The 48,429-nt window shown below is 39.0% G+C and carries 45 protein-coding genes, 1 riboswitch and 1 other annotated feature (1 of these 47 cut by a window edge); of the genes, 6 read left to right on the top strand and 39 right to left on the bottom strand.

All coding sequences use genetic code 11. The annotated features are described in order from the left end of the window. The 15 genes from pepV to O3793_RS04245 all read right to left on the bottom strand — a co-directional run. Positions 1 to 255 carry the start of a dipeptidase PepV gene (gene pepV, locus O3793_RS04175; protein ID WP_371445866.1) on the bottom strand. 1,155 nt of this gene lie to the left of the window's left edge, so 255 of the gene's 1,410 nt are visible here — the first part of the coding sequence; its start codon is at positions 253 to 255; its stop codon lies off the left edge, out of view. 124 nt (positions 256 to 379) lie between these two features. Then, positions 380 to 1,096, bottom strand: coding sequence for a pseudouridine synthase (locus tag O3793_RS04180; RefSeq protein WP_371445867.1), 717 nt, complete (start codon positions 1,094 to 1,096; stop codon positions 380 to 382). Next, the gene (locus tag O3793_RS04185; protein WP_371445869.1) at positions 1,096 to 2,766 is read right to left on the bottom strand and encodes a polysaccharide biosynthesis C-terminal domain-containing protein; all 1,671 of its coding nucleotides are present in this window, start codon (positions 2,764 to 2,766) and stop codon (positions 1,096 to 1,098) included. The genes O3793_RS04180 and O3793_RS04185 overlap by 1 nt, the downstream gene beginning before the upstream one ends. Before the next feature lie 149 nt (positions 2,767 to 2,915). After that, a complete protein-coding gene (gene recA, locus O3793_RS04190; protein WP_371445871.1) occupies positions 2,916 to 3,962 on the bottom strand; it encodes a recombinase RecA in 1,047 nt (348 codons plus the stop codon). Between the two features lie 85 nt (positions 3,963 to 4,047). Further along, a complete protein-coding gene (locus tag O3793_RS04195) occupies positions 4,048 to 5,301 on the bottom strand; it encodes a competence/damage-inducible protein A (protein ID WP_371445873.1) in 1,254 nt (417 codons plus the stop codon). Between the two features lie 68 nt (positions 5,302 to 5,369). After that, on the bottom strand, positions 5,370 to 5,963 hold the full coding sequence (gene pgsA / locus O3793_RS04200) for a CDP-diacylglycerol--glycerol-3-phosphate 3-phosphatidyltransferase (protein ID WP_371445875.1): 594 nt from the start codon (positions 5,961 to 5,963) through the stop codon (positions 5,370 to 5,372). Between the two features lie 10 nt (positions 5,964 to 5,973). Continuing rightward, a complete protein-coding gene (locus O3793_RS04205) occupies positions 5,974 to 6,813 on the bottom strand; it encodes a helix-turn-helix domain-containing protein (RefSeq protein ID WP_371445877.1) in 840 nt (279 codons plus the stop codon). A gap of 90 nt (positions 6,814 to 6,903) precedes the next feature. Continuing rightward, positions 6,904 to 7,254, bottom strand: a complete 351-nt coding sequence (locus tag O3793_RS04210) for a hypothetical protein (RefSeq protein WP_371445879.1) — start codon at positions 7,252 to 7,254, stop codon at positions 6,904 to 6,906. Further along, positions 7,241 to 7,753 carry a hypothetical protein gene (locus tag O3793_RS04215; protein ID WP_371445881.1) on the bottom strand — a complete coding sequence of 171 codons (513 nt, stop codon included), beginning with the start codon at positions 7,751 to 7,753 and terminating at the stop codon, positions 7,241 to 7,243. Before O3793_RS04215 ends, O3793_RS04210 begins: the two co-directional genes overlap by 14 nt. After that, positions 7,713 to 8,078, bottom strand: coding sequence for a Tfp pilus assembly protein FimT/FimU (locus O3793_RS04220; protein WP_371445883.1), 366 nt, complete (start codon positions 8,076 to 8,078; stop codon positions 7,713 to 7,715). The genes O3793_RS04215 and O3793_RS04220 overlap by 41 nt, the downstream gene beginning before the upstream one ends. Continuing rightward, the gene (gene comGD, locus O3793_RS04225) at positions 8,056 to 8,484 is read right to left on the bottom strand and encodes a competence type IV pilus minor pilin ComGD (RefSeq protein ID WP_371445884.1); all 429 of its coding nucleotides are present in this window, start codon (positions 8,482 to 8,484) and stop codon (positions 8,056 to 8,058) included. The genes O3793_RS04220 and comGD overlap by 23 nt, the downstream gene beginning before the upstream one ends. Positions 8,485 to 8,486: 2 nt before the next feature. Next, a complete protein-coding gene (gene comGC, locus O3793_RS04230; RefSeq protein WP_371445886.1) occupies positions 8,487 to 8,783 on the bottom strand; it encodes a competence type IV pilus major pilin ComGC in 297 nt (98 codons plus the stop codon). Position 8,784: 1 nt separating this feature from the next. After that, positions 8,785 to 9,855 (bottom strand): competence type IV pilus assembly protein ComGB, encoded by a 1,071-nt coding sequence (comGB, locus tag O3793_RS04235; RefSeq protein ID WP_371445888.1) that lies wholly within the window; start codon positions 9,853 to 9,855, stop codon positions 8,785 to 8,787. Next, on the bottom strand, positions 9,803 to 10,873 hold the full coding sequence (comGA, locus tag O3793_RS04240; protein ID WP_371445890.1) for a competence type IV pilus ATPase ComGA: 1,071 nt from the start codon (positions 10,871 to 10,873) through the stop codon (positions 9,803 to 9,805). Before comGA ends, comGB begins: the two co-directional genes overlap by 53 nt. A gap of 112 nt (positions 10,874 to 10,985) precedes the next feature. After that, positions 10,986 to 11,468 carry a VanZ family protein gene (locus O3793_RS04245; protein ID WP_048712647.1) on the bottom strand — a complete coding sequence of 161 codons (483 nt, stop codon included), beginning with the start codon at positions 11,466 to 11,468 and terminating at the stop codon, positions 10,986 to 10,988. Positions 11,469 to 11,639: 171 nt separating this feature from the next. Between O3793_RS04245 and O3793_RS04250 the strand changes: the two genes are divergently transcribed. Then, the gene (locus tag O3793_RS04250) at positions 11,640 to 13,100 is read left to right on the top strand and encodes a hypothetical protein (protein ID WP_371445892.1); all 1,461 of its coding nucleotides are present in this window, start codon (positions 11,640 to 11,642) and stop codon (positions 13,098 to 13,100) included. A gap of 109 nt (positions 13,101 to 13,209) precedes the next feature. Here O3793_RS04250 and O3793_RS04255 read toward each other — a convergent pair whose 3' ends face one another. The 3 genes from O3793_RS04255 to mgtA all read right to left on the bottom strand — a co-directional run bounded on the left by O3793_RS04255 (position 13,210) and on the right by mgtA (position 16,986). After that, on the bottom strand, positions 13,210 to 13,770 hold the full coding sequence (locus O3793_RS04255; protein ID WP_371445894.1) for an N-acetyltransferase family protein: 561 nt from the start codon (positions 13,768 to 13,770) through the stop codon (positions 13,210 to 13,212). Further along, on the bottom strand, positions 13,763 to 14,191 hold the full coding sequence (locus O3793_RS04260; RefSeq protein WP_371445895.1) for an OsmC family protein: 429 nt from the start codon (positions 14,189 to 14,191) through the stop codon (positions 13,763 to 13,765). Before O3793_RS04260 ends, O3793_RS04255 begins: the two co-directional genes overlap by 8 nt. Before the next feature lie 92 nt (positions 14,192 to 14,283). Next, entirely contained in the window at positions 14,284 to 16,986 is a 2,703-nt protein-coding gene (mgtA, locus tag O3793_RS04265) for a magnesium-translocating P-type ATPase (protein WP_371445943.1), read from the bottom strand. Between the two features lie 143 nt (positions 16,987 to 17,129). After that, positions 17,130 to 17,285, bottom strand: a riboswitch (M-box (ykoK) riboswitch). A gap of 112 nt (positions 17,286 to 17,397) precedes the next feature. On the opposite strand from mgtA, the gene O3793_RS04270 reads away from it, so the two are divergent. Continuing rightward, positions 17,398 to 18,036, top strand: a complete 639-nt coding sequence (locus O3793_RS04270; protein WP_371445897.1) for a DUF6287 domain-containing protein — start codon at positions 17,398 to 17,400, stop codon at positions 18,034 to 18,036. 84 nt (positions 18,037 to 18,120) lie between these two features. On the opposite strand, the gene O3793_RS04275 is transcribed toward O3793_RS04270, so the two are convergent. The 5 genes from O3793_RS04275 to O3793_RS04295 form a co-directional block, all read right to left on the bottom strand. Next, on the bottom strand, positions 18,121 to 20,334 hold the full coding sequence (locus O3793_RS04275; RefSeq protein WP_371445899.1) for a TIM-barrel domain-containing protein: 2,214 nt from the start codon (positions 20,332 to 20,334) through the stop codon (positions 18,121 to 18,123). Further along, complete coding sequence (locus tag O3793_RS04280; RefSeq protein ID WP_371445901.1) at positions 20,321 to 20,974, bottom strand: DUF624 domain-containing protein; 654 nt, start codon at positions 20,972 to 20,974, stop codon at positions 20,321 to 20,323. The genes O3793_RS04275 and O3793_RS04280 overlap by 14 nt, the downstream gene beginning before the upstream one ends. Positions 20,975 to 21,087: 113 nt before the next feature. Continuing rightward, a complete protein-coding gene (locus O3793_RS04285) occupies positions 21,088 to 22,650 on the bottom strand; it encodes a sugar ABC transporter substrate-binding protein (RefSeq protein WP_371445903.1) in 1,563 nt (520 codons plus the stop codon). Positions 22,651 to 22,660: 10 nt separating this feature from the next. Beyond that, entirely contained in the window at positions 22,661 to 23,557 is an 897-nt protein-coding gene (locus O3793_RS04290) for a carbohydrate ABC transporter permease (RefSeq protein WP_285251994.1), read from the bottom strand. Positions 23,558 to 23,575: 18 nt separating this feature from the next. Next, a complete protein-coding gene (locus O3793_RS04295; RefSeq protein ID WP_285251993.1) occupies positions 23,576 to 24,493 on the bottom strand; it encodes a sugar ABC transporter permease in 918 nt (305 codons plus the stop codon). Between the two features lie 197 nt (positions 24,494 to 24,690). Between O3793_RS04295 and O3793_RS04300 the strand changes: the two genes are divergently transcribed. Then, the gene (locus O3793_RS04300; RefSeq protein ID WP_371445905.1) at positions 24,691 to 26,361 is read left to right on the top strand and encodes a sensor histidine kinase; all 1,671 of its coding nucleotides are present in this window, start codon (positions 24,691 to 24,693) and stop codon (positions 26,359 to 26,361) included. Beyond that, positions 26,342 to 27,880, top strand: coding sequence for a helix-turn-helix domain-containing protein (locus O3793_RS04305; protein WP_371445907.1), 1,539 nt, complete (start codon positions 26,342 to 26,344; stop codon positions 27,878 to 27,880). Before O3793_RS04300 ends, O3793_RS04305 begins: the two co-directional genes overlap by 20 nt. A 39-nt stretch (positions 27,881 to 27,919) precedes the next feature. On the opposite strand, the gene O3793_RS04310 is transcribed toward O3793_RS04305, so the two are convergent. The 8 genes from O3793_RS04310 to O3793_RS04345 all read right to left on the bottom strand — a co-directional run bounded on the left by O3793_RS04310 (position 27,920) and on the right by O3793_RS04345 (position 34,914). Then, on the bottom strand, positions 27,920 to 28,300 hold the full coding sequence (locus tag O3793_RS04310) for a rhodanese-like domain-containing protein (RefSeq protein WP_371445909.1): 381 nt from the start codon (positions 28,298 to 28,300) through the stop codon (positions 27,920 to 27,922). A gap of 60 nt (positions 28,301 to 28,360) precedes the next feature. Next, positions 28,361 to 29,329, bottom strand: a complete 969-nt coding sequence (locus tag O3793_RS04315) for an ROK family glucokinase (protein ID WP_371445911.1) — start codon at positions 29,327 to 29,329, stop codon at positions 28,361 to 28,363. 45 nt (positions 29,330 to 29,374) lie between these two features. Further along, on the bottom strand, positions 29,375 to 30,073 hold the full coding sequence (locus tag O3793_RS04320; RefSeq protein ID WP_371445913.1) for a rhomboid family intramembrane serine protease: 699 nt from the start codon (positions 30,071 to 30,073) through the stop codon (positions 29,375 to 29,377). Continuing rightward, positions 30,066 to 31,193, bottom strand: coding sequence for a 5-formyltetrahydrofolate cyclo-ligase (locus tag O3793_RS04325; RefSeq protein WP_371445915.1), 1,128 nt, complete (start codon positions 31,191 to 31,193; stop codon positions 30,066 to 30,068). Before O3793_RS04325 ends, O3793_RS04320 begins: the two co-directional genes overlap by 8 nt. A gap of 372 nt (positions 31,194 to 31,565) precedes the next feature. Further along, a complete protein-coding gene (locus O3793_RS04330; protein ID WP_048710214.1) occupies positions 31,566 to 31,883 on the bottom strand; it encodes a PTS lactose/cellobiose transporter subunit IIA in 318 nt (105 codons plus the stop codon). Position 31,884: 1 nt separating this feature from the next. After that, positions 31,885 to 32,187, bottom strand: coding sequence for a PTS sugar transporter subunit IIB (locus tag O3793_RS04335; protein ID WP_048710215.1), 303 nt, complete (start codon positions 32,185 to 32,187; stop codon positions 31,885 to 31,887). Between the two features lie 4 nt (positions 32,188 to 32,191). Beyond that, positions 32,192 to 33,487 (bottom strand): PTS sugar transporter subunit IIC, encoded by a 1,296-nt coding sequence (locus O3793_RS04340; protein WP_371445917.1) that lies wholly within the window; start codon positions 33,485 to 33,487, stop codon positions 32,192 to 32,194. A gap of 17 nt (positions 33,488 to 33,504) precedes the next feature. Further along, positions 33,505 to 34,914 carry a glycoside hydrolase family 1 protein gene (locus O3793_RS04345; RefSeq protein ID WP_371445918.1) on the bottom strand — a complete coding sequence of 470 codons (1,410 nt, stop codon included), beginning with the start codon at positions 34,912 to 34,914 and terminating at the stop codon, positions 33,505 to 33,507. 156 nt (positions 34,915 to 35,070) lie between these two features. On the opposite strand from O3793_RS04345, the gene O3793_RS04350 reads away from it, so the two are divergent. Both O3793_RS04350 and O3793_RS04355 read left to right on the top strand, forming a co-directional pair. Further along, positions 35,071 to 35,799, top strand: coding sequence for a GntR family transcriptional regulator (locus tag O3793_RS04350; protein ID WP_371445920.1), 729 nt, complete (start codon positions 35,071 to 35,073; stop codon positions 35,797 to 35,799). Between the two features lie 10 nt (positions 35,800 to 35,809). Next, positions 35,810 to 36,763: a type I phosphomannose isomerase catalytic subunit gene (locus tag O3793_RS04355; protein ID WP_371445922.1), complete on the top strand. Its 954-nt coding sequence runs from the start codon at positions 35,810 to 35,812 to the stop codon at positions 36,761 to 36,763. A 43-nt stretch (positions 36,764 to 36,806) separates the two neighbouring features. Here the strand turns inward: O3793_RS04355 and pepF are convergent, their stop codons facing one another. The 8 genes from pepF to O3793_RS04395 all read right to left on the bottom strand — a co-directional run. Next, positions 36,807 to 38,600, bottom strand: coding sequence for an oligoendopeptidase F (gene pepF / locus O3793_RS04360; RefSeq protein WP_371445923.1), 1,794 nt, complete (start codon positions 38,598 to 38,600; stop codon positions 36,807 to 36,809). Between the two features lie 128 nt (positions 38,601 to 38,728). Then, positions 38,729 to 39,220, bottom strand: coding sequence for a hypothetical protein (locus tag O3793_RS04365; RefSeq protein ID WP_371445925.1), 492 nt, complete (start codon positions 39,218 to 39,220; stop codon positions 38,729 to 38,731). Between the two features lie 11 nt (positions 39,221 to 39,231). Then, positions 39,232 to 39,699, bottom strand: coding sequence for a helix-turn-helix domain-containing protein (locus tag O3793_RS04370; protein ID WP_371445926.1), 468 nt, complete (start codon positions 39,697 to 39,699; stop codon positions 39,232 to 39,234). Positions 39,700 to 39,892: 193 nt separating this feature from the next. Beyond that, positions 39,893 to 41,095, bottom strand: coding sequence for a toxic anion resistance protein (locus O3793_RS04375; RefSeq protein ID WP_371445928.1), 1,203 nt, complete (start codon positions 41,093 to 41,095; stop codon positions 39,893 to 39,895). Positions 41,096 to 41,101: 6 nt separating this feature from the next. Continuing rightward, complete coding sequence (locus O3793_RS04380) at positions 41,102 to 41,761, bottom strand: 5-bromo-4-chloroindolyl phosphate hydrolysis family protein (RefSeq protein WP_371445930.1); 660 nt, start codon at positions 41,759 to 41,761, stop codon at positions 41,102 to 41,104. A 158-nt stretch (positions 41,762 to 41,919) separates the two neighbouring features. Then, complete coding sequence (locus O3793_RS04385; protein ID WP_371445933.1) at positions 41,920 to 44,118, bottom strand: family 16 glycosylhydrolase; 2,199 nt, start codon at positions 44,116 to 44,118, stop codon at positions 41,920 to 41,922. Between the two features lie 359 nt (positions 44,119 to 44,477). Continuing rightward, on the bottom strand, positions 44,478 to 47,267 hold the full coding sequence (ileS, locus tag O3793_RS04390) for an isoleucine--tRNA ligase (protein WP_371445935.1): 2,790 nt from the start codon (positions 47,265 to 47,267) through the stop codon (positions 44,478 to 44,480). Positions 47,268 to 47,339: 72 nt separating this feature from the next. Then, positions 47,340 to 47,564: a binding site (T-box leader), on the bottom strand. Positions 47,565 to 47,718: 154 nt separating this feature from the next. After that, the coding region (locus O3793_RS04395; RefSeq protein WP_371445937.1) for an LPXTG cell wall anchor domain-containing protein at positions 47,719 to 48,429 on the bottom strand (711 nt) is incomplete at its 5' end.

The following is a 48,429-nucleotide window of genomic DNA, read 5'->3' on the forward strand; positions in this document are numbered from 1 at the left end:
AAGAGTTTCTTTGTAGTCTGGATTTGGTGCAAACTCGATGTGACCTGCTAAGTTTCCAACTTGTTTTGTTGTGAAACCATCGCGTTCACCGATTGCTAAGAACGCTTCTAGCGCTTCTTTAGGTCCAGGTCCTACTGGTGCATCCTCTGTTGCTTTAGAATCATCACGCACACTGTCGATACGTAATAATGTGAATAAATCTTTTAATAGATCTTCTTTACGAAGTTCTACTTCTTTTTTCCAATCAATTGTCATCCAATCGCTCCAATCTCTATCAAGTAGATTCAATAGTCATATCTTACCATTTTTACAAAAGGATGAAAAGCGGTTAAACCCTTTCTATAACAAATAAAAGCCTAGGATTTCTCCTAAGCTTTCGTTATTCATGAATCATTAATGATTCTAATTCTTCTTCGGTTAACGGTCTGCTCTCTCCTAACGCGAGGCTCTCATCCAACTTGAGTGGTCCCATCGTGAGTCGCTGCAGGTCGACCACGGTTTTTCCGCAGGCTTTGACCATTCGTTTCACCTGGTGGAATTTCCCTTCTTTCAAATGAATCTGAACAATCGACTCATCCTGCGTCGTTGACAGAATATCCAGACGCGCCGGCATACACTCCGTTCCATCCGACAACACAATGCCCTTCTCAAAAGCAACGGCATCTCCCTCTGTCATCACGCCTTCGATTCTTGCTTGATAGATTTTTGTGACGTGTTTCTTCGGTGAAAGAAGATGGTGCGCCAACTCTCCATCATTTGTCAAGAGCAATAATCCATGCGTATCGATATCCAAACGTCCTACTGGGAAGACTCCCTTTTTAAAATAAAGCGGATCGATTAAATCGAGTACCGTTTTATGAAGATTATCTTCTGTAGCACTAACGACTCCCTTAGGCTTATTCATCATGATATAGACGAACTCTTCGTACTGAATCGTCTCGCCATCAAACAGAATCTCATCCGTTTCAGGATTCACTTGTACTTTACCATTGGTGACGACTTTACCATTGACGGTAATTCTTTTGGCCTTTAATAAAGATTTGACCTCGGAACGAGTTCCAAGGCCACAATCTGCTAAACATTTATCTAATCTCATTATTTCATCCTCAATTTACGACGAATGCCACCGACGCGAGCGCCAAGCATTTCATCAGCTAATCGATTCTTCAAGGTAATTAGTCCATAAGTCACAACTCCGACAAAACCTACAGCAGCAACTGCAATTAACGCACGAACTTTACCACCGATTGGCATTACATGTTTAATCGCGTATAAAGTGAGTGCTGAAGTTATCGCCATCGCAAGAGAAGCAAGAAGTACTTGTCCGAATTTCTTCAATACGTAATTTAAATCGAATCGTGTAATACGAAGAACATGACGGCACATATAAAGTGTCGCTACAAAGTACGCTACTGAGCTGGCAATTAACGGACCTGCTCCACCAAGGAAGTAAATCATCATTGGTTGCCATAATAATTTAATAAGCACTGTAAATCCTAATGCTTTAATCGCAATGATATGTTGTTCCATCGACTGCAAGATATACGTGAACGTTACGAATAATCCCAAGAATACACACATGATACATGAAACCATTAATAGATATGTTCCTGTTGGGTCTGGTGAATAGAACACGTTATAAATCGGTTCTGATACAATCGCCATCCCTACAGAAGCTGGAATCATGATGTATGCAAATAATCCAAGGTTGTTTGCAATGACACGTTTCACTTCTTCACGGTCATTCACTGAATAATGAGCTGCTAGCAGTGGCAATGCCGCTGTTGAGATACTCATCGCTAGCGAAATGACAATCATAATCACTTTATTCGCATTAAATCCAAATAAAGTAATCAGTTCTTTCCCTTCTTCAAACGAGAAGTTCGTAAAGATTGGAACGAGACGTTGGAATGTTTCTTGGTCAATCAAGCTGATGATTTGAATACTTGAAGTTACTAACACGAAAGGTAAAGCTTCACGCATCACTTCAAAAATAATTTTCCAGAAACTTAATGGACGTTCAGGGCGCCCTTCTTCCATTAATTCCATCATCCCTTTATGGTCACGGAACATCTTATATGCTAAGTATAAGAACGCGATGACCGCACCGACAAAGGCCGCAAATGTAGAATGCGCTACAGCAACGACGAATCCGCCGTGGATGACACGCATGACAAAATACGTTAATCCTAACATGTACAAGATACGGACGACTTGCTCCCATAATTGAGATTTCGCAGAAGCAGCCATTTCATTGTATCCTTGATAGTATCCACGCATTAAGCTAAGCGGCGGAATAATGAGTACCGCAGGCGTTAGCGAACGGATGACCATAATACTATCCGCAACTTCTTCAGGAGTAGCTCCTTTTGCAAAAAGTGGCGCTGCAAAATACATTCCCGCCGCAAAGACGAATCCTAAGAATGTCATAAAGAGCATCGTTCCTTTAAACAATCTCCAACTTGTCTTATAGTCTCTTCTTGCATGATTGTCCGCTACGATTTTAGAAATTGCAACCGGAATTCCTGCCGTTGATATTTGTAATACTAAAGCATAAATATTATAGGCGATAAAATATAAGTAGTTCGCATTATCCCTGTCAGCACCCATCCACATTCCCCAAGGAATGATATAGAGAGCTCCAAGTAATCTTGAGACGATATTCCCGATCGTTAACCAAGATGAACTTTCCAAGAGAATTTGTTGCGAATTTTTCTGATTTCGAATTTTATCACTCAGGCCTACATAAGGCTTTCTTTTAAACATAAATTGAAAAATCCTCTTTCTTAAATTATACCAACAATAAGAGTACATTATTTTAATGTAAAATGCTAGCATTCTTATGAAACCTTAAGCAGTTGCTAAACTTTACATGAAAAAAGAACCGAGCCATTTAGCTCGATTCTTCCTAATGATTAGTCTAATAAACTTGTTTGGCCCTCTTCTTCCACTTCGACTGGAGTAGAAACCCCAATGCCATAGTGAGCACGAACTTTTTGGTTCAAGTCACTAACGACTTCTGGATGGTCTGCCAAGAATGCTTTTGCATTTTCACGACCTTGACCAATCTTCTCGTCGTTATAAGCGTACCATGCACCACTCTTCTTCACGAAGTCGAGGTCTGCTGCCATGTCGAGTAATTCCCCAAGTTGAGAAATCCCTTCTCCATACATGATATCCACAACAGCTGTTTTAAATGGTGGAGCCACTTTATTTTTAACAACTTTGATTTTAGTTTGGTTCCCTAAAATTTCAGTACCTTGTTTGATTTGGTCTGCACGACGTACTTCTAAACGAACAGTCGCATAGAATTTCAACGCACGTCCACCAGGTGTTGTTTCAGGGTTTCCGAACATAACGCCCACTTTTTCACGAATTTGGTTGATAAAGATTGCGATTGTTTTTGTTTTATTAATAGAACCTGATAATTTACGTAATGCTTGAGACATTAAACGAGCTTGAAGCCCTACGTGTGATTGCCCCATGTCGCCATCGATTTCGGCACGTGGAACTAACGCAGCTACTGAGTCGACGATCACGATGTCAACGGCTCCTGATGATACTAAAGCATCTGCAATTCCTAATCCTTGTTCTCCTGTATCTGGTTGAGATAATAATAATTCATCAATGTTTACGCCTAAAGCTTTTGCGTATTCTGGATCTAGAGCGTGCTCAGCATCGATGAACGCTGCCACTCCACCACGTTTTTGAACTTCCGCAACCGCATGAAGTGCAACAGTTGTTTTACCTGAAGATTCTGGTCCGTATACTTCGATGATACGTCCACGTGGGAATCCACCTACACCTAATGCGATATCTAACGCAAGAGAACCTGAAGATACTGTTTGAATTTGTGTATCTACTTTTTCTCCTAATTTCATTACGGCACCTTTACCGTAGCTCTTTTCAATTTTCTTTAGCGCATCTTCCAATGCTCTTTGACGATTTTCATTTTCTGCCATGTTTTAATTCCTCCACGAATTTTAAGTCAAACATATTGTACACTATGTTCTATTCCATGCGCAAGCAATATGCGAACATTTGTTCTTATTTTGTTCGAACTTGTTTTAATAAATATTTTCTAAGTAAATTCCAACCATATTGGACCGCGAATTCACGGTTGTCGTTACGAGTACGTGCAAGATGCAACTCAAGAACTTCGACGTCTGTTTGAGACGCTAATGCCACGAAAATCGTTCCGACTTCTTTTCCTTCCATTTCACTTGGTCCAGCGACTCCTGTAAATGAAATTCCCAAATCGCTTTGATAATGGAGTCTTGCTTGTTCGGCCATCGCTTTAGCACATTCTGCACTGACCATTCCAAATTGATCGAGCAAAGTGCTGTCGATTCCTAGTTGCGTTTCTTTAGCCTCTCTTTGATAAGCGACTGTTCCTCCTTGGAAATAGGCGGAGCTTCCTTCGAACGCCACGACACTTGCTGCAAACAGTCCTCCTGTTAAACTTTCAGCAGAGGCAATTGTGAGTCCTGATTCTTTTAATAACTCAACAGTCACTTCTTGTAATGTATTGTGGTCTCCATATCCATAGAAGAATTCTCCTACTTGCGATTGAATTAGAAGTTCCATTCCGTCAAGAAGTTCTGTGCACTCTTCTTCTGTTTTCCCGTTAGCGGTTAAGCGAAGCATTACTTCGAATTTACCGGCATATGGTGCAATCGTTGGATTTGTTTGTCCCTCGATTAAATCTTCTAGGATGGTCACTAATCGTGATTCCCCAATTCCAAAGAAACGTAAGTAACGAGATTCGAATAAATCCACTTTGCCCACTTTCTTACGTAAGAAAGGCAACACTTCTTTTTGCATCATCATTTTTAATTCATTTGGTGGTCCAGGTAGAACAATGAATTGACGGCCATCTTTTTCAAAACCACAACCAACTGCAAGTCCATTATGATTTTTAAAAACAGTCCCGCCCTCAAAAGCTAGTGCCTGTCTACGATTATTTTCACTCATGTCGCGATGAGAACGCACATGAAAATCAATCACTTTCTGAAGAGCTGCCTCATCTTCAACAAGTGGCACATTTAAAAATCGCGCCAATACTTGTTTAGTGATATCATCTGTTGTTGGTCCAAGACCTCCAGATAAAATAATCAATTCACTTCTTGAAGCGGCTAATTCAATCGCTTCATACATTCTTTCTTCATTATCACCAACCACTTGTTGATAGTAAGTTGGAATCGAGTTTTTAGCTAATTCTTGAGCTAGGTATGCACTATTCGTGTTCACAATTTGCCCCATTAGTAACTCTGTACCAACTGCAATGATTTCTGCATTCATAATTTCGCCTTCCTTAACACTCTATTGTAAAAATAAAAGCCCAAAACAACTGTTTCAGGCTTCGTTTGTTATTCTGTTTTAGTAAATGAATCCGCAAATACATGTCGATTCTTTACAAAATAATCCAAACCTGAATAGATTGTAAATACTAAACAACTATAAAGTAAGATTTGTCCGATTGGAATTCCAATGGCCTTAAAGAACAAATCATCTGTTAATAGGAAAATAATTGCCAACATTTGAGTAGCGGTTTTTACTTTCCCGGGCCAAGCAGCTGCCATGACTTCGCCATCTGTCACCAGTAATAGTCTAAGTCCTGTTACTGCTAATTCACGACAAACAATGATACTCACAACCCAAGCAGGAGCTAAGTTAAATGACACGAGCATAATGAATGCGGTCATCACTAGCATTTTATCTGCTAAAGGATCAGCGAACTTCCCAAAGTTTGTCACTAATTTGTATTTGCGTGCTAAATATCCATCAAGATAATCTGTAAAACTAGCTACTGCGAAAATAATCATCGCCAAAAAGTGAACTACACTGATTTGAGAGCCTACAAGACTCATCACACCGAGCGCTTCACTTGGCAAACACATGAGGATGATAAACACCGGAATCATGAAAATTCGCAATACGGTTAATTTATTTGGTAAATTCATCGCAATTCTCCTATTGAATCGTGATATAAATACGTGTTGCTGTTGAACCTTCAGGAATTGTTAGTTCAACACCACCAACTGTAATCGTACCTAATGGAGTATATCCAAAGTCCATACGAATCGTTGTTGTTCCTTCTGGAATTGAACCAGTCACTGTTTGATTTGTAGCGGGAACTCCGTCTGCCACCACTTTACCATCCGCTGAAATTTGTGCCCATAAAGCATTTCTTGCTTCATTAAGTACTTTCACATCTAATGGGAATTTACTTACATTCGCAATATAGTACAATGCATTTCCGTTCGCATATGAATAAGTAACGCTTGTCACTTCTGGAGCTGCAGTTGTCGTTGTAGCAACAGTCGTTTCTGCTGCAACAGCTGTTTGTGTTGTAGCTTGAGTCGTTACAGGATTATTGCGTTGTGCACGGTTGCTAAACACGGCTTGTCCGATTGCAAAAATAATCGCTACGATGAACATTCCCAATAAGATTGTTGGGAAGTAATTTTTTAAAGTTGCTGATACTGAAGACCATTTACTCTTATTCTTATTTAAACGTGTACGATTACTTGAAGAAGTCGTATAAGTTGCCTGCGGAGTTGTCTTCACAACAGCTTGTGGAATTTCAGACGCATGCTCTTCTAATAAAGCCACTCCATCTAATCCAACTGTGTCAGCAATTTGTTTGATGAACGCGCGTGTATAAAACGCACCTGGCATCAAGTCGAAGTCATTATCTTCAATTGCGATTAAATAACGTTTTTGAATTTTTGTAATTTGTTGCAAGTCATCAAGAGTGTAGCCTTTTAATTGCCTTGCACTTTTTAAAATTTCTCCGATTGTTTGTGTCATTATTTCACCATCTTTTCATTTTCTCATTGAAAAGTATACCATATCTTGAAAATGAAAAAAACAAAAAGAAGTCGCTATGTAGTGTTTAGCCTATTTTACAAACTGAATATATAGTGTATCTTCCTTCGAATGACCATTTGGAAGGTGCGCCTTTAGGGTAAATTGATGTGCTTTCTCATTCCACTCTACGCTCACCGTGCCACTAGAAAATTGAATAATATCCGGAAAAATCATCTCGTCCCCATTAAAAGACAGCTTTTGCCGCACTGTCTGACTCGCCATCTCTAGCAATATATCCATTCGATACCCATCTTCCAGAAGGCGATATTCAAGAGTGTTGTGGGCATGAATTTTGAGTAGTGCGATAATAAGGAAACTGGCAATGGCAAGTAACGCCAGAAACTGAAATAGTAGCGTGCCTTTTCTTTTAGGGTTTGTCATTTTTCTTTTCCTTTACTTCTTTCACCTTGACATAAATGGCTCGATTCTTTGGCGCAAAATTTAAGCGAAAAGCACTTCCTTGGTTGAGCGTTGTCGAAATCAGTAACCTGCTTCCGTTTCTTTTTATGGAAAGACTCCGAATGCCATACAGAAACGGTTGGTGTCCTCCACTTCCTCCTGCTCCTTTAAAAATCTTTCCGCCATCTTTCCAACTAGAAACGAGCGTAATCACCTCTGTTTTCTCCGATACGGTATTTGTAAAATGAGCTGTATAAGGATCGTAGCCGTTAAACGATGTCAGTTTAAATCCTGCGTAATTAAAATTCATTTGTTGAACGGCCACATGCCATTTAATATCGTCAGGAACATTGAGATGGTCCTTTATTTTTAGAAACGCTGTAGAAAGTCCCATAAACGCTACTAAACTGATGGAAATGATAACGAGCGCCATTAGATGTTCAACGAGGATAAATCCGGACTTTTTTCTCGGTAATCGCATTGATTTGAAACACCTCCTCATGCTCTCCGCAAGAGACCATTACGACTGTTGGAGAGGACGTTGTATTTACTTTTTCAAATGTCACCTTTTTCATCTTTTTGAAGTCTTCATTTGGAAATTTTTCAACGCTAGCAGGATAAGTCGCACTGGCTTGTAGATCCATTAACTGCGTAGCTGCAGCATCCAAAAAGCAGCCTTTGAGTTGCTGTCGGTGATACAGTTGTCCCATCATAAAGCTGATTAAGGATACAATAACGGTCAAAACCATCAGTCCGATTAATGCTTCAAGCAATACATAGCCTCTACTTTTCGGTAATTTCAACATGATACTTTGCCTCCCCTAATTGAAAAACATAAGTGTACCTACGATTTTGCCCATCAAACGTCACGGACGAGAACTGGCTAACATTCCCACTATAGGGCTTAAAACCATACGTTTGAACAGAATAACTCCTCATCGTATCTGGAAAGCGAATCTTCTTATCCAATTCTCTAGCTCCATGACAATTTAATTCCACGATGCCACCTGAGACCGTTACGAATGAACCTTGTCCCGTTGAAATTGCTGTAATCTGCGCCGTATCCATTGCTTGTTCAAACTCTCTTAGAAAAACTTCTTCCTTCCAATTCACATAGGAGCGACTAATCAAAGGCGGAGTCAGTATGAGTAAGAAGCAAGCAATGGCAAGGGCTATTAAGCATTCAACAAGTGTAAATGCTCTCTTTTTCATAATTATTGTTGTTCAGTTTTATTCTTACGATTTTCAAATGCTTTCTTTTGCTCTGCGGTTATATAATGACTATCCATTAGTTTTTGCGGATCCGGAACGTCATTAGTTTTATTATCTAACATATAAGCTTGTTGCTGAGTCTTTATCACATTTACAATCGCTTCATCTGATTGTTTTTGTGCTGATTCTCTTTGTTGCGCGATATTTGGAATAATGAGCAGCATCATCAAGCCAATAATAAAGAGGCACACGAGTAATTCGATTAACGTGAAGCCTTTTTTCTTTGTTTTCATTTTCATTTTAATTTCCTCCAATCATCGTTAGTGTCGGTAGTAATAAGATGAGATACATGGAAACGATGAGGAACCCAATCCCCATAAGTAGCAACGGTTGAATCCACTTGATTTTCTTTTCGATGACTTGGGTAAATTCATCGAGCATTTGGTCGGCATATACTTGCAGTTGCACGTCTAGTTGCCTTGTCTTTTCACCTTCTAACACAAGCCAGATAAACTCCTGACGGAACAACTTCATCTTCTCAAGCGCCGTAGAAAAGGACTCTCCTTGAATCAGTTGTTCTTCTAGTTTCTGCGCAATCATCTTTGAGAGTGCGCTCGTTCCTTCCTTCTTTAGTTCGGACACCATCGACAATAATGACTGTCCATTTCCTAGAAAATACGAGAATTCTCGTGCATACAAAAACGTTACGTATTGCTGCGCACTCTTTCCAATAACGGGAAGCGAAATCAACATGCGAAACTGATCGTAGCTGTTCTTTCGCTTCCAATACAAATGAACACTAAGTCCTAGAATTAATAGCACTATTAGGAATCCCAGCGCCAGTTGTGGTAAGTTCTGAAACCCAAGCCATATCCAATACAGGAAGCCAGACTGCTTGAGTTGGTCTTCTTGCACCATACTAGAGAGTTGGTCCAGTAACAGCATTCGAATACAGAGCACCATTCCGATCACAAAAGTAAATAGAAACGCAGGATACATCATCATCTGCTGCATTTTCTTTTGTTGCTTTTGCTTGCGAGAGAGAAACTCCCCAATCGATGCACAGGCCTTCTCGAAGCTACCAAACTGCATGGATAAATAAATTTGCGAAGTATTCGTTTCAGAGTACCCGACCCGTTTCAAGCACTCATCGAAACGCCGTCCCTCTCCAAGCGTTCCTCTCATTTGTTCGAGGTCTTTCTTTTGCGCATCGAATAGGTATTCTAAAAACTTCAACGCCTCATCCAAGCTAAATCCTTCCTGGAGTAAATGAGCAAGCTGAATCAGGAACCGACTTTGAACCGGCCCTTTCCACTTTTTAGATAATTTGATAGGTTTCGTAAGTTTTGTCCGTAATGTATCCCAATGCATAAGCCTTCCTCAATACCTTATTAAAAGGATGTACTCTTTCTTCGTCTGTTCCGAATTGCTTCGTTTTAAAGAAATGCGACAACTTTTCATGCGTTTCGATTTCAAAAATCGTTCCTCGCTTTTCTCCATTTGTTAAATGATTACAATGAAGTTCACATTCCTTACCACATAGTCCACAATACCGAGGGAGTAGGCGTTGTGAACAAATTGCGATAATAGTTTGCTCGAGCATCGTTTTACTAACCCCAAGTTCTAAGAGCCTTGCTACCACTCCATTACAGTCTTTTGCGTGAACAGTTGCTAGAATCAAGTGCCCCGTTAAAGCTGCACGAATCGCCATCTTTGCCGTCATTTCGTCTCGGATTTCGCCGATTAGTAAAATATCAGGATGATGACGCAGGCAACTCTTTATGAGTAATTCATACGTAATTCCAGCCTTCTCGTTAATCTCTGTCTGTAAAAACATCGGCTCATGATACTCCACTGGGTCTTCCATCGTAATCACTTGAAGCGTCTTTTCTTTCATACGGGCCCTAAGCAAAGCATACATCGTACTCGTCTTCCCAGAACTGACTGGTCCGGAAAATAAAATTAAGCCACTCTTATAGCGTAGGAACTGTTGCAACAGCGCCCAGTCCTTTTGAAAATAAGTCATCGAACGAATCGACGCCTTTTCCTTCTTCGACCGATGCAAGAGCCTGATAACCATAGATTCCTTCTGCTTAAAATTCGTAATCACTGATAATCTCAGTTCAATCATCTGTTCCTTTGAAATCTCAAAAGTTAAGGAACCACTCTGCGGTCTTCGTCTCTCTCCTACATCCATTCCAGCTTGATACTTTAAATACGAAATAAATTGCAAGGCCACTTCGTCTGAAATCTTTCGCAACTCTTTTAACCCATTGACATCTCTTAAATAAAATACATACTCCTCTCCAACCGGTAATAAATGAATATCATCTAATTGGTGCTTGATGGCTTGCGTGAACACTTCCGTTGCTAATTCATTCATTTCCATCGTTCTTCCCCCACTCTTTGACTAGTCATAAAGAACTACGATAAAAAATAAAAAGGAGTCTTTTGGACAACAAAAAAACGCTGAAGAAAATCTCTTCAACGTTTTAAGGTTATTATCTTATTTTTTTCAAGGTTCCTAGTCCTACACCGACTGCGGCACCAACGGCATCCACAAAGACATCTTGGATGAGCGGTGTACGTCCTGGAGTCACTCCTTGGTGGAATTCATCAGTCATCGCATACAACACTGCAATAAAGAACGCCAAGAACTGCGGCCATCCTTTTTTACGAACGTGAACACTTAACCCTCTCGTCCATTGATATCCGATAAAGAAGTAGGCTAAGAAATGAGCGGCTTTACGAATGAAAAATTCGATGAACTGCGCATATCCTAAAGAAGGAATACTGATGGTTTGTCCTGCATATTCAAATTTAATTTTAGATAAAATCTCTGAAAAAGGTTGCATTGGAAGTCCTTTTTGAATCGTCGACACCAGTGACTGATCCTTGTAAGACATACTTGAGCTAATAAAGATTAGTACCATGACTGCAATCGCCAGTGTAATCGCAATGGTTGCTTTTGTTTTTCTAGACACGAAACCTCTCCTTCCTTGTTAACTTTCTTTATTATGGTCAACTCTACAAGTTTAGTCAAGCGTCTTTCCTATTTCTTAAATTCCATAAAAAATAGATAAAAATGTATATTGACGTCATTTTATGAAAGCGTTACAATTAAAGAAAATAATACCTTTTGGGAGGGTATCAAAATGGAACGCTACACTCAAGATTTAAGCTTATTGGTGAAACAAATTCAGCTGCTTGAGGAACAACAGCAGCAACAGAATTACTACAATAATCTCTTCTGCCAGGATCCAAATCCGTACAACAAGTCTTTTGAAGAGATTATCGAGTACTTACTCGGCACAACCGAGTCCACTTTCTTAATGCACCACTTTGAAGATTTTCCACAAGCCCTGTCTTATGACCAGCAGAAACAATTCCAGAAGCTACGACATTATTATTTGCGTCATCAAAACGCTCTGCACTGTTTCAACAAACCTTTTTCCGAAGAATGCCACACGCTCACTTCTCTATGGATTAAAGGAATGCGCGGTGATAGCATCATCGACCTCTTCCCTCATCTCGATAGCCTACGAGATTATTTCCACTTACATTACCAGAAACTCCTCGACCAAACTACCGTCTCCTACAAAGACGTTTTAGCTTTCTCGTTTGGCCCACAAATTACAGAGTTCTATTACACGCTCATCAAAGAGAGTAAAGATTCTTTCTTGCGGCTTTATAACGATTACCTAGAGTCATTCCCGCAGACTTATATTCCTGTGCATTATTTACATTTATCAAAAGAAGAAACGCTACTCGTTTTAGAGGAGCTGATTACTCTTGCGTCTTCCGTTTTGCCAAAACAAGACTTCTACATTAACTTTGGTCCAAATCCATTTCCTAGTCATTTCCATAATGAACATACAACTTACTTAAACTTGGGTGTATTCACTGATTTTATGACTGCGCTGCATCAATGCTTAAAGCAACTTGGCAAAGTCTTTCTTCAGGAATACACCCATTCGTTTGTAATGATGCAAAAATCCGATTTCGAACTGCTTCATCTACATCATTCTATTTTAGAATTTTGTACACTTCTACCGATTTTATCTCAAACGATTTCCAAAGCCATTATTAAAACCATTTATCCGGATAGAATATCTGATGAAAAGTTTGTAAATCAAATCCAGGAGGAACTGCTATATCACTATTTTAGAACGAATAAGTTAAACACCAGTATCGAAAGCCATCAGCCTTTGCAAGAAATTCTCAAATGCTACATCGAAATGGAAATTGAGGAAGACTGGTTCAATGGTGACTTCCCTTCCATTGAACTCTCGCACGAGTGGAATGTTCGCTCTAACGAGTGCTTGCATAAAGTTCCTTCAACTCATATGGATGGGTTATTACGTCATATTCACTGGACTAAAGGCGAACTTGGGAATGCCTTTGGTAAATTACTAGGCCTCTTCTCCATCTTCTGCAGCGGCTTACCAAAAGAACCGTATGACCATCCATTCTCCGAATTTCTCGAACACTTCTCTTCTGACCAGCTACTCAGATGGCATCCAACTTATGAACTAATTGAACACTTGCGGATGAATCCTGAATCAACGAAATGTTGTTGGGTATTCTTTAAGCAAAAGCTGAATGAATTTAAATAAGTCAAAATTATCATATATGATAATTATCTTTTATGAACATTACCATATTTGGTAATGTCAAAATAAAAAAAGACCCTATCAACAAATTTTGCTGATGGGGTCTTGCTTTTTATAATTTGGTAAACCGATCTGGGCGTTTTGTAGGAATCGTTGTAGCTCCGTGTTTTTGAAGCCATACAATATCGTACCAACGGTTGAATTTGCAGCCACATTTTTTGAAGTGTCCGCATTCTTCAAAACCTAAATATTTATGGTAGTTTACACTATTCATTGTTAAGTACTCATCTTCCACTTCTGGAACGGCTACGCAGGCATAGATGTTTTGGTACCCTAACTCTAGTAATTTTTCTTCTAAAGCGGCATATAACAGTTTACCATAGCCTTTTCTTTGATGATTCAAGCTAATATAAATACTAACTTCGCAAGACCAGTCAAAGGCGGCACGTGCTGAGAATCGTCCAGCATACGCATATCCGACGACTTCTCCGTCCTCTTCTAACACCAGATACGGAAAGTTCTCTAATGTGTTCTGGATACGTCCTTCAAACTCTTCCACGCTAGGTACCACTTCTTCAAAGGTGATGGCAGTCGTTTCTACATAAGGGGCATAGATGGCTTGAATAGCTGTTGCATCTTCCACTGTTGCTACTCTTAACAATACATTACTCATTGGCTGTTGAAAGTTCCACGGGATGAACTGTAACTCCTTTTAATAATTTATGAACGGGACATTGACGTTCTGCTGCTTCTAGAATTTCGCGGGCTAATGCTTCACTTCTTCCTGGCATCGCAACAAAAACGGATGGATGGAATAGGTAGCCTTCTCCCTCTGAATCCAATGTCAAATCAATCTTCACTTCTACCTTGCTCTTATGCTCTAATTTCATGCGTTTTTCTACAAATTCAATCGACGCATTTAAACAAGTGGCATAGGCTAAGGCAAATAATTGTTCTGGGTTCGTCCCAGCTTCTGCACTTCTTGGCGATGAAATTTGTGTGCTAAAGTCTTTGTCTCCATTTCCTTTAGTGTACGCTACACCTGTTAGCCCGTCTTCGTTAACGGCTGTTGTTGTATATAAAATTTTCTCCATGCTCTCACCTCATGCAAGTTTCTTCTTGTAGAATAGCACATTCCTAAAAACAAAAGCTATCCTAACAAACTGTTAAGATAGCTCTTTTTGCATTATAACCATTCATTATATTTTTTAATATACGCTTTTTTAACTATCGTTACTAAGAACATATATCCTGCGATAATAAGAATTAATGCGAGGAAGTATAGTCCATTTAGCGGTGCTAGTTTTAATGGTCCTGCTAGTGGTGTGTATGGAAGAACCGTTACAACAAATAAAGCAAATAAAGATGTCACTAGCAATGAGAATGCTGGTTTTGATTGTACGAATGGTAATTTTGGTGAACGTAACATATAAATCACCATTGTTTGAGACCACATAGATTCAATGAACCAACCTGTTTGGAAGACCATCAAGAAGAATGCTGGATTCGAAGACGTCGCATAACTGCTTCCAGTAATCATTGGTGCAATTCCAAAGAACATAATCGCAAATGTGATAATGTCAAAGATGGAACTCGTTGGTCCAAACCAAGCCATGAATCGTGTGATGGAACTAGCTGTCCATGCGCGTGGTTGTTTTAAGAAATCTGCGTCAACATTATCAAACGGTAATGCCACACAGCTTAAATCATAGATTAAGTTCAATACGATTAAGTGCACTGGAGCCATTGGTAGGAATGGTAGGAAAATACTTGCGAATAATACTGAGAAGATATTCCCGAAGTTTGATGAAACAGTCATCTTAATGTATTTTGTCATATTCGCATAGACTTTACGCCCTTCAATCAATCCTTTTTCAAGAACGAGTAAGTCCTTATCTAAAAGAACAACATCTGCGACTTCTTTGGCAATATCCACGGCACTGTCCACAGAAATTCCAACGTCGGCTACTTTTAGGGATGGCGCATCATTGATACCGTCGCCCATGTAACCAATCTTGTGTCCTTTTGCTTTTAGTAAATGAATAATGCGTGCCTTTTGTTCTGGAGATAGTTTTGCAAAAATGGTTGTTTCTTCAGCTACTGCTGCTAATTCTTCATCGCTCATATCTTCAATTTCTGTACCAAGTAAAACTTTATCTACTGGTAGCCCTACTTTTTCACAGACCGTTAGCGTTACTTTTTCATTGTCACCAGTAAGAATCTTCGTCGTTACCCCATGTTCTTTCAACGCTTGAATCGCTGGAGCTGCAGAAGGTTTTGGTGGGTCAAGGAAGGCTAAATAACCCATTAGAATCATATTCGATTCATCTTCAACCGTGAAGGCATGGTGAGTATCTTGATATTTCTTTTGGCTCACGCCAAGAACGCGAAGCCCTTGTTCATTTAAGCCACTCACTGCTTCTAGGATTGATTCGCGAATTTCATCCGTAATTGGGTGAACCACATCTCCGTCTTTTACATGAGTAGAGATGCTAAGCATTTCTTCGAGTGCTCCTTTTGTTACGAGCACTGCTTCATCGTCTTCTTGCACAATAACGCTCATACGACGACGTTCGAAGTCAAATGGCAACTCATCAATCTTTTGGTAGCGTGTTGCTAAATTTTGTAAATCTTCGTGTTCGTCGGCTTCTTTTTCCGTACGTGTAATGATAGCACGGTCTAATAAGTTTTTAAGTCCTGTTTGGAAGTAGCTGTTTAAATAAGCAATTTTTAATACTCCCATATCCAAATTGGCATGGATATCTAATGGATATTCAAGAATAATTTCATCTTGTGTTAATGTACCTGTTTTATCTGTACAAAGAATATCGATGGCCCCTAAATCTTGAATTGCGTTTAATTTTTTAATAATCACTTTTTCTTTAGCCATGATAACAGCCCCTTTTGCAAGGCTTGCTGTAATAATCATTGGCAACATTTCTGGAGTTAATCCCACAGCCACACTTAAGGCAAATACCCCTGCTTCTAACCAGTCACCGTCTGTTAATCCATTAATCAAGAATACAACTGGCACTAATACAAGCATTAAACGAATCAATAGCCATGAGATTTTATTCATTTCTTTCTCGAAACTCGTTTGTTCTTCAAAAGTATTGAGTGTTTTTTCAATACGACCAATCATCGTATCATTACCTGTTACTAAAATAACTGCTAAAGCACTACCACTGACAACGTTTGAGCCCATAAATACAAAGCGTTCGCTCTCAAGTGCTTGTTTTTTCTTTTCATCTTCATCTGGAACCCAGATTGATTTTTTCTCAACAGATTCACTTTCACCAGTCAAACTGGATTGTTGAATAAAGAAGTCACGTGTTTCTAATAATAATGCGTCTGCTGGTAACATATCTCCAGCACTTAATTTAATAATATCTCCAACTACTAAATCTTCAATCGGAACTTCCATCTGTTCGCCGTCTCGAATAACCGTTGCTGTATTGACGATTAGACTAGATAAGTTACTAGCCGCCTTGTCACTCTTCATTTCCTGAACAAATCGAATCGTTCCTGATACAGCTACGAGTACCACGATAATGATAGAAGTAGTAGGGTCGGCTTCACCAGGTTTTGCAAGAATCACATTCGTGAATAATGAGATTACCGCAATCACTAATAGAATTACCGTAAATGGATTGATAATAGACTCATAAATCTTTTTCCAAATTGGATCTTCTTTAGCCTTTGTAATTTTGTTTTCTCCATATGTTTCACGGAGTGTTTCTACTTGTTCTTCATTTAATCCTTTTACAGATGTGCCTAACGCTTCTAGAACATCTGCCATTGGCTTCATCAATGCTAAGTCGATTCTTTCTTTTGCTGTTTTCATAGTCTTCACCTCGTTTTTAATATAGGCGAAGCTCCGGGTGATCATCACACTCTTCCCTTCGCTCATTGATTTGTTTCGTTTGACTCTCCGGTCCTGGCATATGATCACCCTCTTTCTATCAATTTCTGGCAAATGAAAAAGCACCTTGTCATAGCTTAAACGCGACAAGATGCTTACCTAATAAACAATTCTCATTTTTTCGTTCAAGCTTTAACATCATGGAGCGATGAAATGACATTAGTCTCTGCCTTCACGACAGAGGCTGCTAACCAACGCATAGTGTCTCCACTATTTTGCGGTAGTCATCCGTATCTCCATGGTAGTCTCACCTACCGATACCTTATATTCAGCTTACACCTAAATGATGATAATGTCAAAGTATTAGCTATTTTTGAATTTTTTCTACATAAAGACTTCATTTAGTAGTATAATAAACGTGTAAAAGGAGGAATCCCTATGAAAAAATCAATTTCTTTGATTTTAGTCGCATTGGTTTTAGCTGGCTGTTCATTTTTCCAAAAGAAACAAGATACAACCACTCAAGCACAAACGACGACTACTCAAAGTACAACAACGACGAAACAAACAACAACAAGTACAACTGAAGCTCCAACGACTATCGTTGCCACAACTGCTGAAACGCAACATGCAACAGTTCCAGTTCCAAAGACAGTGTCTACTGAAAAAGTCGCAGTTCCAGCCGAAGCTCCTGCTCCTTCATCAATGGATATCCAAGCAATGAAACAAGGGGACTTCCGAAGCGTAGCAGGAACATGGAGAAACTCTGCAGGATGGGAATTCCATATCGATAAAGATGGAAACATTACTTCTGGAGGTAAAACATTCAAAGTCGGTATTACCGAACAACAATTCCAAGAAGGACTTCTGAACTGGATTATGGTTCCAGAAGGCAATGAAAATGCATTTGTGGGTGGTGCAGTCTTCTCATTCATTCCTAAAAATGTAGAACTCACTTATGGTGTCATGTCTGGTGACAAAGACCAATCTGACATCTCTAAAGACCGTATTTATGGTACTCAAACCGTAACAGATGGTAAAACAATCAAAGCAATGATGTACTATAAAGTCGATTAACAGATAAAGCACTGTAGTTAATTACAGTGCTTTCATTTGTATAAAAAATAACGGATACCTCCTATTGGAAGTATCCGTTTTTAGTTACGGTTCACTAATGAATAAAATTTCTAGCAATCGTCCTCTTAATTCATCGTCTTCATGATGTAAGATGTTCATAATTTCATTCGCATTTTTAGCACCCACTAATCGACGATATAAGAAATCTTTTGTTACATATGGAAGATTCGCATTCTTGAGTACTTGGAAGAACGCTTCATTGCGGTTGACCGTTTGTTTTTCGCCAACAGTAAATTCAACAGTTGCGTTGTTATTTTCCAATTCAACCACAACTGCATGGCTTCCTTGGACATGAACGCGGTGGATTCGGTTTTCTGGAAGGATTCCAGTTTCCCCTTCGACAGATAACTGAATCGCTCCTAACTTCCAATCAACAGATAATGTCGTTACACAACAAGCTCCATCTAAGTCTTCCACCATTTCGAATGAATGATGAGTTCCTGGGAAAACATACCAGTCGATGACTTCAGGTAAATCCACACCCATTTTCACACCAGAACCATCGAGTGGCACAATTGCTCCTTCTTTAGCAAATACAGGAATCGATTCGATATCTCGATAAATATCAAGAACGACATCTCCTGTGTACTCTCTTCCAGTGAAGAAGTCGTACCATTTTCCTTCAGGGAACCATACTTGAACTTTTGCAGATTGGTAATCCTTGTTCATCGGTTCTGTGATTGGAGCGACCATTAACTCGCTACCGAAGAAGTATTGATTTGGCACATGGTAACTTTCTTCATTTTCTGGATAGAAGTAATACATCGGACTCACAAGAGGTGCCCCCTCTTCGTGCGTTGCCACATTCATCGTGTAAAGATATGGAAGCAATTGATGTCTTAGACGTAAATAATGCTTCATGATTTCTGCTGTATTCTTCGTAAAGAACCAAGGCTCCTTACTATTGAATGGACTTTGCGAACTATGAAGTCGTGTAATTGGACTAAATACGCCATATTGTAACCAGCGAATTTGTAATTCTTCATCATAATAACCGCGCATATGTCCACCAATATCATGACTCCACCAGCTATAGCCAATATTAGAAGCTGTCGATGTAAAATAAGGTTGGAATTGAAGAGATTCCCAAGTCACAATGGTGTCTCCAGAAAATCCAACTGGATAACGATGGCTTCCTGGTCCTGCATAACGAGACAAGATTAATCCGCCATCTTCTCTCTTACAATTATCGACAAAATGATAGTGGTTCAATAGCCACAATGGATCTTGCACCCCTTGCGTTCCTTGTTGCCAATCAATCCACCAGAAATCAACGCCTTGTTCTTCTAATGGATAATGCACATCTTTAAAGTAAGATTCTCTAAAGCGTGGATCTGCAATATCAAAAATTGCAGGTTCTTCGCTTGCTGCATCTAACCCTAAACGTTTGGCTACTGCTGGGTAAGCATCCTCATAGGCTCGAATACCATCGGCTGGATGGACATTCAGAGAAAGTTTTAATTTCTTATCATGCAGTTTCTTCAATAATTTTTCTGGTTCGGGAATGAGTTCTCGGTTCCAAGAATAGCCTGTCCACCCACTACCAAAGCGTTCGGGAATTTTCGTGATATGCCAATCCATATCTAACACGCCCACCGCAAGTGGAACTTGTTCATCTTCAAAACGTTCAACGAGACTTAAATACTCATCAGCAGTATACGCCCAATAACGGCTCCACCAGTTTCCTAAGGCATATCGAGGTAATAATGGAGTTGCGCCTGTTAGATGATAAAAGTCTCTTATGGCCCCTCTATAGTCATGGCCATAAGCAAAGAAGTAAATGTCCACTTCACTATCTTTTTTGATAAAGCCTTCTTTTTCGTCACTAATAAATCCATTCGAATCATCTAAAACGGCATAACCACTCTTACTAATAATCCCGTCTTCGAGTTCTGTTTCTCCGTCCGCTTGATCAAGGGTACGAGTCGTTCCTTTTAAGGTTTCGATTGGTTCACCAAAGTACCATCGGCTTCCGTAAATAGCGAATTGACCCTTTAACTCAATAAATAGATTTTGATTATTGAATTCGCCTTTGTTATAGCGCAAACGGAAGAACTTCGTATTAATATCTAATAGCTCTGGTGTTTCTGATGCTTCTAACTCTACTTCACCAAAGTCTCTGTTTTGGATTAATTGCGTATGTCTATCTTCGAACTGTCCATTTTTTGAATATTCTAAACGAATGAGTTTATCCGTTAGAACGCTGATACGATAAAAATCTCCTTTAAAAATTTTCATCTTGCGTACCTCCATTGCTTAATTTATATGCCTTCTCAAACATTTTACTCGTTACTTTTACATTTAACAATGCCCAGAGCGCAAAGCCACCAAAAGTGAAAACGTAAATCGCCGTCAATAATCGCTCTGGCGTATTCACACTCATGAACACCACTGCGCAGTTAAATAGAATCAATAGAATTGCACGTAACGGATCTAAAATACAAACGAAAAAGCTATTGATGACACTGGCTTTTAAACTATTTTCAAATAATCCAACATACGGTAAAAGGATAACAACTCCCAGTATCGCAAGCATTCCAAATGGCGCAAGAAGTAACAATCCATATCCATTCAAGAAGTTTGTATTCGAAAAAATACTGTAGTTCAAAAATAATAGAACCGAAAGCACCACAAGAGAAACCCAAATGACAGTGGCTTGCTTAAAGTTGGATTTAAAAATACGAAAATAATGATAGACAACATCGCTATCATCGCCCTTTAAAATCCGATGCAACATCGTATTGAGAGCAGTCACAGAAGCCCCCATTGTCACAAGAGGAATGCTCGAAATGATAAATAATGTATTTAATAGAATCACGTTGGTGATGAGCGTTAGTCCTCTAACGAGTGGCCCATCAAGTCGAAATAGTTTTTGCAATGAAATCACCGTACCTATATGAGAAAAAGGAAGCGAGAAAGATTTTTCTTCATCTCGCTCCCTCTACTCATTGTATTTTAAACGTTTCAGTTAGGGTATTTGTTAAAATGTGATTATTTAACTTCTTTTTGATAACGGTCATATGCGTCTTGTTGAATCTTGATGAATTCATCCAATCCCATATTTTTAAGGTTTGCTAAGTAAGAATCCCATTCTTCTTCAATTCCGCCATCAACTACCCATTTAGAAGCTTGTTGTTTTACATAAGAATCGATACTTACGTAAATTGAAGCTAATTTGCTTAGTTCTTCTTGAGAATAGATTACATTAGGGTAAGCTGGTAAAGCAAATTGTTTTAATTCTTGGTCCATCTTCAATTTCAAACCATCACCTTGAGTTTGGTCAATTTCTACGCGGCTGTTGATGTTTTCGCTCACGTATTTAGGTCCGAAGTCACGTAGAGAGTGAATCCAAGCATATTCATCGGCAGATTTACCATCTTTTGGAGGTAATACTTTATATTTGTCGCCATCTTTTTCTGTAGCAATTCCAAATGAACCATAGAAGTTTTGGATACTTGCATCATCAGTATAGAATTTGTCGAACCATTGTAATAATTTAGCAGGGTTCTTCGCTTTAGTAGTGATTAATAACTCGTTACGTCCATAGTTATAGTGATCTGGGTCAGAAGCAACATAGCCTTTTCCGTCAGGACCTTTTAATGCTGGTAAAGCAACATATTCGCTAGCATGTAATCCAAATGTAGCATCGGCAGTCCAACCACTTGAAACACCTACTCTAGATACTGATTTGTCCATACGTTTTGCAGCACTCATTGATGAATCTTCAGTGTAAAGTTCAGGATCAATTAAGCCTTTCTTGTATGCGTCATGCATTGCTGCAATCCCTTGTTTGTAGCTTTCTTCTGTACGAAGATATACAGGTTTACCATCTTTAACAGACATTTCATAAGTGTTATCTGCACCTAAACGGTTGTTAAATGGAAGGATGTAAGAGAATGTTGGGTCAAAGTTACCTGATCCAAATGGAATTTCGTCTGTTGGATCCCCGTTTCCGTTTGCATCTTTATCTTTGAATTCTTGTAGTACTTTTACTAATTCTTCATAAGTTTGAGGCACTTTCAATCCTAGATTATCGAGCCATTTTTTATTGATGAATAATTGGTTCCCTACTGTTGGACGCATTGGTAATTTCTTAGGAAGACTGTAAATGTGTCCGTCAGGAGATGTAATCATCGCTTTTAATTTTGGTTCTTGTTCCATTGCCTTTGTAAGGTTTGGCATGTTTTCTTTAATTAAATCTTCTAGAGGAATAAATAAAGATTGGTTTTGCGCAATTTCAGCGTCATTAAATGCGTTTGATCCTAAGAAGGCATCTGGTAGGTCTCCGCTGGCAACTAATACAGATTTTTTGTCTGTCCAGTCTGAAGCTACTAAAGTATCCCAGCTAATTTCAATGCCTGCTTCTTTAGCAGAATCATCGATAAATCCTTTATGGTACTCTTCGCCCCAGTCCGACCATCGAACCGTTGTGATTTTGAAATTTGTTTGATCTGACTTTTCGTCAGTTGACTTAGTTGTTGAATTTGAGCAAGCTGCTAGTCCAGTAAGTGTAGCTGCTGCCAAAAACAAATATTTCATTTTGTTGATTTTCATAATATCTCTCCTATTCTTTTAGTGCGCCAATCATGACACCCTGATTGAAATATTTTTGGACAAATGGATAAAGCAACATAATCGGAGCTGTTGAAATTACAATCGCTGCATATTTCATCATATCAGCTTTAATCCGAAGGTCTGATGCAAGTTCCCCTGTTGCCTGAGATTGCATCATTTGGTTACTAATTAATAACCGTCTTAAGATTAATTGCAATGGTTGCAAGTTTTCTTTTGTTAAGTAAATTAAAGCGTTGAACCAAGAGTTCCAAATACCAACCGCTGTCCATAAACCGATTACAGCGATAATGGCTTTTGATAAAGGAACAACGATTTTGAAGAAATAACGAATTGTTCCGCAACCATCAATTTGAGCCGCTTCCCACATACCTTCTGGGATGCTGTTGTTGAAGAATGTTCTTGCAACAATAATGTTGTAAGAAGATACTGCAAATGGTACAACCATTACCCAGAATGTATCGACAAGTCCGACACTCTTCACTGTTAAGTAGATTGGAATCAATCCACCTGATACAAACATCGGAACAATGTAAAGAACGCTGAGCCACTTTTTACCAAGTAGGTCTCGTCTAGATAATGCGTATCCAGCAGGGATGTTGATGAGTAGTGCGATTAATGTACCGACTACTGTATATAAAATCGTGTTGAGATAACTTCTCAAGAACAGTGGTTGTTCAATTAATCGTTGATATCCATCTAATTTCCATTCGTGTGGAATGAACCAAACTTTACCATTGGCTACATCAGAAGGATTACTAAAGGAAGCAATCACAACAAACCACAATGGGTAAACGATTAATAATATTAACAAGATTGCAAAACCGTAGATTACTACGTCAAAAAACAAATCTGATTTTGATTTTCTTGAAGCTTTAAACCATTTCATGCTATGACCACCCTCCTTTTAAAATAGTCCTGTTTTGGTATAACGTTTAGAAAACCAATTGACAGATAATAGAATAATTAAGTTGACTACAGTATTGAATAATCCGATTGCTGTAGAGTAACTATATTGGAAGTTTTGCATCCCAACTTTATATACGTAAGTCGAAATCACCTCACTTCCAGCTAGGTTCAATGGATTTTGTAATAGTAATACTTTTTCAAAACCGATACTCAATAAGCTACCGGCTCTTAAAATCAATAGAATCATTGCTGTAGGTAAAAGTAATGGTAAGTCGATGTTGAGGATCTTTTGCATACGTGAAGCTCCGTCCATCGTAGCCGCTTCGTAATACGTTGGATCGATGGCTGATAACGCTGCTAAGTAAATGATGCTGTCCCAACCGATATGTTGCCAAACATCACTCCAAACATAAACGCCTGCAAAACTATCTGGTTTTGATAGTAAGTTTGGCATTGTCCATCCAAGTGATTTAAAAATATTGGCAATCAAACCACTATTTGGTGATAAGAATAAAATGATCATCCCACACATAACCATTGTTGAAATAAAGTGTGGTAGATAGGTTGTTACTTGGAATACCTTTTTGAATTTCCCTGCTCTTAATTGGTTACATAAAAGCGCTAGTAAGATTGGTAATGGAAATCCAACGAGAATGCTATAGATTGAAATCTTTAATGTGTTCATCATCGTTGTTCCGAATTGAACAGAATTAAAGAACTGGGTGAAATATTTAAACCCTACCCACGGGCTATTTAAGATTCCATTTGCTGGTGAGTAATCTTTAAAAGCAATCACAAGTCCAAACATTGGGATATATGCAAACATTATAAGTAAAATAATTGAAGGAAATAGGAGCACATATAAAGGAATGTTGCTTTTTATTTTTCTTTTTTGTAATTGGGTTAAATCTTTCATAATTTCCCTCCTGTTTCAAATTCCTGATATTATTTTATAAAATAAAACGCTTTCTTTATATCACTTTTTCGATAAGAACTATTCACTATTCAGACAATATTGCTAAATTTATATCACTTTTCCGACATCTTCTTAATTCATATCGTTTTTTGACAACTTTTATGATAGTGTTATACTTGAGAAGCGAGGTAAAAATTATGAAACTACATAGTATTCTATCTAAAAGACATTCTTTTAAATTTTTCTTTCAAGTCTTATTAGTACTTCTTATCCTCATCACAGTGATCAGTCTCTTAGTCAGTAATGCCACAAGAGATTTTATTAAGAATCAAAATATTCAACAATTAACGAGCTCCATTGAGATTTACGCTAATGGACTAAATGATGAAATGCGTTCCGTTGAACGCTTTTTGTATTCAACGGTCACTCACGATAAAGGTTTGGATGAACTAAATGAGCCACAAAGTTACACCGATTATGAACAAACCGTCAAAAAAGTACAGACGACTTTTAACGACTACGAATATCAACACGAAACGCATATGTCGTTTTTAGTGGCTACAGAGGGGACGCATCATTTTCTGAGTGCTTCTAATCTCTATATTCCCTATCAAGATTACTTATATTTAAAAAACAATATCAATTCGTTCAGAAATAATACGGACGACCGTAAATGGCAAGCCATTCTTATTAACGACACGGAATACTTGATTAAAGTCGTTCATTATAAAGAAAAAACGATTATGGCGGTTATCTCTGCTGAAGATATTCTGATGCCACTTCGAAAATTGAATATCGGAAAGAATGGTCAGATTTCGCTGAAAGAACCGAAAAACTTATCGTCTTCAACACACTTAATTGAAGCCGATAGCGAACGGACGCAACTGCCTTTTGATATTTATGTAGCAGTTGACTACACAGATGTATTTAAGAGTATCGTTCTTTTTGAAGTGTTCATCGCAATCGTTCCTATATTAATTGCGATTGCTTCACTTGGATTGATTATTTTCATTCGAAATAGAATGTTAAGTCCGATTACACGATTAACCGAACGACTTTCAAATATTGACGAAACAACCTCTATTTACGATATTGCTTCTTCTGAAGGAATTTTGGAAATCGATAATGCCAATGATAAATTGAGCCAAGTACTCTTTGATATGCAAGAGTTAAAAATTCGTGAGTATCATGCTCAGCTGGAATTAAAAAAGGTCGAACTCAACTACTTAAAGAGCCAAATCCGACCTCACTTCTATTTAAATATGCTTTCCATGATTCACAGTATGCTTCAAACGGAGAACTATAAGGAAATTGAAGAGTTAACGATTTTAACGTCCGATTACTTACGCTATCTCTTTATGGTGGACCAAGATTTCTCACCACTTAATAAAGAAATTCAACATATTAAGGACTATTTGGAGATTCAACGCATTCGTTATGGGAATCATATCGATTTTGCTTTAACATTCGATGAAGGGCTGCACGATGCACTCGTTCCTTCCCTCTTACTACAAACATTCGTTGAGAATACCATTAAGCATGGCTTCTGCTTCCAAGACGGGATTAGCATTGAACTTTCCCTTCAAAAACGCATGATAGAAGAGAAACCTTATATTGAAATTTGCGTTAAAGACAATGGTCCAGGTTTTACGACAGACATTCTTGAAAAGCTCAAGAACATGGAATCATTAATGTCAGAAGACGGCCATCATATCGGAATTACCAATGCGATTGAACGGCTTAACCTTCTCTATCCAAATGACTTTACGATTACTTTTGAAAATAACGACACGGGTGGCGCAAGAATTTATGCGCTCCTCCCCTATAAAGCGTTGAAAGGAGATTCTAATGAATATACTACTCGTTGATGACGACCGTTTTATCATCGAAGCGTTACGCGAAAAAATCCGTTGGGATCGATTAAAAATCGACAACGTCTACGCGGCGAACAGCCTCACTCAGGCGCAAGACATCATTAAAGAATATCCGATCCACCTAATGATTAGCGATATTGAAATGCCTCAAGGAAGTGGTCTTGAACTGCTCTCTTGGGTGCGAAACGAAAATTACGACATCAAAACCATCTTTTTAACGAACTATGCGGATTTCAACTACGCGCAAAAAGCGATTGAATTGCAAAGCTTCGAATACTACTTAAAACCAATTAACTTCGAAAAGTTGGAGTTCATCATTCAAAAAGCACTCGACAAGATTACAGAGCAACGTCCAGCAGCGCCTCTTGAGACATCTTTTCAGGCAGAGAATAATTTCTGGTTCGAATATTTAAGAAAACCACGCATTCACCGTCTGGAAGAACTGCAAGCAGAAATGCGCAGACGCAATTTGAGTTTAAAAGAGCATCAGTATTTCCTAACGGGTGTGATTACATTGCATATTAATGAAGCAGATTACGCCCCAGAAATTCCATCATGGACTTCGCAATTGAAAAGGGTATTTCAAGCCTTCTCGAATGAGACTTATCAATTAGCGAGTCTGTTTAAGATGGAGGGGCATGTGGACCGTTATGTTTGCCACTTTAGAGTCGATAGCTCTATTAACAGCGATGAATTTGCAAGAAAAGTCCGACAAGAGATTCAAGATAAGTTGCATCGCAATTCAATCTTAACGTTCACAGGTTGCTTCCAATGTCCAAATATTTTACAAGACGTAAAAGAACTCTATGCAGCAACTGGCCAACAAGTGCCTTATTGGAATACGATTATTCCAGTATCTTCTGATGCTGCTGTTTTACAGGAAAAAGAAGTGGCAACCAACTCCATCTCCTTCTCGGATTCATTAGACGAATCTGAACTGGCAAAGAGTCTTTTACAATATATTTCAGGTGGAATGGTGCCAAAATCCATCTTGCAAAAACTCCATCTGGATTGGACGCAACAAATCGGAATTTACTTAGACCAAAATGGAATTTCAGCGCATAAGCTCTTCCAAAATGCGCATCATGATTTCCTCTTCCAAAGAAAATTCCATTCGATTGATTCTTTTGAGGAATACTTCAATTACTACTGGTCTCATGCAAGAAACTTTGTTACAGATGCTGAAAACCAAAAAAATAGCATCCAACGCATCATCGAATATATCGATCATCACTACAAAGAAGATTTGAGCCGAACCACTTTAGCCGACATGGTGTATCTCAGTGCAGACCATCTTGCTCGTGTCTTTAAGAAAGAAACAGGCGAAACACTCGTTAAATACATTACGGATAAACGTATCCATGCTGCTAAAGAATTGCTATCGGATACGAAGACCCCGATTTCTCAAGTCGCCTCTGAAGTCGGATATGATAATTACTCTTACTTCACAAAAATCTTCAAAGAGAAAACAGGAGTCTCTCCAGGGGACTACAGAAAGCATCAAGCTGAATAAAAAAAGAGCTAGTTCAAACTGAACTAGCTCTTTTTCATATTAGTTTTCTCTTTTTTTCACTTTACCGTTCCATGCTTCGAAGCCATGTTTTAAAATGTAAATATTTGTATATCCATTTTTCTTTAGACGGTAAGCACAACGACCAGCGATTGATACGCCCTCTTCATATAAATAGATTGGTTGGTCTTTACGTAATTCCATGTAACGTTCTTTAAATTGAGAATAAGGAATGTTACGTGCTCCTAAAATATGAGCCGCTTTGAATTCATCTTTTTCACGTACATCGATTAATTGTCCATGACGTAAATCCTTTCCGAACTCTTCAGCGCTAACCACTTTAGCAGCAGATTGACGCATCCAAAGTAATACAAATAAGTAAATTCCGTAGGCCATGAATAAAGCCCAAATAATATACCACATGAGACTAAACTCCTTCAAAAATAATTTTAATCAGACAAGAGATATTGTATCATGTTTCTTCTAATCTTTCAAAAGCACTAAAGAAGCTGCTCCAATGACTCCTGCATCGTTCCCAAGTTCTGCTAAACGTAAATGTGTTGTTTCGCGGACTTGTGGGAATACTAATTGTTCATATTCTTTACGAACGCCTTCTAGCAAGAATTCTCCTGCAGCGCTCACTCCACCACCGATAACGATGAAGGATGGATTTAACATATTCGCAACGTGGGAACATGCAATTCCTAAGTATTTTGAGAAATGACGAATCACGATTAATGCGAGTGGATCGTTTTGTTTTGCTAAATCAAACACGTCTTTTGCACTCACGTCTTGTCCATCATCGATTCTTGCTTTCAACTCAGAGTCTCCTGCATATTCATCTGCATAACGACGGGCTAAGTTCACAATACCTGTGGCACTCGCTACCGTTTCAAGACAGCCTTTTTTACCGCAAGTACATGCAAAAGGACGGTCACTGAAATCAACTGTAATATGTCCAAGCTCTCCTCCAGCACCCGCTACACCGTGAATGAGACGGTTTTCAGCGATAATTCCACCGCCAACACCTGTTCCAAGTGTAAAGAAAGTTACGTCTGGTTGGTCTCCACCAGCACCCATCCATTTTTCACCTAATGCTGCAACGTTAGCATCATTATCGATGAAGAACGGAATTTCGAGTGCTCCTTCAATTTTTTCTTTCAAAGGTTGTAATGTTTTCCAGTTTAAGTTGTAGGCACCGATAACTGTACCCTTCTCTCTGTCAACAACACCTGGAGACCCCATCCCGATACCAGCAAAGTTTTCATTTGTTAGTCCTAATAAGTCTAAACGATGACGAATAGAGTCGATAATATCGTCCACAATGTGGCTTCCTTCGTCTAAAATGTTGGTAGGAATCGACCATTTTTGTTGAACTTCACCTGCTAGTGAAATAATCGCAAATTTGATGGAAGTCCCACCTAAATCAATACCAATAATTTTCTTTTCCATTGTATTCACTCCATGAAACTTGTATATGCTTACATTATAACAGTATTATCTTTTCATTCCTAGTGCAAAAAGTAAAATTGCGATGACAAAATACGCAACGATTCCTGCAATGCGTGAAGCAGGTTTCGTCAGGCGGTCCCCTCTGAAGCTAATCGCCATCATCACTAAGTACCCACCAACGAGTCCTCCTAAGTGTCCATAGTTATCGACGGCTGAATTAATGAATCCAAGGACAATATTGATAATGATAAGTCCTGCGTATTGCACACCCATTTGTCTAAACGAACGAATGTAGCCGTGTTTTCTTGATAAATAAACAACAGCTCCCATGAGTCCAAAGAGCGCCGTACTTGCCCCTGCTGAAATACTTGAAGAAAAGGCAAAACTTGCAAGGTTCCCCATAATTCCTGATAACAGATACACCGCAAGGAATCTCCAGTGCCCAATTTCGTACTCCATCTGACGACCAATCATATATAAGAACACACTATTAAATAAAATATGTTCCAGCCCAATATGTAAGAAAATTGGCGTTAGGAATCGATAATATTCATGTTGATGAATGATATACGGATTGAACTTCGCCCCGAAATTAACAAGCACTTGTCCATTCGTGCTACCACCTGCAAGCGTCATTACGATAAAGAGCGCTGCTTGAATCGCTAAGAATAAGTAAGTAAAGCTGAAGCTCTCATTGAAGTTGCGCTTCATGCGTTCTAATTTCCATGGGTTGATTTTAAACATCTCGAACCACTCCTTCACTTGTTATAATCGTTGGAATATGAATATCCGTTTCAAATACTGGCCAGTCGGCAACAGGCGTCACCTGAGTCGTATAGGCTAATGAGACGATGCGATAATCGTCTACTTTTTGTAAGGTTCTATCGTAATAGCCGCCACCAAATCCGATTCGGTCTCCTTTCGTACTATAAAGTAGTCCAGGAACAATGATTAAATCAAGGTCTTTAGCTTCAAATAGCGGATGTGTGCTATCGATAACCGGTTCTAGTACACCATACGAAGTGCGTTTGAAGGTCGTTTGTTCATTCCATTCAACAAATACCAACGTCTTATCTGGCATCGTCACGGGTACAAAGATTGTTTTACCAGCGCTTCTAGCCTCTTGAACGATTAAATCTAATTGGAATTCCATTCGCATCGGCATCGTTAAGCCGACCGTCTTGGCCTCAATCCATTGCGGCATTCCTTTTAGCCATTCTACCACTCGTTTTTCTTCCGCGCGGCGTTTTCCTGGCGTCATCGCCTCTAGTTCTCTCTTTTGCTGAGCGCGTTTCAAGTTCTTCACGTCTTTTTGATACGTCTCGAAGAGTTCGGTAAATAACTTCAAGAATTCGAGTTCGACCGCTCGCATGCTTCTTTCTTGGAGAATTGGACTGCTGAGTAATGGCGCTTTTTCCATTATCGGTTCATCCGTTAAAATGATTGGCAATTCATTAGAGAGCATTTCATGATCAATTGCCCACACTTTCGCCCATTCTTTTTCTTCTAAATGTTGCAGGAAGAATTTCTCTTTAATCACTTCGAACAGATTATTTTCCATGATTTCGTACTCTGGCAATTGATTTTTCACAGGACGAATTAAGTCAGCGATATAGGCTTCTGTTGCATCATGTAGTAAACATGCAAGGACTGTTCCTGTTTGGTATCCTCTAGCAATCGCTTCTTGTGCACAGTTAATGCTATGTAATCCTACTGAATAAAAGAAACGAAGATGCCCATTTCCTCGACACATCATACTTAAGGCATGCGCAATATCTTCAATGGCTACGTTGTCTGGAACCATTTCAAGCGGATTAAACACGCGCCCTGTATATGTATTCATTAATATTTTTTTATCTTCCATATGTTCCTCCACGGTTGATGTCAGTTTATTTTATCATTGAATTCACGCGATTTAAAAGGATTTAGGTATTTCTTAAAGATTCTATTTCTTATGAATGTCTCTTCTCAATATAAAGAAAGATTCCTTCAAAGCCTTACGGATATCTTCATAATAGCTGTAACGTTGCACCAGTTCGAGCCTAAGTCTCTCACCTTTAAAGCCTCAAAGGAGGTGTACGAAATGAATTCCTACACCTCCTAATTCGCATTTAATGCGTAACACGTTACTGCTATTATAGAATCCGTAAGCTTCTACGGAATCTTATCTTTCTAAGGTGGATTCTAAATAAAAACCACAGATTAGGAGAATTCCCAATCTGTGGTTATAAACTTCTTATTGTGCGTGTTTATCGCGGTACAGTTCGATTAGCTCTTGCGCTAATAACTGTACGATTTCTGTTGAAGCCATTTGGTCTTCTGCATGCATAAACAGTAATGAAAATTCTGTTTTTTCTCCGCTCGCTTCTTTTTGAATGAGCTCTGCGTGAATTTTATGCGCCTCAACAAAGGCTTCTTCCGCTTCCACAAGTTTTGCTTTAGCATCTTCAAACAACCCTTTTTTAGCTGCTTGAATCGCTTCTACAAAGCAAGATTTTGCTGCACCACTATTGGCAATCAGCTGGAAACAGATAAGTTCCATTTCTTCTGTCATATTATTCTCCTATCAATGCTAAGGCTTGATCTAATACTTTAGGGCCGTTCATCATTCCGTAGTCACGCATATCAATGGCATCTACTGGAATATCTCCAGCGATTTCTTTTACTGCAGGTAACTCATAACGAATTTGTGGCCCGATGAGAATAACATCTGCTTCATGGATATTCTTTTTTGCTTCTGTAATGGATTTTGCTTCAATTGAGACTTCAATCCCACGTTCTGTCGCGCTTTGTTGCATCTTTTTAACGAGCATACTTGTCGACATTCCCGCATTACATACTAATAAAATTTGTTTCATAATCTTATCCCTTCATTTCTTGTTCAACAACTTTATCATTAACTTTGATAAATGGAATGTATAGAAGAACTCCAAGTGCAAAGATGACTAATTGAACGAGAATTGCTCTGAAGTCCCCCGCTGTTGCTAACCATGCATTTAAGAATACAGGTGTAGTCCAAGGAACTTGTACAAATGCTGGACTCATGAAACCTGCAACTGTTGCTAAGTAGCTGATTAAAATACCAAGAGCTGGAGTTAAGATAAATGGAATCGCTAATGAAATATTATAAACGATTGGATAACCGAATAAAACAGGTTCATTGATATTGAAGAGTCCAGGTCCAAATGATAATTTAGCTACGTTTTTAGAAGCAGCGTTGCGGCTTACTAAGAATGTTGCCACTAATAAACATAATGTAGATCCACTACCACCCATTAACGCGAATGTTTGCACTTGAGATAAGTTGATGATGTGTGGAATCGCTTGTCCATTGTTTGCTGCAGCGATGTTTTCAGTGATGTTAATTAATAGTAATGGTTCTAGAATTGCACTGTAAATAACGGCTTGGTGAATACCAAATAGCCATAACATATTTCCTAGAGAGTAAATAATGATTACCCCAATTAAGCTTGTACCAATATGACGAATTGGTTCTTGGATGAAGACTGTAATAATTGAGATTAAGTTTGTTCCAAATAGGTTGAACAATAATGCTGAAACTACACCGAATAATGAAATAACTGTCATTACTGGAAGTAATACGCTGAATGATTTACCAACTGCTGGTGGAATGTTGTCACCAAGGTTAATTTGTAACGCTTTAACGTTTGATAACTTGATGAATAATTCTGTTGCAATAATCGCTACAATAACCCCTGCGAACATTGCACCTGTACCTGTGTTGTTAAATGAAAGAACGCCTGAAATATTTACCGCATCTTTTGCGCCATCAGGAACTGCAGAAACTGTATTTGGCATCATAACAATTAAAGAAACTAATGATAGCATTGATGCTGCCAATGGGTTTTCGAAGTCTCTGTTTTTCGCTAAGAAATAACCGACCATTACGGCAATAATAATACCTGAGATACTTAAAGTACCGTTTGCAATTGTAATTCCCCAATATTGGAATTTCGTTAATGTATCCCCTTGGAAAATCCACTTAAATACTGTGTTGTTCAAAAGAACAATTAAACCTGCCAAAATATATAATGGCATTACTGTCGCAAATGCATCTCTGAGGGTTTTTAAATGAATTTGGTTCCCCAATCTACCTGCAAACGCGGCAAATTTATCAATAAATTTTGAGTCTTTCATCTGAATATCTCCTCTCTTTATTCCTCTACTTCTACTTCAAAGCCGTTATTGTCGCTGACGTTACGATACCATCTTCCACTACTCTTGACGGTTCTCTTTTGCGTTTCTAAATCTACAGAAATAAATCCGTAACGATTCTTATACGCATTATTCCAAGACCAGCAATCAAAAGCAGTCCATGTATGATATCCAAAACAACGACTACCTTCTTCAATCGCTTTATGTAGCCATGTTAGATGTTCTTCGTAAAATTCAATACGATACACATCATCAATGACTCCATTTTCTCCGATGAATCGTCCTTCGTTTTCAACACCCATTCCGTTTTCACTAATGAACCAAGGGATATTGCCATATTCTTCTTTCACAATCATTGCAATGTCATAAATGGCTTTCGGGAAGATTTCCCATCCACGATATGGATTCATGCGACGCTCAGGCCATTCATACTCTTTGAAGTATTGGTCTGGCATCCAAGGTGATTTGTACTCTTCTGGATTTGGTTGTGCCTGCACACGTTTTGGATGATAGTAATTCACCCCAAGAAAATCTACCGTATTTTCTCGAATGAGTAGCAATTCCTCTTTGGTATGACTCCATAACACGCCGTCCTCCTCTAGTCGTTTCACTAAGGTTTCTGGGAATGTGCCTTTCACCGCTGGATTTAAGAAGACTCTGTTAAAGAAATCATCTGTAAATTGACTTGCTGCTAAATCTTCTGGAGCATCACTTCTTGGATAAGCAGGTGTCAAATTCAAAATAATCCCAATCTTGCCTTCCAATCCAAGTGAACGATACAGCTCAATCACTTTGGCACTCGCAAGATTTAGATTATAAATCACTTGAACAGCTTCTTTCCCTTTCCCTTTTAGGTTTGGATAATGGAATGCATATAAGTATCCTGCTTCTGGAATGACCATTGGCTCATTGAAAGTTGTCCAGTATTTAATCTTGTCACCAAAGCATTCGAACGCTGTTTTGGCAAACTTCACGAACAAATCGACTACATACTTACTTTCCCAACCACCATATTTTTGAAGCAATTCAACTGGCATATCGAAATGATGTAAATTCAACACAAGTTCAATATCGTTTTTCTTTGCTTCTTCAATAACCGCGTTGTAAAATTCCACAGCCTTTGGATCGGCTTCACTCGTTTCGAAGTCCTTAATCAAACGGCTCCATTGAATCGAAGTTCGGAATGAATTAAATCCAATCTCCTTCATCAATCGAAAATCTTCAGGATACGTATGATAAAAATCACTCGCCACATCTGGTCCGACACCATTAAAGAAAGCTTCTGGAGCAGTTCTAAACCAGTAATCCATCACATTTTCATGTGCTTTATCGAATTGTCCTTCCGTCTGCGGTCCACTCGAAGCAGCACCCCACCAGAACCCTTGAGGAAAACTCAATTGTTTCTTCATAATTAACCTCCTTTCTGTAAGCTCTTTCACTTATAGTATATCACATTTTATTTATTTGTCTAGACAATAAACAGAAATGGTATTCAAAATATCGTTTTTGCCTATTCATACTACATTTGTTATAATATAGCTAGTTTAGAGAAAGGATGACATTCGATGAGCGTAAAATATTTACAGATTTATCATGCGATTCGTGAAAAGATTTTAAGTAACGAATACGCCATTAACCAACAATTACCCGACGAAATCACATTAACGAAAGAATTTAATAGCAGTCGAATGACGGTCAAGAAAGCACTAGACTTACTCGTTTCCGAAGGCCTTATCTTCAGAAAACGCGGCCAAGGTACCTTTGTCCTCTCTCGCGGCACGTCTAAGCGAAAACTTATCGTTCCAGAACGCGATATTAAAGGACTTACGAAAATTTCTGAGGATACACACTCTACTGTTGAATCCAAAATTATTCATTTTAAATTAGAGTTTGCTTCTGAATTCCTTGCAGAAAAATTACAAGTACCGGTGCAAAGTCCTGTTTATAATATTCATAGACTTCGCATCATCGACGGGAAGCCGTATGTATTAGAGCAAACCTATATGAGTACGAGCGTCATTCCAGGAATTACTGAAGAAGTTCTATTAGACTCTATTTATCAATATATCGAAGGCAAACTAGGCTTACGCATCGCGAGTGCCACAAAAATCTTGCGTGCAGCACCAAGTTCTGAAGATGAACAAAAATACTTACAATTACTTCCAACGGAGCCCGTCTTCGAAGTAGAACAAGTAGCCTACTTAGATAATGGCACTCCATTTGAGTACTCGATTAGCCGACACAGATACGATCTATTTGAATTTAATTCATTTGCATTAAGACATTCTTCATAGGAGGCACATTATGACAAAACCAATCTTTTTAAATGCCGTACTTCAAGAGAAAATTTGGGGTGGGACAAAATTGCATTCGCTGTTTAACTTCACTCTCCCTTCTGACAAGACCGGTGAAGCGTGGATTATTAGCGCGCATCCAAATGGGATTTCAACCATCAAAAGCCCTACTGAATATGCAGGACTAGGGTTAGATGAACTCTATAAAACCCATCCAGAACTCTTTAATGGACAACAATTGGCAAGCTTCCCTCTTCTCATTAAGTTGCTAGATGCTTCTGATTACTTATCAATTCAAGTGCATCCCGATGACGAATATGCGCTAGAACATGAAGGCGAATATGGGAAAAATGAATGCTGGTATGTCGTACAAGCAGAGCCAGGCGCAAAAATTGTATACGGACATACGGCGATGACTCCTGAAGAATTTGCAGAGAAAATCGACAATGAAGCTTGGAGCGACCTGTTTACCGAAGTTCCTGTGAAAGCGGGTGATTTCTTCGATGTTCCAAGTGGGACGATTCACGCCATTGGAGGCGGTATTGTGATTCTCGAGACGCAACAAAATTCAGATACCACTTATCGCGTCTATGACTACAACCGCACTGACGATACTGGAAATCCTCGTCCACTGCATATTCAACAAACAAAAGATGTGACGACGATTCCGCACAGTGTCCCAACGACGAATCAGCAAGTAATGACATCGGAGACTGGAACGAGAACGACTTTTGTGGAAAACAAGTTCTTTACAGTTTGGAAACACGATATTGATGGTGACTACAGCGATGCACTCTCTTCTACTTATCACCTTGTAACGGTGTTAGACGGAAAAGGAACGCTCACGGTCGATGGAACAACATATCCAATCGAAAAAGCAGATTCCTTTATTCTGCCTTCAGGAACACCATCACTCCAAGTTAACGGATCTGTTCAACTGATTGTGTCTCAATCAAACCAATAACAGTAAACATGAAAAAGGTCAGCAAAAATGCTGACCTTTATTTTTATGCATTCAATTGTTTTGTAATGTCTACGATTTCGTCGATTAAGCCACCGATTGTTGCAATCGTATCTTTAAGCGGTGCATCTGTAGAGACATCCACGCCTGCTGCTTTGGCAAGCTCTTCTGCGCTCTTCGTTCCGCCCATCTTCAAGACTTCCACCCAAGTATTTGCGACACTTGAATCTTTTTGAATCATTTTCGCCACTTGTGTACCGATTGTTAAACCAGCTGAGTAAGTGTATGAATATAATCCCATGTAGTAGTGCGGTTGACGCATCCATGTTAACTCTGCACCTTCTGTAAGAACCACTTCTGGTCCCCAGAATTTAGCAAGAGTTTCTCTGAATAAATCGTTTAACGTATCAGCATCCAAGCTCTTACCTGCATCCACTAAACGGTATACTTCGCGTTGGAAGTATGCTTCTAATAAGTGAGTGACAAAGTTATGGTAGTACGTTTTAGCAACCATTTGAGAAGAAATCCAACGTTTCATACGTAAATCATCGCCTGCTTTGTTCTTCAAGTAGAACTCAACCAATAATTCGTTTGTTGTAGATGGCGCTTCAACAAAGTACATGCTTGGACGACCATCTAGAATATTTTGATTTTTGTACGCTAGTTGGAAGTGCCCTGCGTGTCCTAATTCATGCGCGAGCGTCATGCAGTCATTCATATCTTCTGTAAAGAACATTAAGATAAATGAGTTTGCCCCGTAAGGTGATGAACAGAACGCACCTGTACGTTTACCGATTGTTTCAGCGTAGTCAATCCAACGATTATCGAAGGCTTCCTCCATAATCTTGAGGTAACCTTCGCCTAGAGGTGCTAATCCTTCTAAGATATATTGTTTAGCTTCATCATACGTTACTTTGGCAGCGTATGTTGGATCGACTTCCAGTTTCAAGTCTTCATAGCGCACTTCATCTAATTGATAGATTTCTTTCAATAGGCGTGCGAATTTACGCATATGTGGCGCTAATTCTTCCATAATGACATCAATTTGACGGTCGTATAGTTCGCGAGACACTTTTTGACGGTCTAATAAGTAGTCAAATACTGAATCGAATCCACGCAATGTTGCCATTGTTTTTTCTTTTTGAATTTGTGTGTTATACGCTGAAGCAGTGCTGTGTTGGTATTTGCGTAATGTGTCGCTAAATACTTTGAACGCTTCACGACGAATCGCTGTATTTGGTTCAGATTGCATACGGCCTTCGAAGCTGTTGTATGTCATCGGAATCACTTGTCCGTCTGCTTCCACGTCTGCAAAATGCATGTCTTTGAACTTGATATCGTTATATGCTTGGTAGCCAGCATCTAATGTATTTCCTAAAGCTGCTAGAGTTGCTTCCACGTCTTTTGATAATAAATGTTTTTTATCTTCTAAGAGACGTTCGATATATAAAGCATCTTCTTTATTCGCTCGTGCTTCTTCTAACACGGCATCATCCAATTGGCTTAATTCAGATTCAAAGAAACTTAATTTGGCATCTAATCCTGCTAACACTGTACGTGTTTGTGCAGCACGTGTTTGTGCTTCTTTATCTCTTGTATTCGCGCTCACAGCAAGGTTGCAATACGCAGAAATTTTACCGCGTTGTTCTAATAAGGCACGGTAAGTTGCTAAACCAACATTCACTTGGTGTGCTGTTGTAATTTGCCCTTCGTATTCTTTTTGGAAAGCCTCTACTTTTCCTTTAAGGTCTTCTAACACTTCGTTAAACACTTCTTCTGTTTTAAACAAATGCGATAAGTCCCATGTTTGATTTACATCTACTTGACTTCTTTCAATCATATTCTCACTCCACTTTCTAAAGTCGTACTCCCATTGTACCACAGTTTTCATTTAATTTTCAGAAAACTTTAATGTTAATCAAAAAAAAAGTGTTACAGCCTCTCGACTGTAACACTGATTCATATTTATTATTGTAACGCTCCGATTGCACGAGCGATTTCTTCATTAGAGCTTCCTGGTTTAATTTCGAAAGTACCAGTCCAGATCTTATCAGCAATGTTATTTGTTGTTAAGTAATCTACGAACTCTTTAGCACTCTTAACTAAGCCTGCTTTTTCTAATTTGTCGGCAACATCATTTGATGATTCACCTTCTTCAACTGTAATAGATACAGGTTTTGAAGATTGTGTAGTTGCTGCTTCAGTTGTTGAAGCTTGTGAAGTAGCTTTAGCACTTGATGTAGACGCTTTGCTACCAGATTCTTTTTCAGCTAATAAAGACTCGTAAGCGGCTTTATAGCTTGCTTCATTTGCTCCTTCAGAAACGATTGGCAAATTCACTGCATCTAATTGGCTCTTTAATGATTGTGGTACAAAAGGCCAAATCACAGTAACCAATGCTAAAATTAACGCTGCTAATAAGAAGCCCATTCCTAAAGAACGAAATTTCGTTTTACTCATGTTCTTCCTCCTTAATTTGCATCTGCTTCAAAATAATTATCGATTACCAATTGTACTGTTGAAACAGGTACGTTTAATTGTTCAGAAATTGATTCTACTGAATTACCGTGGCTGAATAATGTAATGATTTGTTGTTTCGTTACATTGTGTAAGCGACCAGATTCTTCTGCAGTTACTTCTTCCACTGCTTCTGTTTCTTCAGCTACTGGTTCTGGTTTTTCAGCTACACGAACTTCTGCTGTTTTTGCAGCGCGAACTTCTTCATAAGTTGGTTCAACTGATGGTCCTTTGTATACAGTTGTTCCTTCTAATTCTTGAATTTTTTTCTTTAATGAATATACTTCACGGTTTAATTCTAATAAACCTTCAGCTAATTCATCGATTTCTTCTTCATTGTGGTTATCCTTTAAGAATAGTGAAATGAATAAGAAAAATACTGCTAATGCTAATAACGCGAGAACTACGACCCATACGTGCATTTTTTCACCTCATTAAATATTATTTTTTTCCTTTCATCCTATTTTAAATAATGTTAGCCAAAATATCAAGGTTCAAGGCGAAGTTTATCATTTTGTTAACGAATTGAAACATTACACAAACCACTTGAAACACAAAAAAGTCTTTACCCTCCAGTCCTTATTCAGGAATAAAAGGTAAAGATTTCTATCATTATTAGCCGCGCATTTCTTCCTTCACACGTTTTTCTTTTTGGCTTAAAACGAGTAAGTTTTCGCGGAGTTCTTGTTCCATTTGCGTCAATTCGTATTCGGCTTTTCTACGTTTTTGACGGCCTTCTTGTTGAATCAGAATCGTTTCTTCTAATGTTTCAATCAAGTCTTGTTGTGTCTTTTGAAGGGTTTCTAGATCGATAATACCGCGTTCATTTTCACGAGCTGTTTCAATCGTAGAAATCTTCAACATTTCAGAGTTCTTTTGAATCAATTGATTTGTCGTTTCAGACACTTGACGTTGCGCTGTCACTGCATCCTTTTGACGGAGCAATGTCATCGCAATCGCAATTTGGTTTTTCCATAAAGGAATCGTTGTCGTAATTGAAGACTGAATTTTTTCAGCCAATGTTTGATTCGTATTTTGAATCAAGCGAATTTGTGGTGCTTGTTGGATGGTCATTTGACGCGTCAATTTCAAGTCGTGATTTCTCTTTTCAAGACGATCTAAGAATTGATGTAAGTCGTTGACCACTTGCACATCCATTTGGTCTCCTGATTCTTGCGCCTTTTGCATCGCTTCAGGAATCAGTTTTTGTTGCAACTCTTCAATCTTCAATTCCCCAGCAGCGATATAAATACTTAATGCCTCGAAGAATTCCTTATTGCGTTGGTACAGTTGCTCGAGCGACAAGTTGTCATTTAATAACCCATTCTTCTCATGGTCTAATCGCACAGCAATCTTATCCACTTGAGAACCGACTTCTTGGTATTTCAATTGCATTTCGTAAATCGACTTCTTCACGCGCCCAAAGATTTTACGGAAGATGTTCGAATCTTGTGCCACAAGGTCGTTCGGGTCTGTCTCGTTCAGTCGCATCATCAACTCATTGAGCGTATCTCCGATTTCTCCAGTATCTTTATTTTGCACATGAGCCAACATCGAATGAGAGAATTCACCAAGTTGCTTTTGCGCGCCGGCCCCGTAACTAATAATGGCCTGCATATTCTTTTCGTTGATTTGTTTTGCTAGTGCGCGGGCTTGTTCTTGTTGTTTCTCTGGTAAAGTATCCACCAGTGCACGTTTGGCATCTAGTTGTTCTTGTGGGAAATCACTCGCCACATCTTGCAGTGTCGTATTTTTTACCACGTCTTCTCCGAATGGGTTTTGAATCAGTGCATCCACCATTGATTTTTCTTCAGTCATTGTTCTCTACTCCTTTATTGTACGGTTTACGTAATCCATCTCTGCTTCTGACTTTTTTATTCTGTCTTCTTGGAAATGTAAGTAATCCTCTTCCAGCGTTGCGCAGACGAGATCGATTTTTTCTCCTAATTCTTGTAGTGTTTGATACGTTTCGCTTCCTTTTACTGGTTGCTCACTCAATTCTTTATAGGCTTTCGTCATTTCGTTTAACGACGGTACGCATGTATGAACAAACAAGTTGGCTTCTGGAAGCTTCTCAGGGTGTGCCACCAATTCTTTGAAATAATCTTTCATCGTTACTGTAGTGTTATAGCGATTACTAATAATTCTTAGCTTTGTAAAACTTTGAATCGTCTCATCAATCTCTTGAATTTGCGTCTTCACCACTGCCATTTTTTGTCTAAAATAATCGATATCTTGTTTGGATAATCCTGATTGTTCATATCGTTTTTGCACCTTACTAGAGGTTTTATCTAACGGTCTCTTTGTTTTGCCAAAGACCGATTTCACTTCCATCTCTTCTGGAAATAGCATGAAGAAAAAGATACCTGCTAGTACGAGAAGTGAAAATAACAGCCTTATAGATGACCCGTAAAAATGACTCATAAAGTAACGCGTTATGAATACAAACAATAATAGTTTGAGAAGTCTATTCCACTGTTTCATGGTACTCCCTCCTTATAGACCTATTGTATCATTTGGCTATTTTGGAACATGGTACTTAAGGCCGATTTCTATGGGACTTGAGGCTGAATCAAATAACGCAAAAAGAAGGAATTAAACAGCCTTCACTGTCTAATTCCTTCTTGTTTTAATGAACTATTTTATTTTTTGCTTTTAGCAAATACGAATGCGCCACCTGTTAAGAACACTGCTGATAGAATCAGATATAAAGTTCCCATCGAAGTACCTGTATTTGGTAATTCGTCTTCTCCCGCTTTTGCTGGTGCTGCTTGTGCAACAGGCGCTGGAGATGGATCTTTAGCTTCTTTTGCATCTTTGTCTGCTGCTTGTTCTGATGTAGCAGTAAGAGGTGTTGCTAACACACGTGACTCAGTTGCTTCGGCATTTGTTTCAGGTGTTACAACTTTGTCTTCAACAACATTTGATTCTGCTGTTGCTACTTTGTCTTCAACGGCATTTGTTAAAACAGCTACTGGTGCAGGAACTTCACTTGTTGCTACAACATCTGCAACTGTAGTTCGAACCTCTGCCTCAGGAGTTGGTGTTGGTTGTTTAGTTGTATCTAGCAGTGCTCTTCTTCTACGAACACGACTTCTTGGTGCTTCTGTTGAAGTTGTTGGAGCCTCTGTCACAGTTGTTGCTGTAGTAGTTGTTGGAGCCTCTGTCGTCGTTGTTGTCGTTGTCGGTGCTTCTGTCACTACTGGAGCAGAAGTCGTTACTACCGGAGCTTCTGTTACTACTGGTGCAGAAGTTGTCACTACCGGAGCTTCTGTGACCACTGGTGCAGAAGTTGTTACTACTGGTGCCTCTGTGACCACTGGTGCAGAAGTTGTTACTACTGGTGCCTCTGTGATCACTGGTGCAGAAGTTGTTACTACCGGAGCTTCTGTTACTACTGGTGCAGAAGTTGTTACTACTGAAGCCTCTGTGACCACTGGTGCAGAAGTCGTTACTACCGGAGCTTCTGTTACTACTGGTGCAGAAGTTGTTACTACTGGTGCTTCTATTGTCGCTACTGTTGTAGTTGGAGCTTCCGTCGTTGTAGTTGCTACTGTAGTAGTCGGCGCTTCTGTTGTCGTAGGAGCTACTGTAGTTGTTGGAGCTTCCGTTGTCGTTGGAGCAACTGTAGTCGTTGGTGCCTCCGTTGTCGTTGGTGCCTCCGTTGTCGTTGGAGCAACTGTAGTCGTTGGTGCCTCCGTTGTCGTAGGAACTTCCGTTGTCGTTGTTGTTGTCGTCGGAGCAACAGTTGTAGTTGTTGTAGTCGTCGTTGGCGCTTCTGTTGTTACAGGTTTCGCATTTGGTTGCCATACACGAACATAATCGATTTGCATGTCTGAACGACTACCATCCTTATAACTATCTTTGTAAGGAATCGCGTCTGTATAGTTACGAGTACCGTTTTTCTCCCAATCTTTCACGAATGAACCACCTACGATATGCGTTAATCGTAAAATAAATCCATTATCCTTATTGACGAATGGTGTGTTCTTTAGCAATTCACTATATTTAATAGTTTTTACGGCCTGTCCGTCATAGAAGAAAGTTACCTTATCTCCTTCTTTTAAGACCCCATAAGTGTGGAGATCTGTTTGAGTATCCCCATTATTAGGAATTTTATACGGATGTTGTTCACTATACTGACCAGTCTTACCTGGTGTCGGTTCTGTATGAACATTTGCTTGAATGAATTTCGGATCATATCCTTTAGACTCGAAGACATCAATCTCCCCACTCTTTGGAGAGCCTCCGCCTTTTGTTCCAGTCATCCAGAAGGAAGCCCATGAAGATTCACTAAATGGTAACTTGATACGTGATTCGGCATAGAAGTCACCTACAAATTCAGACAGGACTTTCCCGTGACGATCACGCGTTTGAATCGCCCCAGAAGTAAATGGCGCTTTATAAGTAATCGTTTGGCCGGTCTTTGGATCTTTATAAGTATTCTCACGGTCTACCCATTCATTCTTTTTAGTAACTGGATTCCACTTCAATTGCTTCGGCGTATAGAGTGCCGTTAAATGAAGAATTCCATCTTTTAAAGAAACATTTGCTGGGTCGTCTGTGAAATGCATTTGCGTTCTTGCTTTAGGATCGAAACTTGAAAGAGAATAATCCCATTTTGTTCTGTCGAGTTTGTTCCCATCAAACTCATCAAACCATGTTAAATCATAGTTTGTTGGAATACCCGTTGGCAGTGTTACATTAGGAACCCTTCCTTCACCTGTTTCTGCATAGACTGTTGCGAATGGCGCTAACAAACTTGTGCTTAAGATCAGGCTTGCTCCTAATACTCTTGCTCCTGCAATCATACCTTTTTGTTTATTACGTACTTTTTGCATATTTGTTCTCCTATTTCTTCTTTAATTTTAAGAAAGGAAAAACTGAAATCCCTTTCCTACATTAGACATTATCTAAACTGGGTAAGAAAAATTCCTGACAGACTTATGAAATTAATCTATTAAAAGTATAGTTAAAATGCTAAATAAATATGATTTCGATTTAATTATAAAGAAAATATGGAGAGCAAAATTTCCTTTTATTTACAGAATGCCCTTCTTTTTGGTCGCAAAAACATTGATAGAACGCTAAAAAAAGAGGTTAACTAGAATTAGTCTAATTCACCTCTCTAATAGTTCTACTTTTTGAACACAATTTGAAAAAAACTGAGCCGAATTTCTTCGACTCAGTTAAATTTTTATTATTCTGCTTCAGGAACTAATGCTTCTGGGAAGTGTTCACGCACAATTGCTGCACAACGATTACATAAAGTCGGAGCATCTTCTAATGTTCCTACTTCAATCTTCACAGCACGGCAACGTTCACATGTTTCACCTTTGGCATGTTCAACAACGACTTTCACGCCTTCGCCTTCAACTGCATTTGCAGGAGCTTCAACGCCTTCTTCAGCCACTTCTAATTCACTGACGATGAATAATTGAGCTACATTTGTGTTTAAGCCTTCTAATAAAGTACGAACTTCATTAGATGGATATAGCGTTACTTTTGCTTCGAAGTTCTTACCGATTAATTTCTCGTTACGAGCTTCTTCTAAAGCTTTCAAAGCAGTGTTACGAACTTTAAAGAATTCAGCCCATTGTGCTAATACTTGTTCTGTATTTTCGTAGCTTTCTACTGTTGGGAATTCGGCTAATTGAACATAAGCTTCTTCTTCCTTCAAGTATTTCCAAACTTCTTCACTCGTGTGAACTAAGATTGGGCTTAGTAATTTCGTTAATTTCACTAGGATATCGTAAATAACTGTTTGCATTGCACGACGTTCGTAGTTATCTTCATATTCGATATACACAACGTCTTTTGCAAAGTCTAAGTAGAATTGTGATAAATCAACGGTACAGAAGTTCATCACTGTTTGATAAATTGTTGAGAATTCATAGTTTTCATATGCTTCTTCAATTGTCTTCACGATATCGTTGAAACGAATCATCATGTATTGATCCACACTACGTAGGTCTTTAAACGCTACTGCATGTTTAGATGGTTCGAAGTCTGTAGTGTTTGCTAACATAAAGCGCATTGTGTTACGGATCTTACGGTATGCTTCAGATACTTGGTTTAAGATTTCAGTACTGATACGTACGTCTGATTCGTAGTCCACAGATGATACCCATAGACGGATAATGTCTGCCCCTTTTGTTTGCATTTCTTTTGCAGGTGAGATGACGTTTCCGAGGGATTTACTCATCTTCTTGCCTTCTCCGTCCATTACGAACCCTTGAGAAAGAACTGCTTTATATGGAGCTTTCTTATGAACCGCTACACTTGTTGTTAAACTTGAGTTGAACCATCCACGGTATTGGTCTGATCCTTCTAAGTATAAATCAGCTGGGAATTCTAATTCTGGACGAATACTTAATACACCAGCATGTGAGCTACCTGAGTCGAACCATACGTCCATGATGTCCATTTCTTTTGTAAATGTACCAGTTGGACTGCTTGGATGTGTGAATCCTTCTGGTAATAGGTCTTTTGCTTCACGCTCGAACCATACGTCAGAACCGAATTCTTCCACTAATTTCGCAACGTGTTCAATTGTTTCTGGAGTGATAATTGGTTCTCCGTTTTCACCGTAGAATACAGGAAGTGGAACACCCCATACACGTTGACGAGAGATGACCCAGTCGCCACGGTCACGAACCATGTTGTAAATACGTACTTGTCCTGATGGGTGGTACCATTTCACATCATTTTCAATCACATCTAAGATATCTTGACGGAAAGCATCGATTGACGCAAACCATTGTGGAGTTGCACGGAAGATAACAGGTTTCTTCGTTCTCCAGTCATGTGGGTAACTATGCACAAAATAGCTTAGTTTTAGTAATGAACCATTTTCAGCTAATAGGTCTGTGATGACTTTGTTTGCTTTTGCATAGAACATTCCTTCAAAACCAGGAGCTTCTGCAGTGTAATGCCCTTGGTTATCCACTGGTGATAATACATCTAAGTTGTATTTACGTGAATAGTAGAAGTCGTCTTCCCCGTGTCCAGGAGCTGCGTGAACTAAACCAGTACCGGCATCAAGAGTTACATAGTCTCCAAGCATTACAAGAGATTCACGTTCATAGAATGGATGCCATGCTGTCGCATATTCCAATTCAGTTCCACGGAATTCTTTTAAGACTTCAACAGATTCCCAACCTAGTGTTTCAGCAAGTGAGTTCACTAATTCTTTAGCTACGACGAAGTTTCCTTTATCAGTTTTCACTTCTGCATATTCATAGTCAGGATGCACGAAGATTCCTAAGTTTGCAGGAAGTGTCCAAGGAGTAGTTGTCCAGATGACAAATGAAGCATCCTCTGATACAACGCCTTTTCCGTCTTTCACTTTGAACGCCACATAGATTGATGGGCTTTCTACGTCTTTATATTCGATTTCAGCTTCCGCAAGTGAAGATTCACTTGATGGAGACCAGTAAATTGGTTTTAATCCTTTGTAAATATAGCCATTTTCAGCCATTTTACCGAATACACGAATTTGTTCTGCTTCAAATTCTGGTTTAAGCGTTAAGTATGGATTATCCCATGTACCGCCTACTCCAAGACGTTTGAATTCAGCACGTTGGTTGTCCACTTGACGTAATGCATATTCCGCACATAATTTACGGAATTCGGCGATTGATAACTTCTTACGGTCAACCCCTTCAGCGTTTGCTAAAGCTTGCTCGATTGGAAGTCCGTGTGTATCCCATCCTGGTACGAATGGTGCACGGAATCCGCTCATTGATTTACTACGAACGATGAAGTCCTTAGAAATCTTGTTTAAGGCATGTCCCATGTGAACCGCACCATTGGCATATGGCGGGCCATCGTGAAGCACGAATGTTGGTTTGCCTTCATTCTTTTTCTGACGTTGTCCATAAACGTCTGCTTCTTCCCATTCTTTTTGGTAATCTACTTCTTTTGTTGGTAAGTTCCCACGCATTGGGAATTCTGTTTTCCCAATTTGCAATGTTTCCTTCATCTTCATTGAATTTCCTCCTTTGTTTGACTGTTTTTTTCATCTTTTGACCGTTGAGCATAAAAAAAGCCCCTGCCAAGTTGCAGGGGCGAAATCATATCCGCGGTACCACCCAAATTTACAAACAAATATTGCTTGCCTTGGTAAATTGTTAACGCCATTTAAGCGACTCTTCTTAATCTAACATGTATTTCAGAAAAGTTTCTAAGAGATGATTCTTGCTATAAACAGGGACTGCCAATCTTCCACCAATAATCGGCTCTCTAAAAGTGTATTTACACAAGTTGTTCTCTTCATCGAATAGATAAATTTTACGCTATTTGAAACGATTTTGCAAGATTTTCCATCTACAAAAAGAGAAAACCGGCTCACATTGTGAACCGGTTTGAGGGCAGACTACTTTTTCAAATGATTCGGACCGGTTAGGAGTGTCCAATGCATTCGATATTTTCGTTCATTCCTAGTCTCTTTTACCTTTTTTAGGAATGGCTAGGCCTAATCCACCAAGAGCTGCAAGAATTCCTCCAATGATTCCTGGAGTTACATCTTCTACCCCTGTATTTGGTAATGTTTCTTTTGCTTCACCTGCTACAGGCGCTGGAGCTGGTTTATTTTCTCCTTGGGCTGCACTTGGAGCTGCTGCTACTTGTGTAGTAGGTGCTGCTGGAGTTGCAGGTGTTGTTGGTGTTGCAGGTGTTGCTGGAGTAGTTGGAGTTACTGGTGTTTCACTAGCAACAACTTTGAATGTAACTGCGTATAAACTGAAGTGTTTAACGTTAAGTGTAACGACTTTGTTTTCTCCGTTAGAGAATTCAACTTTTTCTTTCACTTCTTTTGTATCGCTTGATACGAAGTATGCACCATCTACTTCTTTATCAACTGGGAATGTTACTTTAGCATCCCCTTCAACACGAACTGCTTTACCATCTTTGTCAACGAAAGTAATTTCATAACCTTGATATTCTTTTCCTTCAAGACCTTTAATTGTTTCGTTCACTTTTTCAACTTTAAGCATCTTGATGTTCTTATCAAGAAGTTTAGTTGGAACTTCAACGACTACTGGAGTATCTCCGTTTTCGTCTTCAAATCTCGCAATACCTTTTTCCTTATCAACCGTTACCTTCACACCATCTGTTTCGTATAGAGGTAATTCTACAGCTGGTTGGTCTGG

It is taken from the genome of Granulicatella sp. 20925_1_28 (assembly GCF_041433575.1).
GTDB lineage: Bacteria > Bacillota > Bacilli > Lactobacillales > Aerococcaceae > Granulicatella.

Bases quoted from the DNA above. Each gene is read 5' to 3' on its own strand.
- O3793_RS04310 (WP_371445909.1), bottom strand. From the start codon at position 28,300: ATGTGGTATATTATTTGGGCTTTATTCATGGCCTACGGAATTTACTTA.
- pgsA (WP_371445875.1), bottom strand. From the start codon at position 5,963: ATGAATTTACCAAATAAATTAACCGTATTGCGAATTTTCATGATTCCG.
- comGC (WP_371445886.1), bottom strand. From the start codon at position 8,783: ATGAAAATGAAAACAAAGAAAAAAGGCTTCACGTTAATCGAATTACTC.
- O3793_RS04285 (WP_371445903.1), bottom strand. From the start codon at position 22,650: ATGAAAATCAACAAAATGAAATATTTGTTTTTGGCAGCAGCTACACTT.
- recA (WP_371445871.1), bottom strand. From the start codon at position 3,962: ATGGCAGAAAATGAAAATCGTCAAAGAGCATTGGAAGATGCGCTAAAG.
- O3793_RS04270 (WP_371445897.1), top strand. From the start codon at position 17,398: ATGAAAAAATCAATTTCTTTGATTTTAGTCGCATTGGTTTTAGCTGGC.
- O3793_RS04255 (WP_371445894.1), bottom strand. From the start codon at position 13,770: ATGAGTAATGTATTGTTAAGAGTAGCAACAGTGGAAGATGCAACAGCT.
- O3793_RS04295 (WP_285251993.1), bottom strand. From the start codon at position 24,493: ATGAAAGATTTAACCCAATTACAAAAAAGAAAAATAAAAAGCAACATT.
- O3793_RS04290 (WP_285251994.1), bottom strand. From the start codon at position 23,557: ATGAAATGGTTTAAAGCTTCAAGAAAATCAAAATCAGATTTGTTTTTT.
- O3793_RS04305 (WP_371445907.1), top strand. From the start codon at position 26,342: ATGAATATACTACTCGTTGATGACGACCGTTTTATCATCGAAGCGTTA.
- O3793_RS04220 (WP_371445883.1), bottom strand. From the start codon at position 8,078: ATGTTGAAATTACCGAAAAGTAGAGGCTATGTATTGCTTGAAGCATTA.
- O3793_RS04335 (WP_048710215.1), bottom strand. From the start codon at position 32,187: ATGAAACAAATTTTATTAGTATGTAATGCGGGAATGTCGACAAGTATG.
- O3793_RS04325 (WP_371445915.1), bottom strand. From the start codon at position 31,193: ATGGAAGATAAAAAAATATTAATGAATACATATACAGGGCGCGTGTTT.
- O3793_RS04365 (WP_371445925.1), bottom strand. From the start codon at position 39,220: ATGAGTAAAACGAAATTTCGTTCTTTAGGAATGGGCTTCTTATTAGCA.
- O3793_RS04210 (WP_371445879.1), bottom strand. From the start codon at position 7,254: ATGACAAACCCTAAAAGAAAAGGCACGCTACTATTTCAGTTTCTGGCG.
- O3793_RS04350 (WP_371445920.1), top strand. From the start codon at position 35,071: ATGAGCGTAAAATATTTACAGATTTATCATGCGATTCGTGAAAAGATT.
- comGD (WP_371445884.1), bottom strand. From the start codon at position 8,484: ATGAAAAAGAGAGCATTTACACTTGTTGAATGCTTAATAGCCCTTGCC.
- O3793_RS04330 (WP_048710214.1), bottom strand. From the start codon at position 31,883: ATGACAGAAGAAATGGAACTTATCTGTTTCCAGCTGATTGCCAATAGT.
- mgtA (WP_371445943.1), bottom strand. From the start codon at position 16,986: ATGATCACCCGGAGCTTCGCCTATATTAAAAACGAGGTGAAGACTATG.
- O3793_RS04205 (WP_371445877.1), bottom strand. From the start codon at position 6,813: ATGACACAAACAATCGGAGAAATTTTAAAAAGTGCAAGGCAATTAAAA.
- pepF (WP_371445923.1), bottom strand. From the start codon at position 38,600: ATGATTGAAAGAAGTCAAGTAGATGTAAATCAAACATGGGACTTATCG.
- O3793_RS04380 (WP_371445930.1), bottom strand. From the start codon at position 41,761: ATGAAACAGTGGAATAGACTTCTCAAACTATTATTGTTTGTATTCATA.
- O3793_RS04260 (WP_371445895.1), bottom strand. From the start codon at position 14,191: ATGGAGAAAATTTTATATACAACAACAGCCGTTAACGAAGACGGGCTA.
- O3793_RS04340 (WP_371445917.1), bottom strand. From the start codon at position 33,487: ATGAAAGACTCAAAATTTATTGATAAATTTGCCGCGTTTGCAGGTAGA.
- O3793_RS04320 (WP_371445913.1), bottom strand. From the start codon at position 30,073: ATGTTTAAAATCAACCCATGGAAATTAGAACGCATGAAGCGCAACTTC.
- O3793_RS04185 (WP_371445869.1), bottom strand. From the start codon at position 2,766: ATGTTTAAAAGAAAGCCTTATGTAGGCCTGAGTGATAAAATTCGAAAT.
- O3793_RS04180 (WP_371445867.1), bottom strand. From the start codon at position 1,096: ATGAGATTAGATAAATGTTTAGCAGATTGTGGCCTTGGAACTCGTTCC.
- O3793_RS04375 (WP_371445928.1), bottom strand. From the start codon at position 41,095: ATGACTGAAGAAAAATCAATGGTGGATGCACTGATTCAAAACCCATTC.
- O3793_RS04215 (WP_371445881.1), bottom strand. From the start codon at position 7,753: ATGCGATTACCGAGAAAAAAGTCCGGATTTATCCTCGTTGAACATCTA.
- O3793_RS04370 (WP_371445926.1), bottom strand. From the start codon at position 39,699: ATGCACGTATGGGTCGTAGTTCTCGCGTTATTAGCATTAGCAGTATTT.
- O3793_RS04345 (WP_371445918.1), bottom strand. From the start codon at position 34,914: ATGAAGAAACAATTGAGTTTTCCTCAAGGGTTCTGGTGGGGTGCTGCT.
- O3793_RS04275 (WP_371445899.1), bottom strand. From the start codon at position 20,334: ATGAAAATTTTTAAAGGAGATTTTTATCGTATCAGCGTTCTAACGGAT.
- comGA (WP_371445890.1), bottom strand. From the start codon at position 10,873: ATGGAAATGAATGAATTAGCAACGGAAGTGTTCACGCAAGCCATCAAG.
- ileS (WP_371445935.1), bottom strand. From the start codon at position 47,267: ATGAAGATGAAGGAAACATTGCAAATTGGGAAAACAGAATTCCCAATG.
- comGB (WP_371445888.1), bottom strand. From the start codon at position 9,855: ATGCATTGGGATACATTACGGACAAAACTTACGAAACCTATCAAATTA.
- O3793_RS04195 (WP_371445873.1), bottom strand. From the start codon at position 5,301: ATGAATGCAGAAATCATTGCAGTTGGTACAGAGTTACTAATGGGGCAA.
- O3793_RS04315 (WP_371445911.1), bottom strand. From the start codon at position 29,329: ATGGAAAAGAAAATTATTGGTATTGATTTAGGTGGGACTTCCATCAAA.
- O3793_RS04355 (WP_371445922.1), top strand. From the start codon at position 35,810: ATGACAAAACCAATCTTTTTAAATGCCGTACTTCAAGAGAAAATTTGG.
- O3793_RS04300 (WP_371445905.1), top strand. From the start codon at position 24,691: ATGAAACTACATAGTATTCTATCTAAAAGACATTCTTTTAAATTTTTC.
- O3793_RS04385 (WP_371445933.1), bottom strand. From the start codon at position 44,118: ATGCAAAAAGTACGTAATAAACAAAAAGGTATGATTGCAGGAGCAAGA.
- O3793_RS04250 (WP_371445892.1), top strand. From the start codon at position 11,640: ATGGAACGCTACACTCAAGATTTAAGCTTATTGGTGAAACAAATTCAG.